Annotated in this window: 47 protein-coding genes and 1 pseudogene (2 of these 48 running past the window's edge); 25 read left to right on the top strand and 23 right to left on the bottom strand. The window is 32.1% G+C overall.

Annotated elements, in window-relative coordinates:
- Positions 1-808: the 5' portion of a peptidylprolyl isomerase gene (locus tag H1R17_RS07775; RefSeq protein WP_163430093.1), read on the bottom strand. 125 nt of this gene lie to the left of the window's left edge; only the first 808 of its 933 coding nucleotides appear in the window; its start codon is at positions 806-808; its stop codon lies off the left edge, out of view.
- A 99-nt stretch (positions 809-907) separates the two neighbouring features.
- Here H1R17_RS07775 and trmD point away from each other — a divergent pair, with 99 nt between their 5' ends.
- The 3 genes from trmD (at position 908) to rplS (ending at position 3,038) form a co-directional block, all read left to right on the top strand.
- Positions 908-1,588 carry a tRNA (guanosine(37)-N1)-methyltransferase TrmD gene (gene trmD / locus H1R17_RS07770; RefSeq protein WP_163430094.1) on the top strand — a complete coding sequence of 227 codons (681 nt, stop codon included), beginning with the start codon at positions 908-910 and terminating at the stop codon, positions 1,586-1,588.
- Between the two features lie 72 nt (positions 1,589-1,660).
- Complete coding sequence (locus H1R17_RS07765) at positions 1,661-2,521, top strand: TraB/GumN family protein (RefSeq protein ID WP_163430095.1); 861 nt, start codon at positions 1,661-1,663, stop codon at positions 2,519-2,521.
- 160 nt (positions 2,522-2,681) lie between these two features.
- On the top strand, positions 2,682-3,038 hold the full coding sequence (gene rplS, locus H1R17_RS07760; protein ID WP_163430096.1) for a 50S ribosomal protein L19: 357 nt from the start codon (positions 2,682-2,684) through the stop codon (positions 3,036-3,038).
- Between the two features lie 69 nt (positions 3,039-3,107).
- Here rplS and H1R17_RS07755 read toward each other — a convergent pair whose 3' ends face one another.
- Both H1R17_RS07755 and H1R17_RS07750 read right to left on the bottom strand, forming a co-directional pair.
- Positions 3,108-3,818: a DUF4369 domain-containing protein gene (locus tag H1R17_RS07755; RefSeq protein WP_163430097.1), complete on the bottom strand. Its 711-nt coding sequence runs from the start codon at positions 3,816-3,818 to the stop codon at positions 3,108-3,110.
- Position 3,819: 1 nt separating this feature from the next.
- Positions 3,820-4,143: a YbaB/EbfC family nucleoid-associated protein gene (locus H1R17_RS07750; protein ID WP_163430098.1), complete on the bottom strand. Its 324-nt coding sequence runs from the start codon at positions 4,141-4,143 to the stop codon at positions 3,820-3,822.
- Between the two features lie 134 nt (positions 4,144-4,277).
- Here H1R17_RS07750 and H1R17_RS07745 point away from each other — a divergent pair, with 134 nt between their 5' ends.
- The 4 genes from H1R17_RS07745 (at position 4,278) to H1R17_RS07730 (ending at position 12,061) form a co-directional block, all read left to right on the top strand.
- Positions 4,278-6,341, top strand: coding sequence for a S9 family peptidase (locus H1R17_RS07745; RefSeq protein WP_163430099.1), 2,064 nt, complete (start codon positions 4,278-4,280; stop codon positions 6,339-6,341).
- 71 nt (positions 6,342-6,412) lie between these two features.
- Entirely contained in the window at positions 6,413-7,450 is a 1,038-nt protein-coding gene (locus H1R17_RS07740; RefSeq protein WP_163430100.1) for a PLP-dependent cysteine synthase family protein, read from the top strand.
- Positions 7,451-7,538: 88 nt separating this feature from the next.
- Complete coding sequence (locus H1R17_RS07735) at positions 7,539-8,414, top strand: ABC transporter ATP-binding protein (protein ID WP_163430101.1); 876 nt, start codon at positions 7,539-7,541, stop codon at positions 8,412-8,414.
- A complete protein-coding gene (locus H1R17_RS07730; RefSeq protein ID WP_163430102.1) occupies positions 8,414-12,061 on the top strand; it encodes a M1 family aminopeptidase in 3,648 nt (1,215 codons plus the stop codon). Before H1R17_RS07735 ends, H1R17_RS07730 begins: the two co-directional genes overlap by 1 nt.
- Positions 12,062-12,100: 39 nt before the next feature.
- Here H1R17_RS07730 and H1R17_RS07725 read toward each other — a convergent pair whose 3' ends face one another.
- Positions 12,101-12,355, bottom strand: coding sequence for a putative signal transducing protein (locus H1R17_RS07725; RefSeq protein WP_163430103.1), 255 nt, complete (start codon positions 12,353-12,355; stop codon positions 12,101-12,103).
- A gap of 60 nt (positions 12,356-12,415) precedes the next feature.
- On the bottom strand, positions 12,416-15,001 hold the full coding sequence (clpB, locus tag H1R17_RS07720; protein WP_163430104.1) for an ATP-dependent chaperone ClpB: 2,586 nt from the start codon (positions 14,999-15,001) through the stop codon (positions 12,416-12,418).
- 190 nt (positions 15,002-15,191) lie between these two features.
- Between clpB and ytxJ the strand changes: the two genes are divergently transcribed.
- Positions 15,192-15,521, top strand: a complete 330-nt coding sequence (gene ytxJ, locus H1R17_RS07715) for a bacillithiol system redox-active protein YtxJ (RefSeq protein ID WP_163430105.1) — start codon at positions 15,192-15,194, stop codon at positions 15,519-15,521.
- A gap of 440 nt (positions 15,522-15,961) precedes the next feature.
- Here the strand turns inward: ytxJ and H1R17_RS07710 are convergent.
- The 6 genes and pseudogenes from H1R17_RS07710 to H1R17_RS07685 form a co-directional block, all read right to left on the bottom strand.
- A pseudogene (locus H1R17_RS07710) lies at positions 15,962-16,156 on the bottom strand (PhoH family protein); the annotation flags it as partial.
- Positions 16,157-16,186: 30 nt separating this feature from the next.
- Positions 16,187-17,518, bottom strand: a complete 1,332-nt coding sequence (gene dgt, locus H1R17_RS07705) for a dGTP triphosphohydrolase (RefSeq protein ID WP_163430107.1) — start codon at positions 17,516-17,518, stop codon at positions 16,187-16,189.
- Positions 17,519-17,538: 20 nt separating this feature from the next.
- A complete protein-coding gene (locus tag H1R17_RS07700) occupies positions 17,539-18,234 on the bottom strand; it encodes an AAA family ATPase (RefSeq protein WP_163430108.1) in 696 nt (231 codons plus the stop codon).
- Positions 18,235-19,452 (bottom strand): TCR/Tet family MFS transporter, encoded by a 1,218-nt coding sequence (locus H1R17_RS07695; protein ID WP_163430109.1) that lies wholly within the window; start codon positions 19,450-19,452, stop codon positions 18,235-18,237. It abuts the gene before it with no gap.
- A 128-nt stretch (positions 19,453-19,580) separates the two neighbouring features.
- Complete coding sequence (gene odhB / locus H1R17_RS07690; RefSeq protein WP_163430110.1) at positions 19,581-20,807, bottom strand: 2-oxoglutarate dehydrogenase complex dihydrolipoyllysine-residue succinyltransferase; 1,227 nt, start codon at positions 20,805-20,807, stop codon at positions 19,581-19,583.
- Between the two features lie 47 nt (positions 20,808-20,854).
- Entirely contained in the window at positions 20,855-23,620 is a 2,766-nt protein-coding gene (locus tag H1R17_RS07685; RefSeq protein WP_163430111.1) for a 2-oxoglutarate dehydrogenase E1 component, read from the bottom strand.
- A gap of 336 nt (positions 23,621-23,956) precedes the next feature.
- On the opposite strand from H1R17_RS07685, the gene H1R17_RS07680 reads away from it, so the two are divergent.
- A complete protein-coding gene (locus H1R17_RS07680) occupies positions 23,957-24,496 on the top strand; it encodes a hypothetical protein (protein WP_163430112.1) in 540 nt (179 codons plus the stop codon).
- A gap of 35 nt (positions 24,497-24,531) precedes the next feature.
- Here H1R17_RS07680 and H1R17_RS07675 read toward each other — a convergent pair whose 3' ends face one another.
- A complete protein-coding gene (locus tag H1R17_RS07675; protein WP_163430113.1) occupies positions 24,532-25,503 on the bottom strand; it encodes a polyprenyl synthetase family protein in 972 nt (323 codons plus the stop codon).
- A gap of 136 nt (positions 25,504-25,639) precedes the next feature.
- On the opposite strand from H1R17_RS07675, the gene H1R17_RS07670 reads away from it, so the two are divergent.
- From H1R17_RS07670 to H1R17_RS07645, 6 genes are all read left to right on the top strand, one after another.
- A complete protein-coding gene (locus tag H1R17_RS07670) occupies positions 25,640-26,263 on the top strand; it encodes a TetR/AcrR family transcriptional regulator (RefSeq protein WP_163430114.1) in 624 nt (207 codons plus the stop codon).
- The gene (locus tag H1R17_RS07665; RefSeq protein WP_163430115.1) at positions 26,253-27,578 is read left to right on the top strand and encodes a TolC family protein; all 1,326 of its coding nucleotides are present in this window, start codon (positions 26,253-26,255) and stop codon (positions 27,576-27,578) included. Before H1R17_RS07670 ends, H1R17_RS07665 begins: the two co-directional genes overlap by 11 nt.
- Positions 27,579-27,596: 18 nt before the next feature.
- Positions 27,597-28,655 carry an efflux RND transporter periplasmic adaptor subunit gene (locus tag H1R17_RS07660; RefSeq protein ID WP_163430116.1) on the top strand — a complete coding sequence of 353 codons (1,059 nt, stop codon included), beginning with the start codon at positions 27,597-27,599 and terminating at the stop codon, positions 28,653-28,655.
- A gap of 17 nt (positions 28,656-28,672) precedes the next feature.
- Positions 28,673-31,849, top strand: a complete 3,177-nt coding sequence (locus H1R17_RS07655) for an efflux RND transporter permease subunit (RefSeq protein ID WP_163430117.1) — start codon at positions 28,673-28,675, stop codon at positions 31,847-31,849.
- A gap of 116 nt (positions 31,850-31,965) precedes the next feature.
- Positions 31,966-32,172, top strand: a complete 207-nt coding sequence (locus H1R17_RS07650; RefSeq protein WP_163430118.1) for a CsbD family protein — start codon at positions 31,966-31,968, stop codon at positions 32,170-32,172.
- A gap of 103 nt (positions 32,173-32,275) precedes the next feature.
- Entirely contained in the window at positions 32,276-32,968 is a 693-nt protein-coding gene (locus H1R17_RS07645) for an AIM24 family protein (protein WP_163430119.1), read from the top strand.
- A gap of 39 nt (positions 32,969-33,007) precedes the next feature.
- On the opposite strand, the gene pruA is transcribed toward H1R17_RS07645, so the two are convergent.
- The 3 genes from pruA to H1R17_RS07630 are packed head-to-tail and all read right to left on the bottom strand — an operon-like array spanning position 33,008 to position 36,264.
- Positions 33,008-34,633 carry an L-glutamate gamma-semialdehyde dehydrogenase gene (gene pruA, locus H1R17_RS07640; RefSeq protein WP_163430120.1) on the bottom strand — a complete coding sequence of 542 codons (1,626 nt, stop codon included), beginning with the start codon at positions 34,631-34,633 and terminating at the stop codon, positions 33,008-33,010.
- A 23-nt stretch (positions 34,634-34,656) separates the two neighbouring features.
- A complete protein-coding gene (gene apaG / locus H1R17_RS07635; RefSeq protein WP_163430121.1) occupies positions 34,657-35,043 on the bottom strand; it encodes a Co2+/Mg2+ efflux protein ApaG in 387 nt (128 codons plus the stop codon).
- A gap of 36 nt (positions 35,044-35,079) precedes the next feature.
- Entirely contained in the window at positions 35,080-36,264 is a 1,185-nt protein-coding gene (locus H1R17_RS07630; protein ID WP_163430122.1) for a DUF5103 domain-containing protein, read from the bottom strand.
- A gap of 183 nt (positions 36,265-36,447) precedes the next feature.
- On the opposite strand from H1R17_RS07630, the gene H1R17_RS07625 reads away from it, so the two are divergent.
- Complete coding sequence (locus H1R17_RS07625; RefSeq protein WP_163430123.1) at positions 36,448-36,960, top strand: hypothetical protein; 513 nt, start codon at positions 36,448-36,450, stop codon at positions 36,958-36,960.
- A gap of 60 nt (positions 36,961-37,020) precedes the next feature.
- Here H1R17_RS07625 and H1R17_RS07620 read toward each other — a convergent pair whose 3' ends face one another.
- Positions 37,021-37,704 carry a hypothetical protein gene (locus tag H1R17_RS07620; protein ID WP_163430124.1) on the bottom strand — a complete coding sequence of 228 codons (684 nt, stop codon included), beginning with the start codon at positions 37,702-37,704 and terminating at the stop codon, positions 37,021-37,023.
- Between the two features lie 184 nt (positions 37,705-37,888).
- Between H1R17_RS07620 and H1R17_RS07615 the strand changes: the two genes are divergently transcribed.
- From H1R17_RS07615 to H1R17_RS07585, 7 genes are all read left to right on the top strand, one after another.
- Positions 37,889-39,622 (top strand): aromatic amino acid hydroxylase, encoded by a 1,734-nt coding sequence (locus H1R17_RS07615; RefSeq protein WP_181729214.1) that lies wholly within the window; start codon positions 37,889-37,891, stop codon positions 39,620-39,622.
- A gap of 100 nt (positions 39,623-39,722) precedes the next feature.
- Entirely contained in the window at positions 39,723-40,142 is a 420-nt protein-coding gene (locus H1R17_RS07610; RefSeq protein WP_163430125.1) for a CBS domain-containing protein, read from the top strand.
- A 166-nt stretch (positions 40,143-40,308) separates the two neighbouring features.
- Positions 40,309-43,122 carry a pitrilysin family protein gene (locus H1R17_RS07605; protein WP_163430126.1) on the top strand — a complete coding sequence of 938 codons (2,814 nt, stop codon included), beginning with the start codon at positions 40,309-40,311 and terminating at the stop codon, positions 43,120-43,122.
- A gap of 185 nt (positions 43,123-43,307) precedes the next feature.
- The gene (locus H1R17_RS07600; RefSeq protein WP_163430127.1) at positions 43,308-45,347 is read left to right on the top strand and encodes an adenylate/guanylate cyclase domain-containing protein; all 2,040 of its coding nucleotides are present in this window, start codon (positions 43,308-43,310) and stop codon (positions 45,345-45,347) included.
- 1 nt (position 45,348) lies between these two features.
- A complete protein-coding gene (locus tag H1R17_RS07595; protein ID WP_163430128.1) occupies positions 45,349-46,770 on the top strand; it encodes a hypothetical protein in 1,422 nt (473 codons plus the stop codon).
- Positions 46,704-47,996, top strand: coding sequence for an adenylate/guanylate cyclase domain-containing protein (locus H1R17_RS07590; RefSeq protein WP_163430350.1), 1,293 nt, complete (start codon positions 46,704-46,706; stop codon positions 47,994-47,996). The genes H1R17_RS07595 and H1R17_RS07590 overlap by 67 nt, the downstream gene beginning before the upstream one ends.
- A gap of 12 nt (positions 47,997-48,008) precedes the next feature.
- Positions 48,009-48,878: a YitT family protein gene (locus H1R17_RS07585; RefSeq protein WP_163430129.1), complete on the top strand. Its 870-nt coding sequence runs from the start codon at positions 48,009-48,011 to the stop codon at positions 48,876-48,878.
- Positions 48,879-48,916: 38 nt separating this feature from the next.
- Here the strand turns inward: H1R17_RS07585 and H1R17_RS07580 are convergent, their stop codons facing one another.
- The 5 genes from H1R17_RS07580 to gpmI form a co-directional block, all read right to left on the bottom strand.
- Positions 48,917-49,681, bottom strand: a complete 765-nt coding sequence (locus H1R17_RS07580; RefSeq protein WP_163430351.1) for a class I SAM-dependent methyltransferase — start codon at positions 49,679-49,681, stop codon at positions 48,917-48,919.
- 2 nt (positions 49,682-49,683) lie between these two features.
- Positions 49,684-50,502 (bottom strand): type I methionyl aminopeptidase, encoded by an 819-nt coding sequence (gene map, locus H1R17_RS07575; protein WP_163430130.1) that lies wholly within the window; start codon positions 50,500-50,502, stop codon positions 49,684-49,686.
- 109 nt (positions 50,503-50,611) lie between these two features.
- A complete protein-coding gene (locus H1R17_RS07570; protein WP_163430131.1) occupies positions 50,612-51,556 on the bottom strand; it encodes a T9SS type A sorting domain-containing protein in 945 nt (314 codons plus the stop codon).
- 142 nt (positions 51,557-51,698) lie between these two features.
- Complete coding sequence (locus H1R17_RS07565; protein WP_163430132.1) at positions 51,699-52,739, bottom strand: T9SS type A sorting domain-containing protein; 1,041 nt, start codon at positions 52,737-52,739, stop codon at positions 51,699-51,701.
- A gap of 85 nt (positions 52,740-52,824) precedes the next feature.
- Positions 52,825-54,342 carry a 2,3-bisphosphoglycerate-independent phosphoglycerate mutase gene (gene gpmI, locus H1R17_RS07560; RefSeq protein ID WP_163430133.1) on the bottom strand — a complete coding sequence of 506 codons (1,518 nt, stop codon included), beginning with the start codon at positions 54,340-54,342 and terminating at the stop codon, positions 52,825-52,827.
- Between the two features lie 176 nt (positions 54,343-54,518).
- Between gpmI and H1R17_RS07555 the strand changes: the two genes are divergently transcribed.
- Positions 54,519-55,328 (top strand): murein L,D-transpeptidase catalytic domain family protein, encoded by an 810-nt coding sequence (locus H1R17_RS07555; RefSeq protein ID WP_240453295.1) that lies wholly within the window; start codon positions 54,519-54,521, stop codon positions 55,326-55,328.
- On the opposite strand, the gene H1R17_RS07550 is transcribed toward H1R17_RS07555, so the two are convergent.
- Together H1R17_RS07550 and H1R17_RS07545 are read right to left on the bottom strand one after the other, a co-directional pair.
- Positions 55,317-56,666: a L,D-transpeptidase family protein gene (locus H1R17_RS07550; protein ID WP_163430134.1), complete on the bottom strand. Its 1,350-nt coding sequence runs from the start codon at positions 56,664-56,666 to the stop codon at positions 55,317-55,319. The two genes, H1R17_RS07555 and H1R17_RS07550, sit on opposite strands and share 12 nt — an antisense overlap.
- Before the next feature lie 12 nt (positions 56,667-56,678).
- Positions 56,679-57,128: a GNAT family N-acetyltransferase gene (locus H1R17_RS07545; RefSeq protein WP_163430135.1), complete on the bottom strand. Its 450-nt coding sequence runs from the start codon at positions 57,126-57,128 to the stop codon at positions 56,679-56,681.
- Positions 57,129-57,244: 116 nt separating this feature from the next.
- Here H1R17_RS07545 and H1R17_RS07540 point away from each other — a divergent pair, with 116 nt between their 5' ends.
- Positions 57,245-57,671, top strand: partial view of a Crp/Fnr family transcriptional regulator gene (locus H1R17_RS07540; protein WP_163430136.1) — the 5' portion only. Its footprint extends 155 nt past the window's final position; only the first 427 of its 582 coding nucleotides appear in the window; it begins with the start codon at positions 57,245-57,247; its stop codon lies off the right edge, out of view.

Raw genomic sequence — 57,671 nt, 5'->3', positions numbered from 1 at the left:
TTAATAACATAATTCCTTCATCCCATCCTTCAATTACTTGACCAACTCCTACAGTAAAATCAATTGGCTTTTTACGTTTATAAGAATTATCAAACTCAGTACCGTTTAATAATTGTCCTTTGTAATGAACCGATACTTTACTTCCTTTTGTAGCACGGTTGCCAGAACCACGCTGAATAAATTGGTAACGTAAACCACTTTCAGTACTTTCAAAACCTGCTGCAACTTTATCTAATTCTGCTGCCATAGCTGCTTTTTCAGCTTCTAATCTTTTCATACGCGATCCTTCAAAAGTTCTAAAAGCCTCAACCGCATTCCATTTTTGCGCCTCATCTCCTACTCTAATAATTTCTACTTTGTCCATTGTATCACCTGGTTCAACAGCATCAACAACATCTTGTCCTTCAACTACATGTCCAAAAACAGTATGGTTATTATCTAACCAAGGTGTTGCAATATGTGTAATAAAAAACTGAGAACCGTTGGTTCCTGGCCCTGCATTTGCCATTGAAAGCACGCCTGGTGTATCGTGTTTTAATTCAGGATGGAACTCATCGTCAAATTTATAACCTGGATCACCCGTACCAGAACCTTGAGGACATCCACCTTGAATCATAAAATCATTTATAACACGGTGAAAAGTTAATCCATCGTAATACGGTTTTCCTTGTACACGAGCCTTATTTTCTAAATTTCCTTCTGCTAAAGCAACAAAATTACCTACAGTTCCAGGTGTTTTATCATGAGTTAATTTAACTAAAATTTCACCTTTTGGAGTAGTAAACTTTGCATAAATTCCGTTTTCCATATCTAATTTCTATGTTTTTATATTGAAACTACAAATATAAGCTAATTCTAAAGGATTAACTGATAAAGAAATTGTAATTTTGCACCAAATACTTTATTAATGAGAATTGATATAATTACCGTTTTACCAGAATTAATAAAAAGTCCGTTTGAAGCATCCATTTTAAAAAGGGCTATTGCAAAAGGATTGGTTGAAGTACACTTTCATAACTTAAGAGATTATAGCACTAACAAACATAAAAATGTTGATGATTATCAATTTGGTGGTGGTGCAGGTATGGTAATGAGTATAGAACCCATTGATAAATGTATTAGCCAGCTAAAAAATGAGCGTACTTATGACGAAGTTATTTACATGACGCCTGATGGTGCTACACTAAATCAATCTATGGCAAATAACATGTCTATGCTAGAAAACATTATTATTCTTTGTGGGCATTATAAAGGAGTTGATCAACGCGTTCGCGATCATTTTATTACGAAAGAAATTTCTATCGGCGATTATGTTTTATCGGGTGGTGAATTAGGAGCTGCCATTTTATGCGATACAATCATTCGTTTAATTCCGGGGGTTTTATCAAACGAAACTTCGGCTTTAACAGATAGTTTTCAAGATAATTTACTAGCTCCGCCCATTTATACACGTCCGGCTGAATACAAAGGATGGAAAGTGCCTGATATTTTGTTAAGTGGAAATTTTCCTGAAATTGAAAAGTGGCGCGAAGAAAAAGCATACGAGCATACACAAAATAGACGCCCTGATTTATTAGAAGATAATTAATCCAACTGTTAAAGTTGGATTTTTTTGTAACAATCAACAGAGGATACTTACTTACCTTTAAAAACAATTGACATGAAAAATATATTTAAAAGTATTGCTGTATGCGCCCTAACAATGTGTTCTTTTCTTGGAAATGCACAAACAGAAAATAGTTTGTTATGGGAAATTTCAGGTAACGGTTTAAAAAAGCCATCGTACGTTTTTGGAACCATCCATATGATTTGTAATGATGACTACATCATGACTGATAAAATTCAAAACACGTTGAAAAATGTAGATGCTTATTATGCTGAAATTAATTTTGGCGATCCTAACGCAATGGCAGTACTTCAACAAGCAATGATGAGCAACGTGCCTCTTTCTAAGCGTTTAACTGCTGATAAATATAATGAATTAAAGCAATTACTTAAAGAAGTTGTTGATATAGATATTGCTCAACTAGAAAATTTTTCAGAATCGGCAATAGTTAGTATGGTTAGTGTTAAAGCTTTTACTTGTACCGATTTTAGGATGTACGAAATGGAGTTTCTTCAATCAGCAATGGCGCAACAAAAGAAATTAGGTGGTTTGGAAACAGTTGAAGAACAATTGGAAATCATGTCTAAATCATTAGGAACCGATGCTGTAATACAAATGTTACAAGACATGAAGAAAGAAGGATTTGAAAGCACCAAAAAAATGGTTGAACTTTACAAATCTCAAAACATTAACGGTTTGTATGATTATATGAAGAAAAGCAGTTATATGACAGATTATGTATATAACGAAATGCTTACAAAACGCAATCATAAATGGATTAATGAAATGCCCGAAATGATGCAAACCGAATCGGTGTTTTTTGCTGTAGGTGCAGCGCATTTAGGTGGTAATCATGGTGTTTTAAAACTATTAAAAGAAAAAGGATACACTGTAAAACCTATCAACATACAATAAATTGCTTTGTTACAGTTAGTTAAACAAGTAAATATTTAGCAAATTATACAAAAAATATTTGTTTTGTATTTTAATAAATACTTATATTTGCCCCACTTTTGGATTAACCTCTGGCGAAAACCGTGCATGTTGGTTTGAATTAACTTAAAAAATATTTACAATGTCTTTAGATTTAGTAAAATTCGTACAAGACGAATTCGTTACAAAAAAAGATTTCCCTGATTTTAAAGCGGGTGACACTATTACTGTTTACTACGAAATTAAAGAGGGTGACAAAACTAGAACTCAGTTCTTTAAAGGAGTAGTTATTCAAAGAAGAGGTAGCGGAAGCACTGAAACTTTTACTATTCGTAAAATGTCTGGTAACGTTGGTGTAGAGCGTATCTTCCCTATTAACATGCCAGCTTTACAAAAAGTTGAGTTGAACCAAAGAGGTAAAGTTCGTAGAGCTCGTATTTTCTACTTCAGAGAACTTACTGGTAAAAAAGCTAAAATTAAAGAATTACGTAGAAAGTAATCTTTTAATTAAGATCATAAAAAACTCCAATCAATTGATTGGAGTTTTTTTATTACTGTTTTCTTCCGATTATTGCTTCTTAATCAACTCTAAATAATCTTTTAAAATAACACCGTATTTACTTTTAGCAACTTCTGGCGTTAAATTTCCGTAAATAGTGTCTAGGTATTTGTTATTTATAGTTGCAACATCAGTTAAAGTAACATAAGGAGCTACTTCGTTTTTATTGTTTTTTAAAGCAAAATTCACTGCATTTAAATAAACTCGACTTGTTGTACGCTGTATTGCCTTATCTAAACTATCAGCTTTAACAGTAAGTTTGCTTTTTTGAGCTAAAAGCATTTCTTTAATTAAAACGTTTTGCTTGTTGGTAATTACTGCTTTTGCTTTTAAATATTTAGTGAATAATTCTTGATTTTTAGAACCTTCAACAGTAGCTCCACTAGAAAAATTATCTAATGAACTGTTTATTTTTAAATTTCCTGGTTCTGCAAAAAACAAAATCAAATTATCTACAGATTGCGATGTTCCTCTATTTAAACCTAAATACAAAACTTCGGGCTCTTTTAAATCAAAACTACTCTCAAAAGTCGATTTTCCGTTTAAAACAATACTATCCAAAGTAACCAATGTACTATCGTTTACTTGTTGTATGTACAAGGTACCTTGTTTTAATCCTTTAATTTCACCTGTAATGTGTGTATTACCACTTTTAGTATCCTTATTACAAGAAACAAATCCAAAAGCAGCAACTAAACCTATATAAAATATCTTTTTCATTTTACTTAAATAAATCCATTCCAGGAATATTAGGCATACCATCTTTGGCAGCAGCAGCTAATTCAGCTTCGTTTATTGCGCCCGCTTTTTCTAAAGCTTTGTTTAATGTTAAAATTAAATAATCTTCTAACTGTTCTTTATCGCTTAATAATTCATCGCTTACCTCTAAAGATCTAATTTCTCTATTTGCTGTAACAGTTACTTTCAATAAACCATCGGCACTTTGCTCGTCAATTAAAACGGTATTTAATCTTTGCTTTGTTTCTTCTACTTTTTTTTGAGCTTCTTGAAGTTTCCCCATCATGCCCATTAAATCTCCAAACATATGTTTCTTTTTTAATAAAGTACAAAAATATCAATTTTCATTAAAATTGCTAATGAATCATTAGGAAACCATTCCTTATTTTATCGTTTGTTTTTGTTGTATTTTTGTCGACACCTTTTTAGTGAATAATAAATATGAGCAAAAATATTCAAGAACCTGTTGCTAAGATTATACCAACAGAGCTTACCAAACATAACGATATACGTACCGATAATTACTATTGGTTAAACGAACGCGAAAACAAAGAAGTAATTGCCTACTTAGAGGAAGAAAACAAGTATTACCAAGAGTTAACTGCGCATACGAAAGATTTTCAGAAAAATTTGTTTGATGAAATGAAAGCCCGAATTAAAGAAGACGATTCTTCGGTTCCGTATTTCTACAATGGTTATTGGTATTTAACGCGTTTTGAAACCGGAAAAGATTATCCTATTTACACACGTAAAAAAGGAAGTTTAGAGGCTGCAGAAGAAATTTTATTTGATTGTAACGAAATGGCTAAAGGACATTCGTATTTTCAATTAGGTGGTTTAAATATTAGTGATGACAATACTTTAGCCGCTTTTGGAGTTGATACTGTTTCGCGCAGAGAATACACTATCCAAATTAAAAATTTAGAAACGGGTGAAATTTTACCTGAAAAAATTGAAAAAACAACGGGAAGTAGTACTTGGGCTGCCGATAATAAATCGTTGTTCTATTCTAGAAAAGACGAACAAACATTACGTGCCGATCGTATTTTTAAGCATATTGTAGGAACCAATGTTACCAATGATACCCTTATTTTTACGGAAAAAGACGAAACTTTTTCTACCTACATTTACCGTTCAAAATCAAAAAAGTATTTAATTATTGGTTCAGAAAGCACCTTAACATCAGAATATCAAATTTTAGAAGCTACAAATCCCGAAGGTACTTTTAAAATATTTCAAAAACGTACGCGTGGTTTAGAGTATTCTGTTTCGCATTACAACAATCATTTTTACATTGTTACGAATAAAGACGAAGCTACGAACTTTAAATTGATGGTTACCCAAGAAGATAAAACAGCTAAAGAAAACTGGAAAGATTTAATTCCGCACAGAGAAGATGTTTTATTAGAAGGTATTGATATTTTTAAAGATTATTTGGTTATTTCTGAACGTTTTAATGGTTTATCGCATATTAAAATTCAACCATGGCAAAATCCTGAAGCTGCTTATTATTTACCTTTTAATAGTGAAACGTTTTCGGCTTATACTACCACAAATGTTGATTTTGACACCGAAATTTTACGTTACGGTTACCAATCATTAGCAACGCCTTCGTCAATTATTGATTTCAACATGCGTACGCAAGAAAAAGAAATCAAAAAAGAACAACAGGTATTAGGCGGCACGTTTGATAAAAACAATTATACTGAAGAACGTGTTTGGGCTACTGCGAATGATGGTACTAAAATTCCAATTTCGTTAGTTTACAAAAAAGATTTAAAAAAGGACGGAACTAATCCCCTACTTCAATATGCTTATGGATCGTACGGTTCAACCATGGAACCTTATTTTTCAAGTATCCGTTTAAGTTTATTAGATCGTGGTTTTATTTACGCTATTGCTCATATACGCGGTGGCGAAGATTTAGGCAGAGATTGGTATGAAAACGGTAAATTATTACACAAGAAAAATACTTTTACCGATTTTATTGATTGCTCTCAATTTTTAATCAATGAAAAATATACCTCACCACAACATTTGTATGCCGAAGGTGGTTCTGCTGGCGGTTTGTTAATGGGTGTTGTTTTAAATGAGGCTCCTGAATTATACAACGGCGTAATTGCACAAGTACCTTTTGTTGATGTGGTTACTACTATGCTTGATGATTCTATTCCGTTAACCACTGGTGAATACGATGAATGGGGCAATCCTAACGAAAAAGAGTATTACGATTATATGAAATCATACTCACCATATGATAACGTAAAAGCGCAAGATTATCCTAATTTATACATTTCTACAGGTTTTCACGATTCACAAGTACAATATTGGGAACCTGCAAAATGGATTGCTAAGTTGCGCACCCTAAGAACCAATAAAAATTTATTATTTTTAGACACCAATATGGATGCTGGCCATGGTGGCGCATCGGGCAGGTTTGAAGCATTGAAAGAAGTTGCTAAAGAATATGCGTTTCTTTTAGATTTAGAAGGAATCAATAAATAATTGCAAAAAAAGTAGTATTTTTGCAACGTGAAATAAAGCAATAAAAAATGCTTTAAAAACAAAGAAAAAAAATGAAAGAAGAGATCCAAGCTCATGAGAATATTTTAGATTTTGTTGGCAACACGCCACTTATTAAACTAAATAAAATTTCTCAGGGATTAACAGGTAACTTTTATGCTAAAGTGGAAGCTTTTAATCCGGGGCACTCATCTAAAGACCGTATTGCATTACATATTATTGAAGAAGCAGAGCGCAAAGGCATTTTAAAACCGGGTAGTATTATTGTTGAAACAACATCGGGTAACACAGGCTTTAGCATTGCTATGGTAAGTATTATTAAAGGGTACGAATGTATTTTGGCTGTTTCATCAAAATCGTCGCCAGATAAAATTGATATGTTAAAAGCAATGGGAGCCAAAGTATATGTTTGCCCAGCGAATGTATCAGCAGACGATCCACGCTCTTATTACAGTGTTGCAAAACGTATTCATCAAGAAACGGCTGGTTCTGTTTATATTAATCAGTATTTTAACGAATTAAATATCGATGCTCATTATAAAACCACAGGTCCTGAAATTTGGAAACAAACCAATGGAAAAATAACGCATTTAGTTGCTTGTTCTGGTACAGGCGGAACTATTTCAGGAACGGCTCGATTTTTAAAAGAGCAAAATACTAACATTCGTATTTTAGGAGTTGATGCTTTTGGGTCGGTTTTAAAGAAATTTCATGAAACGCATGAATTTGATCCTAAAGAAATTTATCCTTACCGAATTGAAGGAATGGGAAAAAATTTAATCCCTACCGCTACCGATTTTTCAGTTATCGATCAATTTGTAAAAGTAACCGATGAAGATGCAGCACACACCGCTAGAGAAATTTCTAAAACAGAAGGTCTTTTTGTTGGATATACATCAGGAGCCGCTTTTCAAGCAGTACGTCAATTTAATGCAGAAGGAGAATTTACATCAGACAGTAATGTAGTAGTGATTTTTCCTGATCACGGATCACGTTATATGAGTAAAATTTACAGCGATGACTGGATGCGTGAACAAGGCTTTTTTGACAATCAAAAAGTAGCACAAAATCAAATAGAATATATTAAATAATAAAAAAGAGAAGTAATCTTCTCTTTTTTTTATGCTTAAGTGTAACATATCGTTCCTAATGAATACTTATTAAAAAAACGATAAAGTTATGAGCTTAAAAATTTCAGGCTTAACCAAAACCTACAAAAACGGGGTTAAAGCATTAGACAATGTAAATTTAGAAATTGGTAAAGGTATGTTTGGCTTACTTGGTCCTAATGGTGCAGGTAAATCATCATTAATGCGTACCATTGCTACACTACAAACACCAAACAGCGGATCAATTACTTTTAATGATATTAATGTTTTAGAAGATAAAAACGGTTTAAGAAAAATTCTAGGTTACTTACCTCAAGAATTTGGTGTGTACCCTAACATGTCTGCAGAAACGTTATTAAATTATTTTGCACAATTAAAAGGTATTACCAATACGGCAGATCGTAAAAAAATTATTAAAGAGGTTTTAGAACTTACCAATTTGTACGATGTACGTAATAAAAGTGTAAGTGGCTACTCTGGCGGTATGAAACAGCGTTTTGGTATTGCGCAATTACTTTTAAACAATCCGCAATTAATTATTGTTGATGAGCCAACTGCTGGTTTAGATCCTGCAGAGCGTCATCGTTTCTTAAATGTTCTACGTGAAATTGGTGCCAACCATACTGTAATTTTCTCAACACATATTGTGGATGATGTTCGTGAATTATGTAACAATATTGCAATTTTAAACGGAGGTAAAATTTTGTTTGAAGGAACTCCTACAAGTGGCGAAGAATTATTAGATGGAAAAATTTGGCGCAGAACAATTGAACGTAATGAGTTTGATGAATACAACAAAATTCACAACATTATATCGTCTAATTTTAATCCAGACAATACATTAAATATACGTGTACATAGTGATGTGCAGCCAAACGAAACGTTTATACAGGCAAAACCTATTTTAGAAGACGTTTATTTTGTTTCATTAAAAGGCGATAAATAATGTTTGGAACCATTTTTAATTTCGAAACAAAACGCTGGTTCAAAAACTGGCAGTTTTACTTGTACTTTTTTATATTCTTTGCTTTGTCATTTGGAATTATGGCAGGAGCATCGGGATATTTTGATAGTTTCACTGTTACAACATCATCCGTTACTTATGTAAACTCGCCTATTGCTATTAATAGTTTAATGGGAGGTATTACCACTTTTTTAAATTTCATTATTCCCACCATAATTGGTGCAACGGTTTATAGAGATTTTAAATACAATACACATACCTTGTTGTATGCTTATCCATTTAACAAATTTCAATACTTAACAGGTAAGTTTTTTAGTGGTTTTTTAGTAACCTTTATCATTACTTTTTCTATTGGTTTAGGTTTTTTAATTGCATCGGTTTTACCATTTGCAAATCCAGATTTATTAGGCCCTATTAATTTATTAGCTTATTTTCAAAGTTACCTTGTATTTGTTTTACCCAATATATTCTTTATTGGTGCTTTAATTTTTATGATGGTTACTTTAACGCGTAATCAATATGTAGGCTTCATTTTTGTTGTTGTTTTATTGTTTATTCCTGCTATTATTAGCAGTATATCTAAAAATGTAGACGATAAATTTGTATACGCATTATTTGAACCTTTTGGTAATCATGCTCTAAGATATGTTACCCAATATTGGACAATAAATGAACAAAACACCTTATTAATTCCGTTAGATAAAGTTATTATTTACAACCGTTTAATTTGGATTGGTGTAGGTATTTTAGCTTTGGTAGCTACTTATTTCTCTTTTTCTTTTTCGCAATCACCAATTTCATTTGGCTTTAAGAAAAAAGGAGATCGTATTACAAAAAACAATTTTGGTAGTATTGTAAAAATCAATCTTCCTAAAGTTGCGCATAATTATTCATTTGTAGCTAACTTAAAAACAGCATTTAATTTATCTAAGTTTGAATTTCAATCAATTGTAAAGAATTGGATTTTCATTACTTTCATCATTATTTTGGTAATTTTCATCTTAATATCAAGCTATAGTTTAGGTGAAATGTACGGTACCAAAACGTATCCTGTTACTTGGAAAGTACTTCAATTAGTAAAAGGCAATATTAGTTTCTTCTTATCAATCCTTATTTATTTATTTGCGGGTGTTTTATTGAATAATGCATCCACATCTAGAATGAATTTATTAATTGATTCTACACCTGTACCTAACTGGAGTTTACTATTGTCAAAATTTATTGCTTTAGTAGAAATGGTTGCTGTTGTTTTCTTAATTGGAATTTTATCAGGCATCGCAATTCAATCATACTTAGGTTATTACAATTTCGAACTAGGTCAATACTTTACAGATTTCTTTGGTTTCCAATTAATTGAATACATTATAGTTATTCTTTTAGCCTTATTTATTCAAGGATTCTTTAGAAATTACTTTATTGGTTTCTTTGTTATTTTAATTGTACAATTTATTCCTTTAGCTTTAAATAAATTAGGAATTGAACAAGATGTTTTCCACTTTGGCTCAGGACCTGGTTATAGTTATTCTGATATGGATGGCTTTGGAATTGTACGTGGTTATTTTTACTACAAATTATACTGGTTACTTTTTGGTTTCTTCGTATATGGCTTAACCTTACTTTTCTGGAGACGCGGTATATTATCAGGCGCAAAAGAACGTTTACAGATATTTGCAAAACGTTTTAAAGCACCTATTGCAATACCATTAGTAGTTATTTTATTAGCCTTTTTTGGTTTAGGTTACGGTTTGTACTATCAAGAAACAAAATTAGAACCTTATTATACATCGCAAGAATACGAGCAACAAAGTGTTGATTTTGAGAAAAAATATAAAAAATTCGGAAAATATGCGCAACCTCGTATTGTTGATGTAAAAGTAGCAATGGATATTTATCCTTATGAGCGTAATTACAAAGCAGTTGTTGATTATGTAATGGTAAATAAATCAGACAAAGCAATTGATTCATTGTTCTTAAACTACGGTAAAAGCTTTAAAGCAATTAAATTTAACCGTGATTATCAATTAGTTTCTAAGGATACTGTGATGGATTTTGATATTTATCGATTAAATAATCCATTAAATCCTGGTGATTCTTTAAAAGTACAAATGGTTGTTGAAAATCAATCAAATACTTGGTTAAAAGATCGTTCGCCTATTATTCAAAACGGAACATTTGTAAATAACAGTATGTTTCCTTCGTTTGGATATAATGAAGATATAGAGTTACAAGACAACGATATTCGTAAAAAATACAACTTACCAGATCGTGAACGTATGCCAGAACCAAATGATCCTGAAGCTCGTAAAAACACATATATATCAAGCGATGCCGATTGGATTACGTTTGAAACAACTGTAAGTACAGCAGGTGATCAAACCGCTATTGCACCAGGATATTTACAAAAACAATGGCAAAAGGATGGTAGAAATTACTTCCATTATAAAATGGATCAAAAAATGTTGAATTTCTATGCATTCAATTCGGCTCGTTATGAAATAAAACGTGAAAAATGGAACAATCTTAATTTAGAAATCTACTATCAAAAAGGTCACGAATACAATTTAGACCGCATGATGGAAGCTTTAAAGAAATCATTGGCTTATTATTCTGAAAACTTTGGTCCATATCAGCACAAGCAAGCGCGTATCATTGAGTTTCCTAATACCATGGGAACCTTTGCTCAAGCATTTGCAAACACAATGCCTTTCTCTGAAGCTATTGGTTTTATTGCCGATGTAGATGAAGATGATCCAAACGGAGTAGATTATCCTTTCTCGGTTGTATCGCACGAAATGGCGCATCAATGGTGGGCGCATCAAGTAATTGGCGCTAATGTAAAAGGAGCAACATTACTTTCAGAATCTTTATCTGAATACAGTTCTTTAAAAGTTTTAGAAAAAGAATATGGTAAATTCCAAATGCGTAAATTCTTGAAAGATGCTTTAGAAGGATATTTAAAAGGAAGAACAAGAGAATGGAAAGAAGAGAATCCTTTAATGTACAACGAAAACCAACAGTACATTCATTACAAAAAAGGTTCTTTGGTATTATATGCAATGAGCGACTATTTAGGTGAGAAAAACTTTAATAACATGTTAAAAGAGTTTGTTTCTAAAGTTAAGTTTCAAGATGCTCCTTATACTAATTCAATTGAATTTGTAAACCATTTAAAATCACATACGCCAGATAGTTTACAATATTTAGTTAACGATATGTTTGAAACCATTACTTTATACGATAATAAAGTAGAAAATGTAGTAGTTAAGCCTTTAAGTGGTGGTAAATATCAAGTAGATATTACTTTTAATGTGTCTAAGTACAAAACATCTTCTAAAGGAGAACAAGTATATAAAGATGCTCAAGGGAAAACATTAACTACCAAAATAGGTAAAGATGATGTAAAATCATATCCGTTAAAAGATTATGTTGAAGTTGGTGTTTTTGGCGCTAAAAAAGTAAAAGGCAAACACGAATATGAAAACGAGTTGTACAATAAAAAATACTTGATTGATAAAATAAATAATAAAGTAAGTATTATTGTAAATGAAAAACCGTTTGAAGTGGGCGTTGATCCTTATAACAAATTAATAGACCGAGATTCTAACGACAATCGTAAAAAAGTAAATTAATAAAAAACAGCCACTCAATGAGTGGCTGTTTTTTTGTTTTTATTCATCTACAATTTCATCTCCAACCTCATCTAAATCATCAAAATTTACATCTACTAAGGCGTAACGTGCTTTTTCTTCATCTTCTTCAAAAACAAAAATATGCACCGCTTTATCAGCTGAACCAAATCCTGCGGTAATGGCAGAATTAATATCGTTACGTTCTATATATTTAATAGCGTTATTTTCTAAAGCATTTTTTACAGCCATTGCCATTATTGCACTTCCGGCAAATATTTCTACATGATGTTCCATAATTTTTTATTTTCAAGATACAAAAAAAGCACTTTAGTTGAACCAAAGTGCTTTATTTTTTTATTCTTGGTTTCTAAAAACCAATTTATCTTCAAAACTATCTAAAAGAATAATGCTATCTGTTTTAATTGTACCTGATAATATTTCTTTTGATAATTGATTCAATACCTCACGTTGAATAACACGTTTTACTGGTCTGGCACCAAAATGGGGATCAAATCCTTTGGTTGCTAAATAACGAACTGCTTCTGGTGTTGCATCCATAGTAATGTGTTGTTGTGCTAACATTTTGAAAACACTTTTTAATTGAATAGCAACAATTTGTTCAATGTTTCCAGCTGATAAAGGTGTAAACATAATGATTTCATCAATACGGTTTAAAAACTCCGGACGAACCATTGTTTTTAATTGGTTTAACACTTCATCTTTAGCATTTTCAATGGCAACATCAATAGGATTATTATCAAACTGTTCTTGAATTATCGAACTTCCCATGTTTGATGTCATAATAATGATGGTGTTTTTAAAATCGGCTAATCTTCCTTTGTTATCTGTTAATCGACCTTCATCTAAAACCTGTAATAAGATATTAAAGGTGTCAGGGTGTGCTTTTTCAATTTCATCTAACAAAATTACCGAATAAGGTCTTCTTCTAACCGCCTCGGTTAATTGTCCGCCTTCATCATAACCTACATATCCAGGAGGCGCACCAACTAATCTACTTACGCTATGACGTTCCGAATATTCACTCATATCAATACGCGTCATGGCATTTTCGTCATCAAACAAATACTCAGCCAACGCTTTTGCCAACTCGGTTTTACCTACACCTGTTGTTCCTAAGAATAAAAATGAGCCAATTGGTTTTTTAGGATCTTGTAAACCCGAACGACTTCTACGAACAGCATCCGAAATGGCTTCAATAGCTTCTTCCTGACCCACCACACGTTTGTGTAATTCGGCTTCTAAGTTCAATAATTTTTCTCGGTCGGTTTGTAGCATTTTAGTAACTGGAACACCTGTCCATTTAGCAACAACATCGGCAATATCTTCATAAGTAACCTCTTCTTTAATTAAAGAATGTCCTTTTTGATTTTCTTCTAATTGCTTTTGAAATTCAACCAATTTTGCTTCGGCGTCTTGAATTTTTCCGTAACGAATTTCGGCAACTTTACCATAATCACCATTGCGTTCGGCACGTTCGGCTTCTAGCTTAAATTCTTCGATATCCGATTTGATGTTTTGAATGTTATCCACCACATCTTTTTCCGATTTCCATTTAGAAAAAATTTGATTGCGTTCTTCTTTTAAATTCGCTAAATCAATTCCTAAAGCTTTTAATTTCGATTCATCGTTTTCGCGTTTAATAGCTTCAATTTCAATTTCAAGCTGCATGATTTTGCGGTCTAAAACATCTAATTCTTCTGGCTTTGAATTGATTTCCATACGTAATTTCGATGCCGCTTCATCCATTAAATCAATTGCTTTGTCTGGTAAAAAACGGTTGCTGATGTAACGTTGCGACAATTCTACCGCGCCAATAATAGCCTCGTCTTTAATACGTACTTTATGGTGTGTTTCATATTTTTCTTTAACACCACGAAGTATGGAAATGGCACTTTCGGTATCAGGTTCTTCAATCATTACTTTTTGAAAACGACGTTCTAACGCTTTATCCTTCTCAAAATATTTTTGATACTCATCTAAAGTAGTCGCTCCAATAGCTCTTAATTCACCACGCGCCAACGCAGGTTTTAAGATATTTGCTGCATCCATAGCACCTTCACCGCCACCAGCACCAACCAAGGTATGAATTTCATCTATGAATAAAATAATGTTTCCGTCTGATGAAGTTACCTCTTTAACCACCGATTTTAAACGCTCTTCAAACTCACCTTTATACTTAGCACCCGCAATTAAAGCACCCATATCTAAAGAAAAAACCAATTTATCCTTTAAGTTTTCAGGTACATCGCCTTGAACAATTCGGTGTGCCAAACCTTCGGCAATAGCAGTTTTACCAACTCCAGGTTCACCAATAAGCATTGGGTTGTTTTTAGAACGGCGGGTTAATATTTGTAACACACGACGAATTTCTTCATCACGACCAATAACCGGATCTAACTTACCATCACTTGCCAATTGATTTAGGTTTTTGGCGTATTTGTTTAGCGAATTGTAATTATCTTCTGCCGAAGCTGATGTTACACGCTCGCCTTTACGTAACTCGTTAATAGCCGCTTCAATTTGCTTTTCAGTAACACCGCCCGATTTTAAAAACGCTGCAATTTTACTACTCGATTTAAAAATGGCTAAGAATAAATGTTCAATAGAAACGTATTCGTCGTTCATTTTTTTAGCAATTACCTGCGCTTCGTTCAACGTGTTTCCTGCAATACGTGATAAGCCTATTTGAGCACCTTCTACACGAGGAAATGACTCTATAATTTGATCGTTCTGTGTTTTTAACTGCTCAATATTAACACCAACTTTCTTTAAAATAAAAGGTGTTACGTTTTCATCTATCTCTAAAATGGCTTTTAGCAAGTGTTCGTTTTCAATTTGTTGCTGACCGAACGTTTGTACCAAAACCTGAGCTTGTTGTAGTACTTCTTGCGATTTTATTGTAAAATTATTTAAGTTCATATATTGTAATTTTATTTATCAATTGTTTAATGATTCATTTTCAAAACGTATTCCAAATTTAAAAACAAGACATTTTGTCTGAAATCAAGTGTTTTTAAATAATAAACAATGACAAATTGTCATTTCGCGTGGTTTTTTACTGTTTTTTAAATGCAATAATGTCTTATATTTGATATTTAAATTTACAAAAATGAATTGGAAAACATTAGAACATATAGATCAAATTAAGGTTATTAAAGATGCATCGTTTAGTAAGCTTCAATTAATTTTTAAACACAGCACACGATGTATTATTAGTAAAATGGCGTTAAAGAATTTTGAAAGCGATTTTAATTTAGAAGATACCATTGATGCTTACTATTTGGATTTAATTGCTCACAGAAATATTTCAAACGAAATTGCAGAAACTTTTCAGGTACAGCATCAATCACCACAAATTTTGTTGATTAAAAATGGAGGCGTGGTTTATAATGAATCGCACGAAGGTATTGATGCGAATGTTTTAGTTCATCATCTATAAAATATCATAGTTGATTGATGAAAATTATCGTTTTTATAAAAGGTTTCTGGTTAGATTTTTTTGCTACTTACCATAACAGGTTAATGAAAAATGCTAGCTATGAAACACCAACTAGCACATTATTACACTTGTCTTTTACTCAGGCAGTTAATTTCAATACTATTTCTTCCTTAATATTACATTTTCTTTTTAAGATAAAACTAAGTTTTGTATTGTTGTTTTCACCAATTGTTTTATTTGCAATATTAAATTGTTACTTTTTTTATAAAGTATTAACTAGAGAAGAACGATTAAAAATTATTGAAAGGAAACCAAAATATAAAATAACTGTTTATTCTATATATGATATAATTTCAACAGTATTATTAATGCTATCTATGTTTATAATATCAAAATTTAGATGATATTGAAAAAATATTTTTTTGAAATAAAAAATCCGACTAGCTTGTCGGATTTTCTGTTTCATTACCTCTGTTGGTATTGTTATAATAATTTTGGTGTGATGCAAATTCGTTTGCTGTTTCCACTTTTTTGTAAGCTTCCACAATTTTCTTAACCAAACGGTGGCGTACAATATCTTTATCATCTAAAAACACAAAGCCAATACCTTCAACACCTTCTAAAATACGCAATGCTTAACATCATATTGATATTATAAATATTATTTATTTTCCTACAATAGAATGATACAATTCTAAAGCTTTACCATCGGTTAACAAGGAAATAAACCTGCAAACATTTAACAATCGTAAATACAAACTATCGTTATCATCTTGATATTGCTCTGGTAGCATTTTTAAAATTAACTCATCGTAATGTGTGGTAGTACCGTTGTATTTATTATTGGTTGCAACTATGAATTTATCAAGTAACGTGTGTAACACTTTATAACCTACAACTTCTTTTTCAATTACCTCTTTGCTATTGTACACATTAGAGATGCTGATATTTATAATATCTCTAATTTGAGCAACATACGCACATTTATCGGTTAATGCATATGGAAAATTGCCTTGTAAAATAGCTTCTTCATGCTCCATAAATACGCGCACCACATCGTTTATTAAGCTACCAATAGCCAAAGCACGCAAATAGCTTACCCGTTCTGCTTTTGTTTGCAGTTGTGCGTATTTTTCAGAATTAATATTGTTTTTTACAATCTTAATTAAAAACTCTAAGGCATGTTCTTCGGCAATCCATCCTAAATTAATACCATCTTCAAAATCAATAATGGTGTAACAAATATCATCAGCGGCTTCTACCAAATAGGTTAACGGATGACGTAAGTATCTAACCCCTTCACCTTCGCGCTTTATCAATCCTAAATTAGTAGCTACATCTAAAAAATCGACTTTATCTGCCTGAAAGAATCCATACTTTTTATCAGATATATCATGCGTTGGTTTTTTAGGCAAACTCTCTTTGGGATATTTCATAAAAGCCCCTAAAGTAGCATAGGAAATACGCAAACCGCCTTCGGCTCCAGGACGTGAATCGGTTAAAATATGAAAACCATTTGCATTACCTTCAAAATCAATTAAATCTTGCCATTGAGCGGGTTCTAAATCCAATCGAAACTGCTCTCCTGCGCCGTGCTTAAAGAAATCGCCAATGGCTTTTTCACCAGAATGTCCAAAAGGTGGATTTCCTATATCATGACACAAACAAGCTGCCGCAACAATAGCGCCGAAATCGTTAATGGTATAGCCTAAATCGAGCAACTCGGGATATTTTTGAACAATTTGTTCACCAGCCAAACGACCAATAGAGCGCCCAACTACTGAAACTTCTAAACTATGCGTTAAACGTGTATGTACAAAATCAGTTTTTGAATGCGGAATAACCTGTGTTTTGTCTTGCAAGCTACGAAACGGATTAGAGAAAATGATACGATCATAATCAACCTCAAAACCAACGCGTGAAGGATTTTCTTTTTTACGTTCGCGTTTGTGCACATCGCCGTACTTTTTTAAAGATAAAAGCTGAGGCCAGTTCATACTATTTTGTGACATTTTATTTAAGACAATTGTTCGTTTATAATGTTTTGCTTTACTTGTTTATAGAAAAAATCTTTTGCTTCGGCATACGAAACTTGATATTTTCTTTCTTTTGGAAGATATTTTTCAGGAATTGGAATTTGTAAGGTGTCATACAAATCATCTAACAAATCATTCGATGGTTTTTCGTACGAAATTTGCCATTCAAATCTTCTTTTTAACGCTTCATCAATCATATGCACTTGATTGGTGGCTGCAATTAAAATAGATTTTTGTGGAAAATAATCCATTAACTGAATAATCGCGTTTACTACCCTTTTCATTTCCGAATTATCTTTGTTATCGTAGTCGCGAATTTGTCCTAACGAATCAAACTCATCCAACAACAAAACCATACTTTCGTACTGCGATTCTTTAAAAAGTAAATCAAGGTTTTTAGCTGTTTCGCCTAATTTTGATGAAATGATGGTTGCTAAATTTACAATCATTAATTTTTTATTTAAATGATGTGCAATTACTTTAGCTGTCATTGTTTTACCGCAACCGCTATCACCATACAACAATAACTTATTTGAAACAGGAATTTTATATTCATCAAACAAATGTTTAAACTGTTGTTCGTGTAAAAAAGCCATTAAATGACTTTTAATTTCGGGCGATGCGATGAAGTCTTCAAACGAAACCTTACTTCTATCGATATAATAAAAATTACTCATTTAAATTGATTGTGTGTTTTTTAAACCTTTATATGCCATAAACAATGCAACGATCATTAAAAGGGATGCTAGTATAAAAGGAGCTCCTGGAAATTTAAAAGGTGCACTATCGTGTGTAAAGTAATAAAAGATACTTGTCATTACCAAAGGTCCAAACGTTGCGGTTGCACTGTTTAAACTTGCTAAAGTTCCTTGAATTTGTCCTTGTTCGTTCGCAGGTACATGATTGGTAATTTCTGATTGAATAGCCGGACCTGCCAAACCACCCAAACAATAAGGTATTAAAAACAAGAAAACCATCCATTCTTGTACAGCCATTGCAATTAAAAACTGCCCAATGGCATTTAAAGCAAAACCAATTAAGATGCTTTTACCATTACCTATTTTAGGATTGATGTAACGCACTAAAACACCTTGTACTAATGCTACTAAAACACCTACAACACCAAGCGAAATACCAACCATACGCTCATCCCAATGGTAACGATACATAGTGTAAAAACTCCAGTTGCCATTCACAGCATGCGATGCAAAATACATAAAAAACATAGCTGCCACTAAACTAATAATGGTAGGAAATTTTTTTAAACGCGTTAATGCGCCAATTGGGTTTGCTGCTTTCCACTCAAAAGCACGACGCTTTTCTGGTTTTAACGATTCTGGTAATACAAAATATCCGTAAATAAAATTAACAAAACACAAAGCCGCTGCTGCATAAAAAGGCACTCTAGAACCATATTGCCCTAACAAACCACCTATTACAGGACCAATAATAAAGCCTATACCAAAAGCAGCACCCACCAAACCAAAGTTTTTGGCTTTGTTTTCAGGTGTACTAACATCTGAAATATACGCCATAGCAGTTGAAATACTTGCGCCTGTAACACCAGCTATAATTCTACCCACAAACAACCAAGGCACACTTGGTGCTAATGCCAAAACTAAATAATCGATTGCAAAGGCTAAAAGCGATATTAATAAAACAGGTCTGCGACCGTATTTATCAGACAAACTGCCCATTAAAGGGGCACATAAAAACTGTGTAAAGGCATAAGCAAAGGCTAACCAACCACCTAATTGCGCTGCTTCACTAATATCAGAATGATTTAATTCTTGAAGCAATTTAGGAATAACCGGAATTATGATTCCAATACCTATAATATCAATTAACATGGTAATGAAAATAAAACCAATGGCAGCTGATTTTTTTGAACTCATATTTTTTTGAAATTAGAAAAACAAAGCTACGAAAAAAGCACTAGTATTAACGGACAAGAAAATAGATAAAAAATAAAAAAGTCTTTCCATAACGGAAAGACTTTTAGCAATATAAAAACAATAAAATACTATAATTCTAACGCTTTTTTAGGATCGTTGTTCATTAACAATTCCATTGGGTTTTCTAAAGCTTCTTTAACAGCTACTAAGAAACCAACAGACTCGCGACCGTCGATAATTCTGTGATCGTACGATAATGCAATGTACATCATTGGCGCAATAACCACTTGACCGTTTACAGCCACAGGGCGCTCAATAATATTGTGCATTCCTAAAATACCCGATTGCGGAGGGTTGATGATTGGTGTTGATAACATCGATCCAAATACACCACCATTGGTAATTGTAAAGGTACCACCTGTCATTTCATCAACTGTAATTTGTCCGTCGCGAGCTCTTGTTGCTAAACGTTTAATTTCAGCTTCAACACCACGGAAAGATAATAATTCTGCATTGCGAACAACAGGAACCATTAATCCTTTAGGACCCGAAACTGCAATTGAAATATCAGCAAAATCAAATTTAATTTGATCTTGACCATCAATCATTGAGTTTACATCTGGGAATAATTCTAAAGCGCGTGTAACTGCTTTTGTAAAGAACGACATAAATCCTAAACCTACATTGTGTTTTGCTTTGAAAGCATCTTTAAATTCAGAACGCAATTTATTTACCTCAGTTAAGTTAACTTCATTAAAAGTAGTCAACATAGCCGTTGTGTTTTTAGCTTCAACCAAACGTTCTGCTACTTTTCTACGTAACATAGACATTTTTTTACGCTCTGTTCCACGAGGTCCGCCTGTTGGTGTACCCATTGATGGTGTTGCGTTTAAAGCATCTTCTTTTGTTACACGACCATCTTTACCAGTACCTTGAACAGATGCTGCATCAATGCTTTTCTCGTCTAATATTTTTTTAGCAGCTGGCGATGCCGATCCTGTAGCGTATGTTGCTGCAGGAGCTGCAGCTGGCGCAGGAGCCGCTTTTACTTCTTCTTTTTTCTCTTCAGCTTTTGGAGCTTCAGCAACTGGCGCAGCTCCACCTGATGGTTTTGCAGCACTTGTATCGATTAAACAAACTACCTGACCCACAGCTACAGCATCACCTTCTTCTGCTTTTAAAGTAATAATACCACTTGCTTCAGCAGGTAATTCTAAAGTTGCTTTATCCGAATCAACCTCAGCAATTGCTTGGTCTTTTTCTACATAATCGCCGTCTTTTACTAACCAAGTTGCAATTTCTACTTCTGTAATTGATTCTCCTGGCGAAGGAACTTTCATTTCTAAGATACTCATGAGTATATTAATTTAATATTGTTGTTATTTAAAAATACGTTCTAAAATTATAAATTTTTATTGAAAACTTTAGCAATTGCATGTGCATATCTTGCTTTAGATCTCACAGATGACCCTGCCGCTGGTGCTGCCGCTGGTGCTGGTGCTGCTACACGGAATTTTACTAAATCAAAATTCATTAGCATATAACCGTAAGCCCCCATATTTTGAGGCTCTTCTTGCGCCCATACATAATCATCAACATTTGGATACGATGCAATAATTTCTTGCAACTTGTCTGTATCTAATGGAAATAATTGTTCTACACGCACAAAAGCAACATCGTTTCTTCCTAAATTCGCTTTTTCTGCTTGCAAATCGTAGTAAAATTTACCTGATACAAAAACCAAGGTTTTTACTAGTGCTTTATCTTCTGTTTTAGGATCATCAATAATTGCTTGGAATGACTCCGAAGTTAATTCTTCTATTGTTGATGTAGCTTCTGGATGACGCAACAATGATTTTGGCGACATAACTACTAATGGTTTTCTAAAATCGGTTACCATTTGGCGGCGTAACATATGAAAATGGTTTGCCGGAGTAGTACAGTTTGCTACATACATATTATGATTTGCACATAATTGTAAATAACGCTCTAAACGTGCCGATGAGTGTTCTGCCCCTTGATGCTCATACCCGTGTGGCAACAACATTACAATACCGTTTTGGTTGCCCCATTTATCTTCACCTGCTGCAATGTATTGGTCAATCATAATTTGCGCACCATTAGAAAAATCTCCAAACTGAGCTTCCCAAATAGTTAATGCCTTAGGATTTGCCATTGCATAACCGTATTCAAAACCTAAAACAGCATATTCTGATAAATGCGAGTTGTAAATACGCATTTGACCGTTTTGCGATTTGATATTGTTTAAAGGTACATATTCTTCTTCGGTTTCTTCTACTTTAACAACAGCGTGGCGGTGTGAGAAAGTACCGCGCTGTACATCTTGACCAGAAAAACGTACATCAAAACCTTCAGAAATTAAGGTTCCGTATGCTAATAATTCGCCCATAGCCCAATCTAATCTATTAGTTTCGTAATACATTGTATAACGATCTTTGATTAGTTTTGATACTTTACTAATGAATTTTTTATCTGCTGGTAATGTAGTAATTGCAGGTGCAATATCATCTAATAATTCACGTGATACCTTTGTATCATATGTTTGTAACATACGTGTTTTATCAGCAATATGATATCCCTCCCACTCTTTTTGCATAAAAGGAATAACGGTTGCTTTTTCTGTAGCTTTAGCAGCCGTTAAATTATCTTCTAAAATGGCTTTGTACTTGTCTTCTAAAGATCCAACAAAAACATCGTCAATAATTTTATTTTCAATCAAGCGTGCGTTGTAAATGTTACGCGCGTTTTGATGTTTTGATATTAATTTATAAAGAATAGGTTGTGTAAAACGCGGCTCATCTCCTTCGTTATGACCGTATTTACGATATCCTACTAAATCAACAAAAACATCTTCTTTAAACTCCATACGGTAAGACAAGGCAAACAACATTGCTTTTACAGCAGCTTCGGTATCATCGGCATTTACGTGTACAACTGGTGCTGCTACCACTTTAGCAACATCGGTACAATAAACACCAGAACGAGCGTCTTTAGGGCTGGTTGTAAAACCTACTTGGTTGTTTAAAACCATATGAATAGTACCTGCTGTTTCGTAGGCACGTAATTTGCTCATTTGAACAATTTCATATACAATACCCTGACCAGCTACTGCAGCATCACCATGCAAAGCAATTGGTAATACTTTTGAAAAATTAGTTGGATATGTTTTGTCTTGTTTAGAACGCACAACACCTTCTATAACAGCACCTACAGTTTCTAAGTGCGAAGGATTAGGTGCTAAATTCAATACAATTTTATTTCCTGAAGTTGTTTCGCGTTCAGACGTATATCCTAAATGGTATTTTACATCACCGTCAAAAGTATCAGCAACATCGGCATAATCTTTACCATCAAACTCTGTAAAAATATTTTGCGCAGGCTTTTGCATAATGTTAGCCAAAATATTTAAACGTCCGCGGTGTGCCATACCAATTACAACATCTTCTACTCCTACTTTAGCGGCTGCTTCAATCATAGCATCTAATGCAGGAATTGTAGCTTCTAAACCTTCTAAAGAGAAACGTTTTTGCCCTACATATTTTGTGTGGAAAAAGTTTTCAAAAGCGGCTGCCTGAACTAATTTTTCTAAAATGTGTTTTTGTTGATCTACCGTTAAATCAGAAACTTTAGATTCTACATACTTAGCAATCCATTGTACTTTTTCCTCATTAGGAATGTACATAAATTCAATACCAATTGTGGTACAGTAGGTAGCAACTAAATGATCAATAATTTGTTGTAACGTACTTTTTGGTAAGTGTATGCTTTGAGCAGCATCAAAAGTAACGTTTAAATCGGCCTGAGTTAAACCAAACTTTTCTAAAGAAAAATCAGGAATATCGTCGGTTTGCTCTTTTAAAGGATTTGATTTTGTTAACAAATGACCGTGCGTTCTATATGCATCGATCAATTTTAAAACAGCAAACTCTTTTTTTAAACCTTCTGCAGCAACAGAAGATTCGTTAGAATTAGAATAAGCATTTGATAATTGTTCTACCGGGCTGCCGTTGTACTCATTTGCGAAATCGAACCCTTGAAAAAAACTTCTCCAACTTGGTTCAACACTATCAGGGCTTGTTAGGTACTGATCGTATAAATCTGCAAAAAATTGAGTATGTGCAGCGTTTAAAAAGGAAAACCTATCCATAATATTTGTCTAATGACTCTTTTTTCGTTAAAAAATTTTCACAAAAATACGATAGTTTCAATTAATAATATAATATTTTGTATAGTTTTATGATTTTAATTTCAGTTAGAAAGAAACCTACAAAATTTAAAATTAACAATTTAAAACTACATTTTAACAATACTATCTTAATAGGCTTTTTTTTGACGGATATTTTTAGTATTTCGTAAATATTATTCTATTTTTTTACACATATTTAAAACAAAAAAATACAGTATTTATCACACAATTAATATTGTATTTTATATTAAGATACTCTTAACTTAATAATTAATATCTTCGCAAAAATTCATTTTTATGAAAAAAAATATTTTTATTGCTTTAAGCAGTTTTTTTGTATCAACAACTTTATTTGCTCAGCAAAATGATGATTTTTACACACCAAGAACAACTAATTTTTGGAGCGATGTAAAAATTGGTGGTGGCTTAGGTTTAGGTTTTGGAAGTGGTTTTACCAACATTGCTGTATCGCCAAGTGCTATTAAACCAATTACAGAGCAGCTTTCTGCTGGGGTTGGTTTGCAATTTAACTACTTAAAGTCAAAAGGTTTTTATGAAAGTACTTCCTATGGAGCTAATTTAATAGGTATTTACAGCCCTGCGCCAATGATTCAACTTTCAGCAGAATTAGAACAATTGCGCGTTAACAACACATGGTTTACAAACTTTGCCGCAACAAATGCTGTAAAAGAAAATTTTTGGAACACAGCTTTGTTTTTAGGTGCTGGTTATACCGAAGGAAATGTTACCCTTGGTGTACGTTACAATGTTTTGTATAAAGATGATAATTTAGTTTACAGTCAGGCTTGGATGCCTTTTATTAGAGTATATTTTTAAAAAAGAACCCGATTGAAATTCAATCGGGTTCTTTTTTATACTGTTCTGCTCATTAAAGAAACAGCAAACTCTTTTAATTCTTCTTTATAATGAAGTGGAATATCTAAGGTATCTAATTGTTTTAATCCTTTTTCAGTAAATTCTTCAATTAAGACTTGGGTATCATGTGTAGCTTTTGTTTTTTCAAACAATGCTTTCACGGCTTCAATTTTTTCTTGTCCGCCTGTTTTAGATGCAAACCATTTTTCTAAACTTTCTTTGTCTTCTGCAGAAGCATTTTGCAAAGCTTTTAAATACAAATAGGTTTTTTTGTTTTCTAAAATATCACCTCCTATTTGTTTTCCAAACGATGCTGTTTCTCCAAAAGCATCTAAATAATCGTCTTGCAATTGAAAAGCAATACCTAAATCTCTACCAAAATTATAAATTCCTCTTTTATTAGCATCACTTGTTTGTGCAACAATCGCTCCCATTTCTAAAGCAGCGCCAACTAAAACAGCTGTTTTATACTCTATCATTTTAATGTATTCCGGAATGGTTACATCATCACGCGTTTCAAAATTAATATCCAATTGTTGTCCTTCACAAACTTCTAAAGCTGTTTTACTAAATAACTTAGCTAAATCTTTAAAAACCATTGGTTCATAATTCTCAAAATACTGATAAGCTAAAATCAACATGGCATCACCAGACAAAATACCTGTGTTTAAATTCCACTTTTCATGAACCGTTTTTTCACCTCTTCTTAAAGGAGCTTCGTCCATAATATCATCATGTATTAATGAAAAGTTATGAAAAAGCTCAATAGCAACTGCTGCGTGAATAGCTTTATTTGTAGGTGCACCAAAAACTTCGGCAGCAAAAAGCGTTAGTAAAGGTCTTAATCTTTTTCCGCCAAGGTTAGCAATATATCCAATTGGTTCATAAAGCTCTTTTGGCTGTTTAGAAAAATTAATATTATTTATATAATCGGCTACAGCGTTTTTGTAATCAATGAAATTGTTCATAAAAGGGATACACTTCGTTTCAAGAATACAAATGTAAACTAATTAATTGTTTAATTAAAATTTTAAAAAAAACTTTGGAAACTTTATTGGTATTTAAAGTTTCCGTTTTATCTTTGCATCGAAATTTTAAAACCAAATGAAAGAAACAATTTTAAAAAAATCGTTACTATTATTTACTCAGCATGGTTTTAAATCAATTACAATGGATGACATTGCAAAAGAGTTGGGAATTTCTAAAAAAACAATTTACCAGCATTTTGCATCGAAAAATGAATTGGTTAAAGCTACTGTTGATTATGTATTTGAGGCAGCCACTAACAAAATGAAAGCGTTAATAGGCAAGTGCGAAACTCCTATTCATGAACATTTTGCAATGAAAAACTGTGTTGGAGAGCTTTTTGGATACAATATACAGGCATCAACTGTATATCAGTTTAATAAATACTATCCAAAATTAGCAGAGCGAATTCAGCAAAAACGCCATGACGATTATGATTTAACCATTCTTAGAAATTTAAAAGATGGTGTTAAAAACGGATATTATAGAAAAGAAATAGATATTGATTTTGTAGGTAAAGTGTTTTTCTCAAGCTCTACCGCTTTTTTTAACGATGAAAGCTTTATTAACATGCAAAACACACAATCTATAGATGAACTAAACTACAAATTCTTAGAATACCATTTAAGAGGAATTGTAACCACTAAAGGTTTAGAAATACTTGAACAATTATTAAAACCCCATACAACAAATGAAATATAGAATTTCTGTCTTATTAGCCTTTTTAGGTTTCTTTGCACAAGCACAAGAAAAGCTAACCTTAACACAGGCTGTAAATTACGCTTTGGAAAATAAAGCCGAAGCCGTAAAAGCACGTTTAGATGTGCAAAATAGCGAATACATGATTGACGAGGTTCGCGCAAATGCTTTACCACAAATTAACGCTACTGGAGGTTTAACATACAATGCTATTTTGCAAGAAACAGCAATGGATTTCATGGGCCAAAGTATGGTAATTAAAATGGGAAAACCATGGCAGTCTACAGCGGTAGTTTCTTTAAATCAGCAATTATTTAACCAAGCGGTTTTTACAGGTTTAAAAGCAGCAAAATCTACTCGTGAGTTTTACAAAATAAACGCGCAATTAACAGAAGAACAAGTAATTGAAAAAGTAGCTAATAGTTATTATGAGGTTTACAAAACCAAATCGCAAATTACAACTATTGACAAAACAATTACAAACACAACCCGTGTACGCGATGTAATTAAAAGTTTGTTTGACAACGGTTTGGCTAAAAGAATTGATTTAGACCGTACTAACGTTGCATTAAACAATATTAAAAGTACACGTCAACAATTAGTAAATGCTTTAGAATTACAAGAAAACGCATTGAAATATTTAATTGGTATGGATATTAACGCACCAATTGAATTGCCTGAAAATTCTTTTGAAGTTACAAAACATGCATTAGTTGACGATACTACCAACATTGAAAACAGAACCGAAATTAAGTTATTAGAAAAACAAAGCGAGCTTTTAGCTTTAAACAAAAAAGCTACAGAAGCACAAGGTTTACCTACTTTAAGCTTATCTGCTAATTACGGTTATTTAGGAATTGGTGATAAATTTCCTTGGTTTCAATCATATCCAGGAGCTTATTGGTCTGATTTCTCATCAATTGGTTTAAACTTATCTATTCCTATTTTTAATGGAGGATCAAATAAAGCAAGAATCAAACAAGCACAAATTGATATTGACCGTTTAGAAGTTGATAAAAAAGATGTACGCCTAGCTTTAGATTTATCTTTAAAAAATGCAGTAACGCAAATCAACAACTCGTTAATTACCTTAAATACACAAAAAGAAAATGTGAATTTAGCACAAGAAGTACTAACCAATGTTGAAAACAATTACAAACATGGTTTGGCATCATTAACCGATTTATTAGATGCTGAAACATCTTTTGCTGATGCTCAAAACAGTTACACCAACGCATTATTAGACTATAAATTAGCTGAAATACAATTAATTAAAGCTAAAGGAGATTTAAAAACGTTAACACAAACAGAAAATTAAACTAAGATCACTCAAAATATGAAAAAAATAATCATAACAGGAATTGTAGTAATTGCAGCTTTAGCAGGAATTATGTACGTTTTAAACAAAAACAAAGCGGTTAACGAAGAACAAACAGCTATTGTAGGTCAAAAAAATGCAGCAGTTGCAGTGCGTGCAGAAGTAGCCGATTTTAAAGATGTAAATGCACAATATATAACCAACGGTACTTTTGCTCCTAACCAAGAGGTAAAAATATCTGCAGAAACTCCAGGTTTGGTTTCTCGTGTTTTGGTTAAAGAAGGATCGGTTGTAGGTGCTGGTCAAACATTGGCAATCATTAAAGCTGATCAACAAAATGTAGGCGTATCAAACGCGCAAGCAGTTTACAATAACGCTAAAGCAGAAGTTACCCGTTTTGAGGGTGCTTACGCAACAGGTGGTGTTACAAAACAACAGTTAGATCAGGTTAAATTACAATTAGAAAACGCTAAAAACAATTTAAAAAGCGCACAAATTACTGCTGGCGATGTTGTTGTTAAAGCATCGTTTTCAGGAATTGTAAATAAGAAAAATATCGAACCAGGTTCATACGTAAACCCAGGTATGGAGCTTTTTGAAGTAGTAAATGTTTCTACTTTAAAATTAAAAGTAAATGTTGACGAAAAAAACATTGGCTTCGTAAAAATGGGTCAATCAATTAAAGTTGAATCAGCGGTTTTAGCAGATCAAACTTTTGAAGGGCGCGTATCTTTTATCGCTCCAAAAGCAGATGCTAGTTTAAACTTTCCAGTTGAGTTAGAAATTAAAAACAACGCAAACAAAGATTTAAAAGCAGGTATGTACGGTACTGCATTTTTTGGAAGTGAACAATCTGCAAATGCATTGGTAATACCACGTAGTGCCTTTGTTGGTAGTGTAAGTTCTAACCAAGTTTTCATTGTAAAAGAAGGCAAAGCGGTTTTAACAAAAGTAGTTTCGGGTAGAATTTTTGGTGAAAACATCGAAATTATTTCAGGAATTACAAAAGGAATGCAAGTTATTACAACAGGACAAATCAATTTATTAGACGGTACTGCTGTTGAAATTATTAAATAATAAAGATAAAACGATACATGAAAATATCTGAAATATCAATAAAAAGACCAAGTATCATCATTGTAGTATTCTTATTACTTATTTTTGGTGGTATTGCCTCTTATTTTAGTTTAGGATACGAGTTAGTTCCTAAATTCGATGTAAACGTAATTACAGTTCAAACCGTTTACCCAGGTGCTGCACCTAATGAAGTAGAAACATCTGTTTCTAAAGTAATTGAAGATGCGGTTTCTTCATTGGAAAACGTAAAAAAAATAGAAACAAAATCTATGGAAAGTGTTTCTGTAGTAATGATTACGTTGAATACGGGTGCCGATGTAAACTTTTTGCTTACCGATGCGCAACGTAAAATTAATGCAGTAATAAACGATTTACCTGAAGATGCCAAAACACCTTCTTTGAATAAGTTCTCTTTAGACGATGTACCAATTATGAACCTTTCGGTTACTTCTAGTTTATCAGAAAAAGAACTATACGATTTATTAGATCAAAAAATACAACCTGTTTTTGCACGTATTACAGGTGTAGCAAAAGTAGATTTAGTAGGTGGTGAACAACGTGAAATTCAAGTAAGTGTTAACCCTGAAAAATTACAAGGTTACGGCTTAACTATTAGTCAAATTCAACAAACTTTAGCAGCGTCTAACTTAGATTTCCCTACAGGTAACGTTAAAACACGTGGTAACCAAACTACTATTCGTTTATCAGGTAAATTTACATCGCTTGATCAAATGCGTAATTTACCTATCACAACACCTAGTGGAACGTCTATTCGTTTAAGCGATGTTGCTGATATTCAAGATGGTATTAAAGATATCGATAAAATTTCTCGTATCAATCAGAAAAACACCATCTTAATGCAGGTTTTCAAACAATCGGATGCAAACGCGGTAGAAGTTTCTGAATTGGTTAAAAAAACAATTGAAGTTGTTCAAAAAGATTATAAAGAACAAAAAATTGACATTCAAGTAGCAAGTGACTCAACAGAATATACCATAAACTCTGCAAACAACGTAATGCACGATTTAATGATTGCAGTTGCCTTGGTAGGTTTCATTATGTTGTTCTTCTTACACAGTTTACGTGATGCCTTTATTGCGGTAGTTGCTATTCCGTTATCATTAATTGCAACCTTTATTGGTTTGTACTTAATGGGCTACACATTAAACTTAATGTCGTTATTAGGTCTTTCATTAGTAGTTGGTATTTTGGTGGATGATGCTATTGTGGTAATTGAAAACATTCACCGCCACATGGAAATGGGGAAAAACAAAGTACGTGCTGCCTATGATGGTGCTGCCGAAATTGGTTTTACCGTAGTTGCTATTACCATGGTAATTGTGGTGGTATTCTTACCAATTGCAATGTCATCTGGTTTAGTATCTGATATTTTACGTCAATTCTGTGTTACGGTAGTAGTTGCTACATTGTTATCGTTAATTGTATCGTTTACAGTAGTACCTTGGTTGTACTCACGTTACGGTAAATTATCACACATTTCAAAACATTCGTTCTTCGGAAAAATTTTATATGGTTTTGAAGCAGGTTTATCAAAAATCACCAACTGGATTTCTGGTATCTTAGAATGGGCTTTAAAAAACAAGAAAAACAAATTAGCATCATTAGGTATTACTATTGTATTATTAGTAGCATCGGTAATGTTATTAGTAAAGGGATACATTGGTTCTGATTTCTTCCCAGGAAACGATAAAGGTGAGTTTTACTTACAATTAGAAATGAACAAAGACGCTTCTATTGAAGAAACCAACTTTATGACGCAAAAGGCTGAATCGTACTTAGCAGGTCGCCCAGAAATTGAACATGTTATTACTACAGTTGGTCAAGCTTCTGATGGTATGATGGCTACTTCGGGTACGAAGTATAAGTCTGAAATGCAGATTTATTTAAAAGAAGGCTTTAATAAGGTTGAACCTACCAAAGTATATTCTGCAAAACTAAAACGCGAAATGGAAAAAGTTTTAGTTGGAGCAAAAGTTAAAACCGTGCAAATTGGTTTAATGGGTGCTGAACAAGCTCCGCTAAACTTAACCGTTATTGCTTCATCAACAGAAGATGCATTAGAATATGCAAACAAAGCAGCCGATTTATTACGTAAAATTCCAGGCTCATCTGAGGTAAAATTAACTTCTGAAGATGGTAACCCAGAAATCAACGTAAAATTAGATCGTGATAAAATGAACTCATTAGGCTTAAATGTTGCAACAGTGGGTATGACCATGCAAACAGCTTTTGCCGGAAACACCGATACAAAATACCGTGGAGGTGATACTGAGTATGATATTAACATTCGTTACGATGAATTTGGAAGAGGAAGTATTGAAGATGTTAAAAACTTAAAATTCATCAACCAACAAGGGCAATCAATTGCGTTAGAACAATTTGCTGATATTGAATTTGGTTCAGGACCAACATTATTAGAACGTAGAGATAAATCACCTTCGGTATCGGTACAATCTCAAGTTGTAGGTAAACCAGCAGGTACAATTGCTCAAGAATGGGAAGCTGAGTTTAGTAAATTACAACTAAAACCAGGTGTATCATTTAAATGGGGTGGTAATATGGAAAACCAACAAGAAGGTTTTGGTACATTAGGTTTTGCATTATTAGCAGCTATTGTATTAATGTACTTTGTAATGGTTGCTTTATATGATAGTTTCTCACGCCCGTTAGTAGTATTGTTCTCAATTCCGTTATCGTTTATTGGAGCTTTAATTGCATTGGCATTAACAAATCAAACCTTAAACATCTTTACCATTTTAGGTATTATTATGTTAATTGGTTTGGTGGCTAAGAATGCTATTATGTTAGTCGATTTTGCCAACCACAAAAAAGAAGCTGGTTTCAATACGTACGATGCCTTAATTGCTGCCAACCATGCGCGTTTCCGTCCAATTTTAATGACCACTATTGCAATGGTTATTGGTATGGTGCCTATTGCAATGGCGCAAGGTGATGGTGCCGATATGAACCGTGGTATTGCCATTGTAATTATTGGTGGTTTATTATCATCGTTATTCTTAACGCTTATAATTGTACCAGTTGTTTATTCTATTTTTGATGGAATTGGAAGACGATTTGGTAAAAAACAAAAACTAAATTACGCTGAGTTAATGACAGCTGAATATGAAGAAAACGAAAATTTCATTGATGAAATGGGACCTAAAAAGGATTAATCTTCATTCATATATTTTAAAAACGACCTTCGGGTCGTTTTTTTTATTATTTCATTAACAACACTTTACAATCAAAAAAAGTAATTTTAGTTATTAATCAATAAAATTGTTAAGCTATGGACAGATTAGAATTAGAAGGAAAATGGAACAAAATAAAAGGCGCAGTTAAACAAAAATATGGTGAATGGTTTGATGACGACAAAACGTTTGCTGAAGGAAAATTTGATGAGTACTTAGGACGAATTCAAGAAAAAACAGGAAGAACAAAAGAAGACATTGAACAAGAAATAAAAGATTGGCAAGAAGACGACAATCATCTATAACAATTATAACAATTGCAATTTAATAACATTAGAGAAAGCTAAAAACTTTCTCTTTTTGTTTTATATATCTTCTTTTTTTATATTTTAGTAAAAAATTACAACTATGGGAGAATACACAATTGCATCTTTTATCGAAAAAACAAGACAAAACGAAAGAGAGCACGACTATTTTGAGATTGAAAAACCTCAAATGTTAGAAATTAACTTAAACAACCAATTTGTTTGGACAAAAAACGGAAGTATGGTTGCTTATGTTGGTAACATTAAATTTGAACGCGAAGGAATGTTATCAGGTGGTTTAGGTAATTTATTAAAGAAAACCTTAACTGGCGAAGGCGCAAAATTAATGAAGGCAAGTGGAACAGGTCGTTTATATGTAGCTGATTCTGGTAAAAAAGTACAGATTTTAGAATTACAAGGTGAATCAATCTGTGTAAATGGTAACGATATTTTAGCGCACGACCAAAGCATTAAAAACGAAATTACCATGTTAAAAAGCATTGCAGGTATGATGTCTGGTGGTTTATTTCAAGTTCGTTTAACAGGAAATGGTCACGTAGCTATTTCTACACACGGCGATCCATTAACATTATTGGTAAAACCAGGAGAACCTGTTTTTACAGATCCAAACGCAACGGTAGCTTGGTCTGGAAATTTAAAACCTGAATTAAAAACCAATGTGTCTTTTAAAAGTTTATTAGGACGCGGTAGTGGCGAAGAATTTCAAATGATGTTTCAAGGCGAAGGCTGGGTATTAATTCAACCTTACGAAGAAGTATATTTTCAACAAAAGTAAAAAACAAAAAACCAGCTTTACAGCTGGTTTTTTTATGAATTATCCTAAGAAAGGATATCTATAATCTGTATCTGGTACAAATGTTTCTTTAATAGTACGAGGAGAAACCCAACGCAATAAGTTAATCATAGAACCTGCTTTATCGTTAGTTCCTGATCCTCTTGCACCACCAAATGGTTGTTGACCTACAACAGCACCTGTTGGCTTATCGTTAATATAAAAGTTACCCGCCGCATTTTCTAAAGCTTTGGTAGCTGTTTCAATTGCATAACGGCAACCAGAGAAAATAGCTCCTGTTAATGCATATTCAGAAGTTTGATCAACCAAAGTTAACGTTTCTTCCCATTTAGCATCTTCGTAAACGTAAACCGTTAACACAGGTCCAAACAATTCACGTTGCATGGTATCGTATTTAGGATTAGTTGTAACAATTACAGTTGGTTGAATAAACCATCCTTTTGATTTATCGTATCCACCACCTACTACAATTTCAGCTTCGTTTGATGCTTTTGCATCATCAATTGCTTTTGCTAATTTATCAAATGAAGATTCAGAAATAACAGCTGATATAAAGTTACTCATATCCTCAGGAGATCCCATCTTAAATGAGTTAACATCTGCAATTACATAATTTTTCACTTCTTCCCATAACGATGCTGGAATGTAAGCACGTGAAGCTGCCGAACATTTTTGGCCTTGGTATTCAAACGCACCACGAGATAAAGCTGTTGCTACCTCTTTAGCATTTGATGAAGGATGTGCCCAAACAAAATCTTTACCACCTGTTTCACCAACAATACGTGGATATGTTTTGTATTTGTGAATGTTGTTACCAATTGTTTTCCAGAAATCGTTAAAAACTCCTGTTGAACCTGTAAAGTGAATTCCTCCAAAATCTGCTGACTCTAAAATAGTATTCGTTACCATCGCAGAATCGCCATAAACTACATTAATAACACCATCTGGTAAACCTGCTTTTTTAAATACTTCAACAATTACGTTTGCCGAAAAAACCTGTGTAGCTGCTGGTTTCCAAACCACAACATTACCCATCATAGCAACACAAGAAGGTAAGTTTCCTGAAATAGCTGTAAAGTTAAACGGAGTAATTGCGTAAATAAAACCTTCTAACGGACGTTGCTCTACTCTATTCCAAATTCCTTTTGAAGAAATAGGTTGTTGTTTGTAGATTTCTGTCATGTATTGTACGTTAAAACGTAAAAAGTCAATCAATTCACAAGCTGAATCAATTTCTGCTTGATGAACTGTTTTTCCTTGAGCAATCATTGTAGCTGCATTAATTTTTGCGCGGTAAGGACCTGCTAAAAGTTCTGCTGCTTTTAAAAAGATTGATGCACGGTGTTCCCAAGCCATTTGCGACCACTTTTTACGTGCTTCCATAGCAGTTTCGATCGCTTTATTAACCAAAGCTTGGTCTGCTAAATGGTAAACTCCTAAATGATGTTGATGATCAAACGGAGGAAATAAATTTTTGGTATTACCTGTTCTTACTTCTTCTTTCCCAATGTATAATGGAATATCAACTGTAGTGTTGTATAATTCTTTGAATGCTTGTTGCACTTGTTCACGCTCTGGAGATCCAGGAGCATACGTTTTAACGGGCTCGTTTACAGCTGCCGGAACGTTAAAAAAACCTGTAGACATAAGTTAAATTTATTGTATATTTTTTAATTGAATAAATAAGGAACATTTAAATTGAATAACGGAATTTTAACATGAAATATCTGCGATGTTGAAAAGTTTACCATTGTAAAAAATCCTTGCATACTACCAGCGTATCCTCTTATAAAAGAACCAGATTCATAATGAAAAGTTTCGTTTGGATTTACAATGGGCTTTTTGCCTATAACCCCCTCACCTTCTACCACTTCATTGTGATTTAAAGAATCTTTTATTAACCAAGAACGACGCAGTAATTGCACTACATCGTTACTATGATTTTCGATACTTATTTCATAATTAAAAATATTCACAAGATTACTTAAATGTTTTTTACTACCTAAGTGCTTAACTTTTACAGTAATTTTTATTCCTCTTGTTATCTGTGAAACCATTTTTTCAATAATTTACTCAAATTTACGAATTAATTTTTAATTTGTAATAAGTTTGCTATCGGCTTTACCTAAACCAATAATTCTTTCATATCTATCGGCATCATTTTTATAGTAAACCAATACATGATAAACATTTTCGGTTTCGTAAAAATTACCATCTGGGTTTAAATCTTCCAAAATAGTTCCATCATTTTTAGCAATTACATATTTATAATTGGTAAATCCTTGCTTTATTAAAACAGCCGCTTTATAGGCTTTAAGATCATCATCGTATTTCAACTCAAAATCGTTTCCTAATTGGTAGTTATTAAACATACCAACTACAAATAGTTTTTGATTGGCAGGTAATTTATCCAAAGTATACGTAAAATAAGCCCAAGTATAATCTGCTTCTGTATCAGGATTTTCTCTAAATTTATTTCTAGGTTTAAAGGCTCCATTTACATCTTGCGTAAAACTATACGACTTACTTTCTTTTAATGGCGATTTTGGATATAAAAAAACATCGTACAAATCGGTTTGCGTAATTTTTATTACATTATTATTTACTTGTCTGATATCACTTGTGTCAAAAAACAAGTATTCGTTTCCAGCAAAAAAATTTGTTTCGGTATCATACTGATATTTAAATTGAGAACCTAAAACATATTGCGGTTTAATATTTGTTTTGGCGTTAAACCATTGTCCGTTTTGAAGCATCACAACATTCACATTTTTCTTAGGATTTTGTAAAACCATAGAGCCAAAATCAATATTTAAATATACGTTTTGCTTAAAAGGAGCTACATCTAAGTTTCTAGTTTTCTTAATTTCAACACCAACAGGAACCGTATCTTCATACAAAACAAATCTTCTATCAAAAACTTTTTCATTATCAACATTGTAAATCTCTATAATATAATTTCCTGATATTAATATACGTGCATTACGATTAGGGAAAGATAATGTATAATGAACAAACGATTGTAATGTATTGAACGAAGTTTGATAAGATGCAATACGTGTATTTTGCATTCCGCTTAAATACTCGGTTACTTTTAAATCAGAAACATTCCAATCTCTAGTGCAGTGAACAATTTTAAAATAATAGTCTGATTCATCTCCTATTAAATCATCAAAACTAAATTGAAAATTCTCGCCTAACTTAAAAATAGGCACCAACGATTCTCCATTTTGATGAAACGCAACCGATTTTATATAATAAGGATCATTAGCTGCCATAATTTTACTAGAACAGAAAAAAACTAAAAAAAGAAACAGAAACTTTTTCATATACAAGAATGCTTTATTGTAAAGATACTAATGATTTGCAAAAACCTCAATTTAAAAACATTTTTTTCAAAAACTTAAAAACACTCAATAAAATTGTTTTATTTTGCATCTTAATTAAATAAAATTTTTATTATGAAAAAAATCGTTTTATCATTAGCAATAATCGGTGGATTAGTATTCACTTCTTGCAAAAAAGACGCTACACAAGAGAATTTAGAAACTAAATTAGACTCAATCACAGACGAGGTTAAAGACACTTTACAAGAAATTAAAGAAGAAGTAGCTGAGACAGTTCCTACATTAGAGGCTAAAATTAAAGAAGCACAAGCTGAATTAGACAAAGCAGTAACTGTAGAAGAAAAACAAGCTGCTACTAAAAAATTAAATGAAGCAAAAGCTGCTTTAGCAACATTAAAAGGTGAAGCTATTTCTACTGTAGAAGAAGTTAAAGAAGAAGCTACCGCTGCTGCTAAAAAAGCTGGTGAAACTGCTAAGAAAACAGGAACTACTACAGCTAAGAAAACTGAAAAAGCTAAAGAAGAGGTTAAAAAAGAGGTTGTAAAAACAAAATCTGAAATTCAAGACGCTGGTAAAAAAGCAGTAGAAGAAACTGAAGCTCCTTTGAAAAAAAGAACTGGTCTTTAAATAAATTAAAACAAAAAAAAACTCTGATTAATCAGAGTTTTTTTTTGTTTTAATTTATTACTATAAAGAACTTCTTTTAGAAAGTTGTACATTTTTAGAAACTGTATTTAAACCTTTACTTTGAGAAGCATTTAAGCTATACAAACCAGCTATTTCGCCATTCAAATTAGTTTTTAAAGTTATTGATGTATCATCTTTATCAGTACCTTCAAGTGTATAAGTCATATTACCCGCTGCTTCTTTGGTAGCGTAAGTCAATGCAGTAGGTTTAAAAGAAGCTCCATTTGCATAGGTATAACTAGTATCATTCATTTTTGTACTAAAACCTCCCAATAAAGTTTTTGATTCATCTTCACCAAACGGCATCTCATATCTATCATCACCTGTTGCGTCAACATTAACTTTTGTTAAAATAGTTGTGAATGTATTTGCAGTTGCAGAATTAACAGCTCCAGCAGAAGTACCATTGTGTGAAATAAATTCAAAAGCAATTACAACAGTACCATCCTTAAGAGTATATTCTTTAATTGGTGCATCATTACCCGCTCCGTCAGTATGTACTGCATAAATAGAATAAACTATTTCTTCTTGATCATTATTTACTTGAATAAAATTTTCAGTTAATTCTGTATCTGGTGCTGGTGGAGGTGGCGCTGGTTTTTCATCATCACCACAAGATACCATTGCCATTGAAGCCATTGCTACTAAAGCAATTGATTTTAAAGAGAAAATTACTTTTTTCATAATAGATTTATATTATTTTATTGTTAAATTATAAATGCTAATTTAGGAATTAATTTTTAAAAAACAAGAATTGAGTAAAAAAAATAACTTTTAACAATATTGAGTATTTTACTATTTTCTTGAAAACTCATAAAATTCGTGTATTTTTGAAAAACAATTATCAGCATTAAACCTTATTATAATTATGAGCGAGCATTTTGAAAGCAATCCTTTATTAAATCGTTTACCTAAACATTTAAAACAATTTATTAAACCTCAAAATTACGATGATTACACACCTATTAATCAAGCAGTGTGGCGTTATGTAATGCGTAAAAATGTCGATTATTTATCAAAAGTAGCTCATTCATCTTATATAGACGGTTTGCAAAAAACGGGAATTTCTATTGAAAACATACCTAGTATGTATGGTATGAATCGTATTCTAAAAGAAATTGGTTGGGCCGCAGTAGCGGTTGATGGTTTTATTCCACCAAATGCTTTCATGGAATTTCAAGCGTATAACGTTTTAGTTATTGCATCAGATATCCGTCAGTTAGAAAATATTGAGTACACACCTGCTCCAGATATTATTCATGAAGGCGCGGGTCATGCTCCAATTATCGCTAATCCAGAATATGCTGAATACCTTCGTAGATTTGGCGAAATTGGCTGTAAAGCCATTTCATCGGCTCATGATTATGAAATTTACGAGGCCATTCGTGAATTATCTATTTTAGAAGAAGCTGAAGATACACCTGAATCAGAGCTTATTCGTATTCGCAAAACTGTTGATGATTTACAAGCAAAACCAACCGAGCCTTCGGAAATGGCTTTAATTAGAAATCTACATTGGTGGACTGTTGAGTATGGTTTGATTAGTACTGTTGAAAATCCTAAAATTTATGGCGCAGGATTATTATCGTCTATTGGAGAAAGTGAATGGTGTATGACTGATAAAGTTAAAAAACTACCTTATAGTATTGAGGCTGCATATCAAGGTTTTGATATTACCAAACCACAACCTCAATTATATGTTACGCAAGATTTTGCTCATTTAAACATGGTTTTAGAAGAGTTTGCTAATAAAATGGCTTTGCGCACGGGCGGTTTACAAGGTATTCAAAAACTGATAAACTCAAAAGCTTTAGGAACTATTGAACTTTCTACAGGATTACAGGTTTCTGGTGTTTTTACCAATGTAATTGAAAACGAAAACAAACCTGTTTATATTCAAACTACAGGTAAAACAGCTTTGGCTTATCGTGAAAAAGAATTGGTAAATCATGGTATTGAATATCACTCTGAAGGTTTTGGAAGCCCAATTGGTCGATTAAAAAACATCAATTTAGCCATTGAGGACATGAGTCCGCGTGATTTACAAGCCTATAACATATATGAAGGCAAACTTGTAGAATTAGAATTTGAAGGAGACATTAAAGTATCTGGTGAAATTATTACGGGATCAAGAAACTTACAAGGCGAAATTATTTTAATCAGCTTTAAAAATTGTACTGTAACTCATAAAGATACTATTCTTTTTCAACCAGAATGGGGTATTTATGATATGGCTGTGGGTAAAAAAGTAGTAGCTGCTTTCTCAGGTCCTGCTGATATTAATAGTTTTGATATGATTTCTCACGTTCCTACAACAAAAACCATCAAAGCTAAAAAAACAGATGAAAGAATTGCTCTGGAAAAACTTTATGCACAAGTTAGAGATATCAGAACCAATAAATCGTTTGATCATTTAGAATCGATTTTAGACGATTTAATAAAAAATCATCCTACAGATTGGTTGCTTTCATTAGAAATAGTAGAATTGGCAAAAATTAATTCATTACCATTTTATGAAAAAGCCGCGCATCATCTTTTAGAAGTAAAAAACAATCGCCCTGAAATAGCACATCTTATTACCAACGGTTTAAATTTATTATAATAAAAAAAGACTTTCTCTCAAGAAAGTCTTTTTTGTTTAACTGATAAATATCATAACATACCTTAATCTACACTTGTATCTTTACTAAAAATAATTCATCATGAAACCAATTGTTCCTGTTTCAACTATAATGACAAAAAATGTTGTTGTATTAAACATAAATGATTCATTATCTAAGGCCGAAGATCTTTTTAAAAAACATAAAATTCGTCATATACCTATTGTTTCAGGTAAAAATGTTGTAGGTATTATAAGTGATTCTGATTTGCTAAAAGCTTCGTTAGCTGATTATAGCGATGATGAAACACAAATAACAACAACATTGTATAACATGTTTACACTAGAACAAGTTATGACAAAAAACATAACAACAGTTGTAAGTTTTGCTAGTGTAAAAGAAGTAGCAGAAATTTTTGCTCAAAATGATTTTAGAGCATTACCTGTTACTTATGAAAATCAACTTGTAGGCATTGTAACTACTACAGATATTATTACTTATTTACTTAAACACTATGAATAATTATTTGTTTACTCGCAAATAATAAAATTATCATTATTAAATGTTTTTGAGCGTTTTTTAGTAACATAAAAAACGCTTTTTCATATTTTAACAGTATATTATAGTATAGTAAGTTAAATAATACAATAAATATGCTATTTTTACGCTAAACTTACAAACAGCAATTATGAATTTTAAAAAAATTACACTTGCATTACTTGTTTTGCCTGCTTCTTTATGGGCGCAAGTTGCTGATTTAAATCAAACCATTCCTAACGATCCTGATGTACGCATTGGTAAACTTGAAAACGGTTTAACATATTACATCCGCAAAAATGCTAAACCAGAGAAAAAAGTAGATTTACGTTTGGTTTTAAACGCAGGATCTATTTTAGAAACTGACAAACAGGTTGGTTTAGCACACTTTTTAGAGCATATGGTTTTTAACGGAACCAAAACGTTTCCTAAAAACGAGTTAATCAACTACTTACAAAGTATAGGTGTGAAATTTGGTCAGCATTTAAATGCTTACACAAGTTTTGACGAAACGGTTTACTTTTTACCAATTCCATCTGATGATCCAGTTAAATTAGACAAAGGTTTCCAAATTCTTGAAGATTGGGCTTTTAATGCTAATTTAGAAGGAAAAGATATTGATGATGAGCGTGGCGTTGTTATTGAAGAATACCGTACACGTTTAGGTGCAAGTGAGCGTATGATGAGGAATTATCTTCCTAAAATGTTACACAACTCTTTGTATGCAAACCGTTTACCAATTGGTACAAAAGAAAATTTAGAAACATTTAAGCACGAAGAAATTCGTCAGTTTTATAAAGATTGGTACCGTCCTAATTTAATGGCAGTTATTGTTGTTGGTGATATTGATGTGAACGAAATGGAAGCGAAAGTAAAAAGTCATTTCGGAAAATACAAGAATCCAAGCAAACAATTAGATCGTAAATCATTCGAAATTCCTAATCACAAAGAAACATTTGTATCAGTAAATTCAGACAAAGAAGCTACATCGGCAAATGTTCAAATTTTCTATAAAGATCAAGGTACACCTAAGCCAACTACAACAATTGGCGATATGAAACAAGATTTAATTGAAGGCTTGTTCTCACAAATGTTAAATGCACGTTTAGAAGAATATACTAACAATGCTACTCCTCCTTTTGTTTATGCAGGAAGTTATCATGGAAGTATGATGGGGCGTGGCAAAGAAGCGTTTCAATCTAGAGCTATGACAGCTGAAGACAAACAATTAGAAGCATTAAAAGTTTTAGCTATTGAAAATGAACGTGCGCGTAAATATGGTTTTACACAATCTGAATTAGATCGTGCTAAAAATGAATATTTAGCTTACTATGAAAAAGCGTATAATGACCGTGATAAAAATAACTCATCAGCATATTTAGGAAGATATCAAACACATTTCTTAAAAGGCGAAGCTATTCCTTCAATTGAATTTGAGTACAAAACAGTTAAAGAATTATTACCAACCATTTCGTTAAAAGAAACCAATAACTTAATTCAATCTTACATTAAAGATGAAAACCGAGTTATTATTTTAACGGGTCCTGAGAAAGAAGGTTTAAAAACACCTACAGAAAAAGAAGTTTTAGCTGCTTTAGATGTTTCAAAAGTAGATATTACTCCTTACCAAGATGCTGTTGTTGCAGAATCATTAATTCGTAACGAAGTTAAATCTGGTAAAATTTCAAAAACAACTAAAAACGATAAATTAGGAACTACAACTCTTGAATTATCAAACGGTGCTAAAGTAACGTACAAGAAAACCGACTTTAAAAACGATGAAATTTTATTCAGCGCAGCTAGTTTTGGTGGTTTTAACGCATTAGACACTAAAACCTACAAATCTATTAATTTAGCTACAAGTGCAGTTCCACAAGCAGGTATTGCAGGTATGGATCAAAATGCATTGACTAAATTTAACACAGGTAAACTTTACAGAGTTTCTCCTTATGTTGGTGGAATGACAGAAGGTATGTACGGAAATTCTACTCCTAAAGATTTAGAATTCTTATTCCAATCTATCCATGCTTATTTTACTGATTTAAATTATGATGAAAAAGCATACGAATCAGAAAAAAGCAAATCAAAATCGTTCTATGCTAACATGATGTCCCAACCAGAAATGTTCTTCCAAAAAGAAGTTTCTGATTTCATGTACGGTCATAATGAGCGTTATGTATCATTCCCTCCAAACGATAAAGACTGGGATGCTACAAGCTACAAAAAAGCGTACGAATTGTTTAAAGAGCGTTTTGCGGATGCAAGTGATTTTGAATTTTTCTTTGTTGGTAATGTAACCGATGAGCAAATAAAGAATTTCTCTGAGAAATATTTAGCTTCTCTACCAGCTTTAAACAGAAAAGAAACGTTTAAAGACACAGGTTCACGTGCTAAAACAGGTGTTCACAAAAAAGAAGTTTTTAAAGGAAATGATGATAAAGCAACTGTAAGAATTTCATACACTGGTGAAACTACTTATTCTGCAAAAGAGAACTTAGCTATGCAGGCTTTAGGCGAAATCTTAACTATTAAATTAATTGAAGAATTAAGAGAAAAAGAAGGAGGCGTTTACGGAGCTAGCGCTCGTGGTAGTTTAAACAAATTACCTTACGGTTCATATAGCTTTAGCATTGGTTACCCAACCAACCCAGCTAGTGCTGATAAATTGATTGAATTAACGTTGAAAGAAGTAGAAAAAATTCAACAAAATGGACCTGAAGCTAAAGATTTAGATAAATTTAAAGAAGGTGAAATGACAGATTACACCAAATCTTTAAAAGAAAACAATTATTGGTTAGATGTTTTATCTGATGCTTATACAGATCAAGAAAACCCAGAAAAAGCTTTAGAATTTGAAAAGAATTTAAAAGCTTTAACAGCAAAAGATATCCAAGAAGTAGCTAAGAAATATTTAAACAAAAACCGCGTAATTGCTGTTTTAAAACCAGAATCTGCTAAAAAATAATTTAGTTTGGTTTCAACCAACAAAAAACTCCGATTGTTATACAATCGGAGTTTTTTTTATGGTATTTATTTTTCTTCTTAATAGTTTAAAAAATCAAGTATTATTTTTTAGGTAATAGCGTTTAATTTTAGCATATTTTTTTACTTTTATAAATATTTTAACATCTATTAAACAACAACACTTTAGTGAAAAAAAAAATACTATTACTACTCTTTTTTATTGTGAATTTTGGCTTTGCGCAAGACAGTATTCAAATAAAAAAGTATTCTAAGCAAGATCTTGAAAAAGAAATTAAGCTGAATACTACTTGGAAATACAAAGTTGGAAATAACTCGCAATATAAAAATATTGATTACAATGATATTGATTGGAAAGAAAGTACAACTACATTTTTAAAAACGGGCGACAAAGAAAACCAAAAAGATTTTTGGTTTCGTAAGCAGTTTGCTGTAGATTCTACTTTAATTAATAAACCCATTTCATTAATGGTAACATCAAAAGCTGATGCTGCTGTTTATTTAGATGGCAAATTATTAGGAACTTTTGGCAAAACAGATTTTATCAATACTCCCAATGCTGAAATAAACCACCCTGTTGTATTTGCTCTAAACAATACAGATCCTCACGTTTTATCAGTATTTTATAAAGAAGCTTCTACAGAAAAAGCTTCATTATTTAGTACAAATGGCTTTAAGGTTTCTTTGGTAACACCTGCAACATATCAAGAAAAAACAACAATAAACCATTATTTATGGCTTGCAATTAATGCAATAGGTTTTATTTTTATCACCTTAGGTGTTATACATTTTATTTTGTTTGGTTTTTACAGAAAGTTTATTGCTAATTTATTTTTTGGATTATTCAATTTTTGTTCGGGTTTAAGTATTTTATTTGGTTATACCAAAATTCTAAAACAGGGTATTGAATCTTTGGCTTTTGCAAGTATGATTGATGAAAATTCTGTTATATTTTCTGCCATTGGTAGTATTGCACTTAGTGGTACTGTGAATTTTTTATTCAACAAAAACAAAATATCTTTCTACATAACAACTGTTTTAATTTCTTTAAGTTTACTGCTTGTTATTTTTGTTTCAAAAGATTTTCTGTTCTTAAGCTCAACTTTCACTTCACTAGTTTTTCTAGAAGCCATAATTGTAGTTTTAATTGCAGCTATAAATAAAAAACCTGGTGCAAAAATTATTGCTTTAGGTCTTATTTTTAGCTTTGGTTTTGCATTAATTTTAGGTTTTTCTGCTGGTATTTTCATGATTAACGCCAATAATTTAACCATTACACAAGTTGCATTAACCTCTACTTTAATAATGTTATCTTTATTTAGCACTCCTTTTGCAATGTCTGCATACTTAGCATCAAATTTTGCTTCGGTAAGTAAAAAACTACAATTGCAGTTACTTCAAATAGAAAAACTATCAGAAGAAAACATCAAACAAGAACAAGAACGCAAAGCACTTTTAGAAAATAAAATGAATTTCTTAGAAGAAGAAGTTAAAGAACGTACCAAAGAAAAAGAAACTCAAAAACAACAAATTGAACAACAGCAAACCGAATTACTTTTAGAGAAACAAAAATCAGAAGATTTGCTTTTAAATATCTTACCAAAAGATATTGCTGATGAATTAAAAGAAAACGGAGAAAGTAAAGTAAAGCAATTTAAAGATGTTTCTATTTTATTTTCCGATTTTACCAATTTAGATTTGGTTTCAAAACAATTAAATTCTCAAGAACTTTTAGATGAATTAAATCATTGTTTTAAAGCTTTTGATAACATTACAACCAAACATCAAATCGAAAAAATTAAAACAATCAGTTATTCATATATGGCGGTTAGTGGTTTGCCTTTAGAAAATGAAAATCACGCAAAAAGAATGATTGATGTTGCTTTAGAAATGCGAAACTTTATAGAAGAATATCAAACAGAAAGAAAACAAACAAACAAACCTTTCTTTGAAATTAAAATTGGTATAAATTCTGGCGAAGTAGTTGCTGGAATTGTGGGTATTAAAAAGTTTGCCTATGATATTTGGGGCGATGCGGTAAACACAGCTGCACGAATGAAAGGCATAAGTGAAAACGGAAAAATTAATGTTGGGCATACAACTTACACTCAAACCAAAGATTTCTTTGCTTTTGAATACAGAGGCGAACTTGAAATTAAAGGAAAAGGGTTAACAAAAATGTATTTTGTAGAAGATAAAACGATTTAATATGAAAAAGTTATTATACATAAGCTTGTTATTAGTATCGTTTATTTCATTGGCTCAAACAAACGTTATACTTAAAAGAAAAAACAACAAAAAACATACAGAAAACCAAATTACGTCTTTGCTTAAAGATCATTGGAAATTTAAAGACGCAATTAATGCAGATTATAGAAATCCTGATTTTAACGATGCGGATTGGTACGAAGTAAAAAGAGATACTGCTGGTAATATCGTTAAAAAAGAAATCAATTTTAAAGGAAAAGCTACTTTAAGAAATAACTTTGAAATTGATTCTACCTTAGTTGGTGTTCCTTTAAGTTTAGATATTACAATGGATCCTGGTGTTTTTTCGGTTTACATTAATGGTACTTTTTATAAAACTTTTGGTAAGTTAAAAAACAACAACGAGCCAGAAGTACGCCATACCAGAAATATCCCAATAGAATTAGATTTTGTTGATGTTATTTTTACAAAAACAGGCAAACAAAACATTGTTATTGAATATCAAGATTCAAAAATTACCAAAACAGCTGATTTTCTGAACCTAAAAGTAGAGGTAATGAAACAACAAGATGCCCTTGCAGAAGCTAATGGAATTAGAAACGCAACAAGCATCTTTGTGGTTTTAGGTTCTATTTTTATGACACTTTGTGTTTTCCACTTAATATTGTACGTGTTTTTTAGATCGTTTATACCTAACCTATATTTTAGTTTGTTTAATTTTAGTATGGGCGCCACCTTTTTTGTAATCATTTATATGCTCTTAAAAGGTCCATCTTTAAACACTTTCAATATTACAGGTATAGCAGTGATTGCTTTAACGTACATTTCTATTTTTGCATTAAGTGGTTTGGTAAACTCGTTATTCGCTAAAAATAAAAAACGCTTTAAAATCTTTTCAATTATCTGTGTTATTGGTTTAATTATCTCTATCGCTTGGGATGAAAATCAACTATTTTTACTATTAGGTTTAATTTATTCGTTTGCAGAAGCTACCATTCTTTTAATAAAAGCCATTATTAAAAAAGTAAAAGGAGCCCGAATTTTAGCAAGCGGTATATTACTTACTTTATTTTTTACCATTGCTCTTGTTATTTTTTTAATTTTAGTTGCAAATAAAGACGGTATTACTGTAGACGATGATGATAAAATTGCCATGATAACTTTATCAATTATTGCCTTTGGAATGATTTTATCTGTTTTTAGTATTCCTTTTTCAATGTCGGCTTATTTGGCTTGGTATTTTTCTCATATTAACAATGAAAACGAATTAAAAGTAACCGAAGTAGAAGAATTAACGCAGCAAAAAATAAATCAAGAAAAAGACAAACAATCACTTATTGAAAATATCAATAATGAATTGAAAAACGTAAAAATGAAATTGAATTACAACAAACCGAAATTGAATTACAAAACAAAGTTCTAGCAAACGAAAAACGTAAATCTGAAGCTTTACTTTTAAATATTCTTCCTGAAGAGGTTGCTTTAGAATTAAAAGAAAAAGGAAACACGCAATCAAAATTCTTTGACAGTGTAACCATTTTATTTACCGATTTTAAAGATTTCACCAAGCTTACAGAAAAAGTTTCTTCTACAGAATTGATTGAAGAATTAAATTATTGTTTTAAAGAATTTGACCGAATCATTAGTAAATACGGTATCGAAAAAATAAAAACCATTGGCGATGCATACATGGCGGTAAGTGGTTTGCCTAAAAAGGATGAAAATCACGCCTTAAAAATGGTAAATGCTTCTTTAGAAATTCGCGATTTTATGGAACAATACAAACAAAAACGTATAAATGAAAACAAATCGTTTTTTGAAATGCGTATTGGTATTAATTCTGGTGAAGTTGTTGCAGGAATTGTAGGTATTAAAAAGTTTGCTTATGATGTTTGGGGAAGCGCTGTAAACCTTGCTTCGGAAATGGAAGTTCACGGTGCTATTGGCAAAGTAAACATCAGTCAAAACACTTTTAACTTGGTTAAAGACAATTTTGATACAGAATTACGCACTGAAAAATTGCAAGATTCCGATGTAAATATGTACTTTGCAGAACCTAAAGAAAAAAATGTGGCTCTAAAAAAGGTAAAAGAATTTATTGTTGAAAAACAAAAGCAAGAACTGCCAAAACATTTGCATTATCATAACATTAATCATATTCTTGATGTGCACAATGCGGTAATTAACTATGCAAAATTAGAAGGAATAAGTACCGAAAATACCGAACTATTAGAAACGGCTGCTCTTTTTCACGATTCTGGTTTTATTGTAAAAGCCGATGGTCACGAGTTAATTTCATGTGAATTTGCTGAGGAATTTTTACCTAATTTTGGATACGATGCAGTGCAGATTGAAAAAATAAAAGGAATGATTATGGCTACTAAAATTCCTCAAAGTCCTACCAATCATTTAGAACAAATTTTAGCCGATGCCGATTTAGATTATTTAGGTAGAGATGATTTTGAAGAAATTTCTAATGGATTGTTTGAAGAGCTAAAAGCAGAAAACAAAGTGACTGATTTAAATACGTGGAACAAAATTCAAGTATCCTTTTTTGAAAAACACAGTTACTTTACAGAATCGGCAAAACGATTAAGAAATGATAAAAAACAACAAAATTTAGAACTAATAAAAAAACAACTGCTTTAGTTGTAAACAACAATGAAAAAAATACTATTTAAAGAAAGTTTCAAAGATTACCTTTTTATGTTAATCGGAATCTTGTGTATTGCTTTTGCACTTAAAAGTTTATTAATGCCTAACAAATTTTTTGATGGTGGTGTAACAGGTATAGCCTTACTTTTATACAAAAAATACCACATAAATATAGCCTTAATTTTCATTGCTTTAAACATTCCGTTTTTACTTTTAGGAGGCAAATTAATAAACAAATCGTTTGCCATAAAATCAATTATTGGCGTCATTATTTTAGGTTTGTGTTTACAGTTTATACCTTTTCCCGAAGTAAGTCACGACAAATTAATTGTATCTGTTTTTGGCGGATTCTTTATAGGCTTAGGTGTTGGCTTTGGTATGAAAAGCGGTATTGCTTTAGACGGAATTGAAGTTTTGGCGGTTTATACAGGTAAAAAAGTAGGCTTTTCAATGAGTGAAATCATTTTAGGGATTAACATCTTAATTTTTCTTATTGCAGGGATTTTCTTTGGATTAGAAGCAGCTTTTTATTCGATGTTAACTTATTTTGTGGCATCAAAAACAATTGATTATGTAGTAGAAGGTTTTGAAGAATTTACGGGCGTTACCATTATTTCATCTAAAAGTGAAGAAGTAAAACAGTTTTTAGTTTTACAAATGGGCAAAGGAATTACAGTTTATAAAGGTGAACGTGGTTTTATGAAAGATAGTTTTGAAGTTAGTACTGAAACCGATATTGTGTACACCGTTGTTACCCGATTAGAAGTTAGAAAGCTAAAAAGTGCCATTCATGAAATTGATGAAAAAGCATTTATTTTTTCGAGTTCTATTAAAGAAACGGCTGGTGGAATTTTAAAGAAAAAACACGCACATTAAAATAAAAAAACTCCGATTGTTCAGCAATCGGAGTTTTTTTATTTATAACAAACAGGAATAATTTCTCCTTTTGCTAAACAATATTTCTCTATTTCTTCTGAAGTAAAATGAGTGGTATAATCAACCTCATCAACCTTAAAACCAATACTTCTTAGTTTATCAAAATAATCACGACCATAAACACGAACGTGATCATATTGACCAAATATTTTAGCTCGTTCTGCTTTATCTGTAATGGAATTATCCTCAAAAGTAACCGCTCTGTTTAAATCTTGAGGAATCTGCAAAACAGCCATTCCTCCTGGTTTTAAAACGCGATACAACTCTTGCATTGCCCTAGTATCATCAGGTATATGCTCTAAAACGTGATTACATAAAATAACATCATAGCAATCATTTTCAAACGGAAGATTACAAATATCAGCTTTTACATCAGCCAATGGCGATTCTAAATCGGTTGTAGTATAATCTAAATTGGCTTGCTTTTTAAATCGCTTATAAAATGCTTGTTCAGGAGCAAAATGCAATACTTTTAAAGGCTTTTTAAAAAAATCGGTTTCATTTTGCAAATACAACCAAAGCAATCTGTGACGTTCTAACGATAAAGTACTAGGTGAAAGCACATTGTTTCTTTGCGTACCATAACCATAAGGCAAAAAGGTTCTAAACGATTTTCCATCAATAGGATCGGTAAAAGCAATTCCTTTTAAAGCGAATTCTAAAACGGGTTTAACAAAATAACTCGCCCTAATTAATATGGGGCGAGGTATGGTATTTAATATCGTTTTAAAAACTTGTTTAATCATTATAAAACCAAAGGTTGTTGACGAAATTCATCTTCTTCATTAGATTGAATGCCTAAAGCTTGATAAATATAAGCAAAAGTTGATAACAACTCTGGTTTTCCATCAACCAAGGCAACATCGTGTTCAAAATGAGCAGATGGTTTTCCATCGCGCGTAACAATCGTCCAGCCATCTTTTAGCTGTTTTATGTTTTTGGTTCCCATATTCACCATTGGCTCAATAGCAACTGTCATACCTTCTGCAAACATTTTTCCACGACCTTTTTTACCATAATTAGGCATTTCAGGTCCTTCGTGCATTTTTTTTCCTAAACCATGACCTACCAACTCACGCACAATAGAATACCCATGATTCTCAGCATATTTTTGAATAGCAGAACCTACATCTTCTACTCTATTTCCTGCTTTAAACTCACGAATGCCAACATATAACGATTCTTTAGTTACCTGAAGTAACTTTTTGGTTTCTTCGGCAACAGTTCCTACTTCAAAAGTATAACAATGGTCGCCATAATATTCATTCACAATAGCACCTAAATCGCAAGAAACCACATCGCCATCCTCTAACGGACGATTGGTTGGTAAACCGTGCACAATTTGCTCGTTAACCGAAGTTAACAAAGTTGCAGGACAACCATACAAACCTAAAAATCCTGGTGTGCCACCATGATCACGAATATATTGTTCTGCCAATTTATCTAAATGTAATGTAGTAACACCTGGTTTAATCTCTGTAGCTAACATACCTAAAGTTTTAGAAACCAATAATGCAGCAGAGCGCATAATTTCAATTTCTTCTCTAGTTTTAATTACAATCATTTCTTTAAAATTTTGTGATGCAAATTTACGAATTTTTACACCAACCTTACTTTATTATATAAAAAAAGCTCGAAATTACTTTCGAGCTTTTAAAACTATATGTTTTTAATTATTTTTTAATGAATTTTTTAGCAACAGTAATACCATCTGATTTTACATTTAACAAATAAACACCACTTGATAAACCAGAAACATCTAACTGTGCTTGGTTTGTGCCTGAAATATTGAAAGTTTTAACTGTTCTACCATTTAAATCAGTAACATGTACACTTTGAATATTTTTATCAACTAACGTTACATTAAGAACATCTGTACTTGGATTTGGATAGAATGAAAAATCATTAATTTCAAAACTTTTATTACTTGATGTAGTTAAGTCAGTTACAACAATATTATCAAGGTAACCTGAACCTCCCCAATTGTCATGAACAAAACGTAAGTGTTTAAACTGCTCATTTGCTGTTATAGTACCTGTAAATTCAAGATTATTATTCAAATAATACTTCATTTGAGTTCCGTCAATTTCGATTTTTATATTATACCATTGATTTCCCGCCCACGTTTTCCCCGCTACTTGCTCTGCTGTTTCTACTCCTGTATTATCTAAAGTAGTCACCAACATATCTCCTGTATAATCAAAGATAAATTGTGCTAAAAAATTTGTACTACCTCCTAGTGCAAATAAAAAAGCAGACTCATCTGTTCCAGATACATAATCAAAATTAATATCTGCTGAAACAGAATAATGAGTAGAATTCAAAGCTGTAGGAAAATTATAATAAGCGCCCATTATTAATTGTTGTTGTGGAGCATAAGTAAGATCCTCAGCAATTTTTAAAGATTGTGTACCATGATTAGCCTTGGCAGCAGATATTTCTTGATTCGCAATAAATACTCCTGCTCCTGCTCCTGTAACTGTCCACCCATTTTGACCATTAACATTACCTAAAGTAAATCCTTCTGATGATTCAAAAGATATTGTCTGCATTTGAGCTGATAAGCTATTAAAATTTAAAAATCCTAAAATAGCTAATAAAGATAATTTTTTATTCATAAAATTTATTTTTTAAAGTTTTAACTAAAATAAACATAAAAAAATACTTTTCAAAATAAAAAAAACACTTTGCTTCAACTCAATTCTTTAAAATAAAAAAAGCTCGAAATTACTTTCGAGCCTTTATCAAAATACTTTACAATTATTTTTTGATAATTTTTTTAGTTGCTGTTCCTTCTTTAGTTGAAACATTCAAAATATAAACTCCTGCATTTAAATCTGAAACATTTAATTGAATTTCGGCTTGTTGGCTGTAATTGTTTGTTTTAACAATTCTTCCATTAATGTCTGTTACAGTAATTTTATCAATACCTATACTCTCAGTATTTGTAATAGTTATTACATCTGTAGCTGGGTTAGGATACACATTAAATTTAGTTGATACAATATCATTTACAGTTGCAGTTGTAGTATTCACTGCAGAAACAAGATAGTTATCATATTTAATAGTTGAAGCTGCTGCATTATTTGCACCAGCAATAGCAACAAAAGAAATATCTGCTGGAGCCTCACTAGCCACAGAAACCAAATCAAAAGTTCCATTAATATTTTTAGCAGGAATTTGCCAAGTAGCTTTGCTTGTAGAAAAATCCACAAAGAAAGTAACCTTGTACCAAGTATTAGCATCTAAAACTAACCCTCCTGTTGCTAAATTAATATTATATAAACCAGCACCTGAACCACCTTGCGGGTTTGCATATGCTAAACCGTGTAACATTCTAGTTTCAGGTACGTACGTAAAACCTCCAATTGTTCTATTAGCAGACGAAACAGACATTCTGTGCGTTGCTTTACTAGTAGTTGCAGCCCCGGTATAAAATTCATATTCAACTTTTAAAATATTATTACCTGTTGCTTTAGTGTTCCACATAGCATTATCAAATCCAATTTTACTAGCTAACCTGTAGTTACCAGGCTGCCCTGTAGCAGCAGGAGGTTGATTTGTACTTTCGATTGTAAAAACATTTCCTCGTCCCGTTTCAGCTACAAATTGAAAGTTACTATTAGAACCTCCAGCAGGTACAAGTGTATACCAATCCCCCTGACCAGGTGTTGCCCCAGTAAGATCTGTACCTACATTACCTACAGTATAAGAATCAAAATTATCTGATAATAATTGTTGCGCATTTGCACTAATTGTTGCAACACACACAAATGCTGCAGAAAGTAAAAGTTTTTTCATAATTTATTATTTATTAAATTGTTGTATTAAATTTTGAGATAAATATACTTCTTTTTTTTATATACTAATAAAAATAACAAAAAAATTATATTAAATTTTTACCGGTCATTACATTTGGTTGGTTTACTCCTATTAATTTTAAAACAGTGGGTGCAATATCTCCTAAAACACCGTTGTTAATTTGCTTTATCTCTTTATCAATTAAAATAACAGGTACAGGATTGGTTGTATGAGCTGTATTAGGGCTACCATCTTCATTATACATAGTTTCACAATTACCGTGATCTGCTAAAATAATCACAGAATAATCATTTGCAATTGCAGCTTCTACTACTTGTTGGGTGCAAATATCTACTGTTTCACACGCTTTAATGGCTGCTTCCATACTTCCTGTATGCCCTACCATATCTCCGTTTGCAAAATTTATCACAATAAAATCGGCTTCCTTTTTATTTAATTCTGGTATTAAAGCATCTTTTAAATCGTAAGCACTCATTTCGGGTTTTAAATCGTAGGTTGCTACTTTTGGCGATGGACATAAAATACGAGACTCACCTACAAAAGGTTCTTCTCTTCCTCCTGAAAAGAAAAAAGTTACATGTGGATATTTCTCAGTTTCTGCCATGCGAATTTGTTTTTTCCCAGCAGCTTCCAAAACTTCACCTAATGTATTGGTAATATTATCCTTATTATAAACTACATGAACGTTTTCATAATTATCATCGTAATTAGTTAACGTTACATAATATAAACCAAGTTTTTCCATACCAAACTCAGGCATATTCACTTGTGATAAAACTTCGGTTAATTGTCTTCCTCTATCGGTTCTAAAATTAAAAAACACAACCACATCACCTTCTTTTATTGTTGCTATAGGTTGATTTTCAATATCAACCATTACAATTGGCTCAATAAATTCATCAGTAACCTCTTTAATATAACTATCGGTAATACTTAAAACTGCGTTATGTGATGGCATTCCAATACCTTTTACCAATAAATCGTAAGCTTTTTTAACTCGTTCCCAACGTTTATCACGATCCATAGCATAATATCGACCAATAACCGAGGCTAATTTTACATGAGAACCTTCAATATGTTTCACCAAATTGTTTACATGATCAACGCCTGATTTTGGATCCACATCTCGTCCATCAGTAAACGCATGCACAAAAACATTCTCTAAATTGTATTTCTTTGTTGCATCTAACAATCCAAATAAATGATTAATATGAGAATGCACGCCACCATCAGACAACAAGCCTAGAAAATGGACGGCTTTGTTGTTCACTTTTGCATAATTAAAAGCTTCTTGTAAAACAGGTTCTGCACTTAATGTTTGGTTTTGAACAGCTAAATTAATCTTAGCTAAATCTTGATAAACAATTCTACCAGCACCTAAATTCATATGCCCTACTTCAGAATTTCCCATTTGTCCTTCAGGTAATCCTACATTTAAACCATCGGTTCTTAATTGCGCGTGCGGATATTTAGTATATAAACTATCAATAAATGGTGTATTTGCTTGATCAATTGCGGATACTTTAGGGTCAGGAGAGTTTCCCCAACCATCTAAAATCATTAATAAAACTTTCTTATTCATATCATTAAAAATGGAGTTCAAATTTAATCATACATATTTAGAAAACAGCCTTATTTTTTAACATTTTATTAAAAACAAATGTTAAAAATGACTACTTTACATGAAATTGGCAACTTCTTTGTAATAAAGTTGTTATATTTACGTTAGAGAATTAAAAACTTAATATATAAGAACGGATGAATTTTAAATTATTGCCTATTATGATGGTGGGTTTATTGTCTTTTAAACCGATGACAATTAGCGACACAAACGGAGACAACAATGGAAATGGAAACGGTAAAAAAGTTACAGTTATTACAAAATCGTCAACACTTAAATCTAAAGAGATTGCTGCTGTAACTACTAAAAATTTAAAATCGAATACAGAAAGTAACTTAAGTACGTTTGATAAGTTGGTTTTATCGGAATACTTAGATTTAAATGAAAAAAACTTTGACAAGCCCGAAATTGAAAGTTTTAAAGCGGCTTTTAAAGGTTATTACAAATTAAAGGAGGAAGGTAAAATTAAAAAAGACATCCTTACCATCATAGATTTTACCAAATCGTCTACAGAGCGTAGAATGTGGGTAATTGACATGAACAAACACGAAATTCTTCATCAAACAGTGGTTTCACATGGAAGAAATAGTGGAAAAGAATTTGCGAATGATTTTTCTAACACACCAGAATCATTCAAAAGCAGTTTAGGTTTTTATGCTACTGCTGAAACATATTCTGGTCAACACGGATTATCATTACGCTTAGATGGTTTAGAAAGTGGTATTAACAGCAACGCACGCGCACGCGATATTGTTATTCATGCGGCTGATTATGCAAACGAAGCAATGGGTAAAAACCAAGGATATTTAGGTAGAAGCTTAGGTTGCCCAGCTTTACCAATTGAGGTGGCTCATAAAATAATCAACCTAATTAAAGATGAAAGTTGTTTGTTTATTTACCACGCAGATAAAAAAGATTATCTTTCTAAATCTAAATTATTGAATTAATCGTTTATACAATTTAGAATCTAAAGAGTAAACGTCGTTAAGAATATGTATGTTATTAGTTGAATCAATTACAGCTGTAAGATACACTTGATGAACGTTTACTTTTTTATTTAATTTAATATTTTTAGTTACTTCTTTTACAACTAAAGTATCAATTTTATCACGTTTCATTTCAATTCCTTCTAAACCCAAAATGGTTTCGGCTAAATCAAACGGATATTCTACACGTACGCAGCCCGAACTTAACGCACGATTGCTTTCTACAAAACGAGAACGATTATTGGTATCATGTAAATACACCATATGTTTATTAGGAAAATCGAACTTAATTTGCCCTAACGAATTTAACCTACCCGTTTTTTGTACATATCGATATGATCCGTAATTTGCAGGATTCCAATTGTCAGGACTTACTTCTTTTCCTGTTTTTTTATCAAAAATTGTCAATCTATTTGATGCAAAATAACCACGATTTGCCGATGCTTTAGGAACCAAATCGTTTTTAAGAATAGTAGGTGGAACGGTCCATTTAGGATTAATGATAATTCCGTTAAAAGCCGAAGAAAGTATAGGTGTTTTACGACTGTTTTTTCCTATAATAACTTTATGCGTTTTAATAATTTCATCATTTTGAACCACTTGTAATTGGTATTCTGGTAAGTTTATCCACACATAATTTTCGCCTAAATTGGGCTGTAACCATTTAGTACGTTCAAAATTTACCCAAACCTTTTTCTGCATATATCCTTTAGAAGTAACCGTATCTTTTACTGATGTCATAGGTACATATTTCTCAAAAGCCTTTTTGTACATGGCGTACAATCTACCTTTAGGCTTGGTATCTTCTAGATTTTTATAAAGTGCTTTTTCTTCTAACGATTTTTGCAACAACGCTACAAAATCAACATCGGCAATATAAGGTTCCCAATCGCCATACAACTTTTTAGGATTCACTTTTCCTGATGATAATTGATTGGCTATTTTAAAAAAAACATCGCTAAACTCTAAATCAACTGATTTTACTTCGTAAGGAGATAAAAGATTGTAATTTTTATGTGCTTTTATCAATTTTTTTACCGGATATTTCTCTATATAAACACCATCATATTGACTATCAATTATAGCCGAAATCAATTCACTACGATTAATACTATCTTGCCAAACTGTTTTAAAATCGCCTTTGGTATAAAAATCAATCACACTAGTTTTAGCTCCAAAAAACTGTTGTTTTTCTATTCTAAAAACGCGCTCAGCATTACTTAAATTCTGCTTTTTATCTGAGTTTGTACAAGCCGCCAACAACATAACCCCAAAAACAACAATCTTCTTCAAATTCATTTTTCCTAACAACTATTCTTCTTTCGGTACAAATTTAAACATAATTCTATGAGAACCAATCTTAGGAAGAATAACTTCTTGCACGTTTAATTGGTAACCGTTACGTTTATAAAAAGAGATTGCAGTAGTGCGGGCAAAACACCAAATCATAACACTGCCTTTTCTTGATATATTTTCCTCTGCAAAATGCAATAATCTACTACCAATGTGGTGTTTTTGATGATTTTCTAAAACAGACAACCCCGTTAATCTATAAACAGGATGTACTTTAAATGTATCGGTTTTTTTTAGCATCATAGTAGCAACCCCAACCAATTCATTATTTAAAAAAGCGCCAAAATGCTTAGTTCCTTCATCTAAATCGCCTTCAAAATGACACGTTTCAATAGGTAAATCTTTACGTAATACAGTATGACGAATTTGAATAACTTCCTCTATTTTTATTTGTTTAAACGATAACATGCTTTCTATTTATTTTTTAAACAATATACTTATTTTCTACATTTAAACATCTATAAACAAGTACTTTTTATCTATTAAAAATAATGCTAACTTTACATTTTACATATTCTTTATAAATGAAAAATCTTTTATTTCAAAATATAGCTAAACATGTACAGTTAACCAGCCAAGAAGAGGCTATAATTGAACAATATTGCACGCAAGAAAGTTACAAAGCAAAAACGGTTTTAATTAAACCTGGCGATGAAGCTCATTTTACATATTTTGTTTTAAAAGGTATTTTACGTAGTTACACAGTTGATGATAATGGTAATGCACACATTTTAAGTTTTGCGGTGCCAGGTTGGTGGGTAACGGACATGTACAGTTTCTTAACACAAAAAAAAGCCATTATGTATATTGATGTAATGGAAGATTGTGATGTGTTTATATTACACAAAAGCGATATTGAAATATTGTACGAAAAAGTACCTAAACTTGAACGCTTTTTTAGAATTCTTACAGAAAACAACTTAATTGCCAATCAGCAACGTGTTTTAGACA

It is taken from the genome of Flavobacterium sp. xlx-214, from assembly GCF_013874595.1.
GTDB lineage: Bacteria > Bacteroidota > Bacteroidia > Flavobacteriales > Flavobacteriaceae > Flavobacterium.
This window is presented reverse-complemented; position numbering and strand designations above follow the sequence as displayed.

Bases quoted from the DNA above. Each gene is read 5' to 3' on its own strand.
- H1R17_RS07765 (WP_163430095.1), top strand. From the start codon at position 1,661: ATGAAAAATATATTTAAAAGTATTGCTGTATGCGCCCTAACAATGTGT.
- apaG (WP_163430121.1), bottom strand. From the start codon at position 35,043: ATGGTTTCACAGATAACAAGAGGAATAAAAATTACTGTAAAAGTTAAG.
- H1R17_RS07550 (WP_163430134.1), bottom strand. From the start codon at position 56,666: ATGAATTTGAAGAAGATTGTTGTTTTTGGGGTTATGTTGTTGGCGGCT.
- H1R17_RS07740 (WP_163430100.1), top strand. From the start codon at position 6,413: ATGAAAGAAGAGATCCAAGCTCATGAGAATATTTTAGATTTTGTTGGC.
- trmD (WP_163430094.1), top strand. From the start codon at position 908: ATGAGAATTGATATAATTACCGTTTTACCAGAATTAATAAAAAGTCCG.
- H1R17_RS07700 (WP_163430108.1), bottom strand. From the start codon at position 18,234: ATGAGTAATTTTTATTATATCGATAGAAGTAAGGTTTCGTTTGAAGAC.
- H1R17_RS07655 (WP_163430117.1), top strand. From the start codon at position 28,673: ATGAAAATATCTGAAATATCAATAAAAAGACCAAGTATCATCATTGTA.
- dgt (WP_163430107.1), bottom strand. From the start codon at position 17,518: ATGAACTGGCCTCAGCTTTTATCTTTAAAAAAGTACGGCGATGTGCAC.
- H1R17_RS07675 (WP_163430113.1), bottom strand. From the start codon at position 25,503: ATGAACAATTTCATTGATTACAAAAACGCTGTAGCCGATTATATAAAT.
- H1R17_RS07625 (WP_163430123.1), top strand. From the start codon at position 36,448: ATGAAAAAAATCGTTTTATCATTAGCAATAATCGGTGGATTAGTATTC.
- H1R17_RS07595 (WP_163430128.1), top strand. From the start codon at position 45,349: ATGAAAAAGTTATTATACATAAGCTTGTTATTAGTATCGTTTATTTCA.
- gpmI (WP_163430133.1), bottom strand. From the start codon at position 54,342: ATGAATAAGAAAGTTTTATTAATGATTTTAGATGGTTGGGGAAACTCT.
- odhB (WP_163430110.1), bottom strand. From the start codon at position 20,807: ATGAGTATCTTAGAAATGAAAGTTCCTTCGCCAGGAGAATCAATTACA.
- H1R17_RS07545 (WP_163430135.1), bottom strand. From the start codon at position 57,128: ATGTTATCGTTTAAACAAATAAAAATAGAGGAAGTTATTCAAATTCGT.
- H1R17_RS07605 (WP_163430126.1), top strand. From the start codon at position 40,309: ATGAATTTTAAAAAAATTACACTTGCATTACTTGTTTTGCCTGCTTCT.
- H1R17_RS07555 (WP_240453295.1), top strand. From the start codon at position 54,519: ATGAATTTTAAATTATTGCCTATTATGATGGTGGGTTTATTGTCTTTT.
- H1R17_RS07660 (WP_163430116.1), top strand. From the start codon at position 27,597: ATGAAAAAAATAATCATAACAGGAATTGTAGTAATTGCAGCTTTAGCA.
- clpB (WP_163430104.1), bottom strand. From the start codon at position 15,001: ATGAACTTAAATAATTTTACAATAAAATCGCAAGAAGTACTACAACAA.
- map (WP_163430130.1), bottom strand. From the start codon at position 50,502: ATGATTGTAATTAAAACTAGAGAAGAAATTGAAATTATGCGCTCTGCT.
- rplS (WP_163430096.1), top strand. From the start codon at position 2,682: ATGTCTTTAGATTTAGTAAAATTCGTACAAGACGAATTCGTTACAAAA.
- pruA (WP_163430120.1), bottom strand. From the start codon at position 34,633: ATGTCTACAGGTTTTTTTAACGTTCCGGCAGCTGTAAACGAGCCCGTT.
- H1R17_RS07745 (WP_163430099.1), top strand. From the start codon at position 4,278: ATGAGCAAAAATATTCAAGAACCTGTTGCTAAGATTATACCAACAGAG.
- H1R17_RS07665 (WP_163430115.1), top strand. From the start codon at position 26,253: ATGAAATATAGAATTTCTGTCTTATTAGCCTTTTTAGGTTTCTTTGCA.
- H1R17_RS07730 (WP_163430102.1), top strand. From the start codon at position 8,414: ATGTTTGGAACCATTTTTAATTTCGAAACAAAACGCTGGTTCAAAAAC.
- H1R17_RS07650 (WP_163430118.1), top strand. From the start codon at position 31,966: ATGGACAGATTAGAATTAGAAGGAAAATGGAACAAAATAAAAGGCGCA.
- H1R17_RS07615 (WP_181729214.1), top strand. From the start codon at position 37,889: ATGAGCGAGCATTTTGAAAGCAATCCTTTATTAAATCGTTTACCTAAA.
- H1R17_RS07645 (WP_163430119.1), top strand. From the start codon at position 32,276: ATGGGAGAATACACAATTGCATCTTTTATCGAAAAAACAAGACAAAAC.
- H1R17_RS07570 (WP_163430131.1), bottom strand. From the start codon at position 51,556: ATGAATAAAAAATTATCTTTATTAGCTATTTTAGGATTTTTAAATTTT.
- H1R17_RS07685 (WP_163430111.1), bottom strand. From the start codon at position 23,620: ATGGATAGGTTTTCCTTTTTAAACGCTGCACATACTCAATTTTTTGCA.
- H1R17_RS07695 (WP_163430109.1), bottom strand. From the start codon at position 19,452: ATGAGTTCAAAAAAATCAGCTGCCATTGGTTTTATTTTCATTACCATG.
- H1R17_RS07735 (WP_163430101.1), top strand. From the start codon at position 7,539: ATGAGCTTAAAAATTTCAGGCTTAACCAAAACCTACAAAAACGGGGTT.
- ytxJ (WP_163430105.1), top strand. From the start codon at position 15,192: ATGAATTGGAAAACATTAGAACATATAGATCAAATTAAGGTTATTAAA.
- H1R17_RS07565 (WP_163430132.1), bottom strand. From the start codon at position 52,739: ATGAAAAAACTTTTACTTTCTGCAGCATTTGTGTGTGTTGCAACAATT.
- H1R17_RS07610 (WP_163430125.1), top strand. From the start codon at position 39,723: ATGAAACCAATTGTTCCTGTTTCAACTATAATGACAAAAAATGTTGTT.
- H1R17_RS07670 (WP_163430114.1), top strand. From the start codon at position 25,640: ATGAAAGAAACAATTTTAAAAAAATCGTTACTATTATTTACTCAGCAT.
- H1R17_RS07585 (WP_163430129.1), top strand. From the start codon at position 48,009: ATGAAAAAAATACTATTTAAAGAAAGTTTCAAAGATTACCTTTTTATG.
- H1R17_RS07755 (WP_163430097.1), bottom strand. From the start codon at position 3,818: ATGAAAAAGATATTTTATATAGGTTTAGTTGCTGCTTTTGGATTTGTT.
- H1R17_RS07750 (WP_163430098.1), bottom strand. From the start codon at position 4,143: ATGTTTGGAGATTTAATGGGCATGATGGGGAAACTTCAAGAAGCTCAA.
- H1R17_RS07725 (WP_163430103.1), bottom strand. From the start codon at position 12,355: ATGGAACATCATGTAGAAATATTTGCCGGAAGTGCAATAATGGCAATG.
- H1R17_RS07620 (WP_163430124.1), bottom strand. From the start codon at position 37,704: ATGAAAAAAGTAATTTTCTCTTTAAAATCAATTGCTTTAGTAGCAATG.
- H1R17_RS07680 (WP_163430112.1), top strand. From the start codon at position 23,957: ATGAAAAAAAATATTTTTATTGCTTTAAGCAGTTTTTTTGTATCAACA.
- H1R17_RS07630 (WP_163430122.1), bottom strand. From the start codon at position 36,264: ATGGCAGCTAATGATCCTTATTATATAAAATCGGTTGCGTTTCATCAA.